The sequence below is a fragment of the Rhizobium sp. PL01 genome (assembly GCF_033447125.1).
GTDB lineage: Bacteria > Pseudomonadota > Alphaproteobacteria > Rhizobiales > Rhizobiaceae > Pararhizobium.
This window is the reverse complement of sequence record NZ_JAWQUM010000005.1, coordinates 339,966-395,609: the sequence shown is the minus strand read 5'-3', so window position 1 is coordinate 395,609 and position 55,644 is coordinate 339,966. Positions and strand designations below refer to the sequence as shown.

Sequence of the window (55,644 nt, the reverse complement as noted above, 5' to 3'; positions counted from 1 at the left end):
CGGAATAGCATACGGCATCGCTCGATGGGACAAGCGACCAGGATCGCGGTCCATCAATAATTATACTTATAATTCAAATGCTTGATAATTTTCGAGGAGATACACTCGCCTCGGAAAAGAGACGGAACGTTAACCACGACGGCTAGATCAGTTGAAAGATCGCACCAGGCTGCCGACCAACAGGTTCCAGCCATCGATGAGGACGAAGAAGAGGATCTTGAACGGCAGCGAAATGGATGTGGGCGGCAGCATCATCATACCCATCGCCATGGTGATGGTGGCGACGATCAAGTCGATCACCAGAAAGGGCAGCATGATCAGGAAGCCGATTTCGAACCCGCGCCTGATTTCCGAAATCATGAAGGCCGGTACGACAGCACGCAGATCGACCCTGTCGCCGACGACGACAGTCTGGCCCTTCTCCTGCGCGATGTCGATGAACAGCTGCAAGTCCTTATCGCGTGTATTGGCGAGCATGAACTCCCGGAACGGTTCAGCGATACGCGTCATCGCCTCCGTTTCGTTGATCTGGTTCTGCAAGAGTGGATTGACGCCGTTCTGCCAGGCCCGATCGAAGGTCGGTGCCATGACGTAGAAGGTCATGAACAACGCGAGGCTGACCATGATCATATTGGACGGCGTCGTCGCGAGCCCCATGCCGGTACGCAGGATCGCGAACGCGATGACGAAGCGCGGAAAGCTCGTCACCATGATCAGAATGCCGGGGGCGACCGACAGGACGGTCAAAAGGCCGAAGGTGCGGATGATCCAGGATGCGACCGAGCCGTCGATGGGCGTATTGAGGATGTCGGCGGGAAAGCCTTGCGCTCCCGCGATACCCGACATCGCCAACATGGCGGCTATGAATGCGATAGTCCGGATCATGAGCGACTCATTGAATAACGAATGTCCTGAAGATAACATTCGTTACGCGCCCTTCGGAGCGAAGGTCAACCCGTTCTTCGATGTCATCCTTGAGATACTGAAATCCGCGTGGTCCCTGGATCTGCTGTAACGACACCGTTTTGAGATAGGCGGCGATGTCCTGATGGATCTGCTCGGCCATCGCCACATCGGGAGCGCCCTTGAAAAGAAGAGCCACTTCAAGCCGGATCCAGTTTTCGGTCGGATAGGCAAGGTTGGTGGTGATGGCATCAAGCTGGACGACACCATTGGCCTCGGTTGCGATTTTCGGCAACCCCTCGTCCTTCTTCCCGGCTTCCCCTTCAGGCTTCTGACCTGCGGCTTTCAAGGCGACTGCGGCCTTGGCTTCCTCGACGATCTTGGCTTCCTCGGAGCTGAGCGGTTTGGGCGCGAGCATGCCGCCGACCAGCCAGCCACCACCGCCTGCGATCAATGTCAGGACCGCGAGCGCTGCGATCATGATGACCGGCGATGACTTTTTCGGGCCGGTATTGGCGAGATCGGCATCTTCCATCTTCAAAATCCATCAAGAGTTGGCCACTCGCGCAGCACTGTCGGGCCGTCAGATCGGCGAAACGATGTCCATGACCTGCTGGCCCCATGGCGGCTGCTGGACTTCGGTCAACCGGCCGCGTCCACCGTAGGAGATACGTGCCTCGGCGATCTTCTCGTAGGAAATCATGTTCTTCGCATCAACGTCATAGGGCCTGACGATACCCGCGACATTGAGAATGCGGATTTCATGGTTCACCCGGACTTCCTGGGAGCCGCTGATCAGCAAGTTGCCGTTTTCGAGCACGCCGGTAACGACGGCAGCAACGAGCAAGACAAGCTTTTCGGAACGCTCTGTCGTGCCCTCGCCCTTGGATTTTGTATTCGAGCCGTAGTCGAGCCCGCCATTCCAACCAAAGTCGCTTGTTTGGGATTTGCCATTGGCGCCGATTTTGAAGCCACTGTCATTGGTGCGGCTTCGATCCGTCTTGTTGTCGAACGATGCCTTGTCGTCGATACGGATATCGACAGTCAGGATATCGCCGACCTTGAGTGCGCGGGCGTCCTTGAACAGGGCCGACTGATTGTCGCTCCAGAGCGAATAGCCGTTCATGACCTGGCGCGGCTCCTTCGGATACATCGCCATCTGCGGGGTCTGGGCATATTGCAGCCCGCTGCCGATCGGGCTCATGGCCGGGGCCCTGCCGATCTCGCTGAGCGCTTGGTTCTGGCAACCCGACAGCAGGCTGGCGGCGAGAAGAACCGAAATCGGATATCTCATGACGGTTCCTTCGATGTGTCCGGGTCTGTGGCGCTAGAAATGACGTTGGTGACAACCGCTGCCTTCTCATTGCTCATTTCGCTGAGGATCAAGCTCGACATGCGCGGCGGAAGCTGCATGAGGATTGCCGCTGCGACGCCGGGATTGACAAGCTCCAGCTTGCTGGCCGCAGCATCCGGCTTCATCGTCTTGTAGATTCCCACCAGGCCGATCTGGGCCTGTTTGAGAAAATCGTTGCGGCGCTTCAACCAGTCTTCGTACTCGGAGCGCCGCTTTTCGAGCGTCGCGATGCGTTCGTCGATATCGAACTGCAGCTTCTCGAGTTCTTTCTTCTGCAGCAGATAACGCTGGTCGCGTGCAGCATCTGCGATATTGGTACAGAACTGCTGGATCTCGTTGCCATTGGCCGGAATGGCCACCGCCGGAGCGGCAACCTCCTGCGCAAAGGCGCCGGGAATGGCCAGCATGGTGCAGCCGGCGGCGATCAACATCAAACGGCGGCGCAGGCCGGCCGAAACGCTGGTGAGACGATGTGTCATCATTGCAAGACAAGCTCCGCCTGAAGGGCACCGGCTGTCTTGATACCCTGAAGAATGGAAATGATACCGTCCGGTTTCACCCCGATACTATTCAGGCCGGACACCAGCGCGCGCAGATTAGAACCATTGAGGATGGCAACAGTACCGCCCTCTTCGGACGCCTGAATTGTCGTATTCGGCTCGATTTCGGTACGGCCGCGCGAGAACGGTTCCGGCTGCACGACAGTCGGTGTTTCGGTTACCTGAACCGTCAATGTTCCATAACTGACGGCGACCTGGTTGATCCGCACGTCCTGCCCGATAACGATCGTGCCGGTTCGTTCATTGATGACCACGCGCGCGGGCACGTCGGTCTCGACGACGAGATTTTCGATATCGGCCATCAGGCGGGAAAGATCGGCCATTTTGGGTTTGTCGATGACAACAGCCTGGGAGTCCCTAGCCTCGGCGATGCTGCCGCCGAACTGGGTCTTGCCGTAGCGGTTGATGGCCGCAGCCATGCCGACCGCCGTCGAAAAGTCCGGGTTTCTCAACTGCAGAACGAGATTGAACCCATCCTTGAATTTGGCCGGCAGTTCGCGCTCGATGATCGCACCGTTCGGAACGCGTCCGGATGTGGTGATCCCCTGCGTTATGGATGCAGCATCACCCTGTGCGCTGAAGCCGGTGACGACGACCGACCCCTGCGCGACCGCATAGATCTGTCCGTCGGCGCCGGAAAGCGAGGTCATGACCAGCGTGCCGCCACGCAGTGAAGTGGAATCGCCAAGCGATCCGACCGTCACGTCGATGCGGCTGCCGGGGCTGGCGAAGGGTGGCAGATTGGCCGTGACGAGGACGGCGGCGATGTTCTTCGAACGGGATTCGTTGTCCTGCGTCGAAATACCGAGATTCTGCAGCATGGCGCGCAGGGATTGCGCGGTGAACGGGGCGGAACGCAGGCTGTCGCCGGTTCCCTGAAGCCCGACCACCAGACCATAACCGATCAGCTGGTTTTCACGGCCCGCCTGCAGCGAGGCGATGTCCTTGATGCGTGACGCAGCATGCGCCGGCGCGATCGTCATCGAAAGAACGGCAGCGATTGCCAGGCACCATTTGCCGAAACGAAAAATCATTTTGCCACCACGTGAATTGTACCGTCGTCCATCACCGTGCCGGAGACGATGATGCCGGAATCGGTATTGCGCACCCGGATCAGATCGCCGACGACGGCATTCTCCAGCGGTGAGCCGCCGGCTGTGATCGTCAGGGGGCCGTTGTTAAAGACGATCCGGACCGCCTTGCCACGCTCGACCGCATAGGGGTCGCGCAATGCCGACACCAGAATGACGCGCCCCTGAAGCAGGGTGCGGCTGGTCACCTTGCCAGTCACCTGTTCCGCCGAGACCGCATAGTCACCGGACAGGGCTGGATTGGTCACCTCGACCTCTTCAAGACGATGGGCGTCGATGATTTCGCCCGGATAGATCGTCTGGGTCGGAATAACCGCCATGCGCTTTTCGGCCAGAGCAGGTTGCGAGGACATGAGCCCGGCACACATGGCCCCAGTGATGGCCAGCGCCCGCAGAAGGAAACCTTCGCGGGTGGCGGCAGCTTTCAATAGCGACACATTGGCAGTCCGGCGAAACGTCATGTTTGCCAATCCCTCTTTTATCTCAGGTTCTTGCTGACCGTCGCAGCCATTTCGTCGGCGGCCTGGATGATCTTGGAATTCATTTCATAGGCGCGCTGAGCGGAGATCAGGTCGGTGATTTCCTTGACCGGATCGACGTTCGACGCTTCGAGGTATTTCTGCTTGATCTGTGCGTAACCCGGATCGGCCGGAGTACCGATCACGGCCTCACCCGACGCTGGCGTCTGCTTGAAAAGGTTGTCACCCTGCGGCTCAAGACCCGCTTCGTTCACGAAATTTGCAATCGTCAGCTGGCCAAGGACAGTCGGAATAGTGTCGTTACCGACCCGGACCGAGACTTCGCCCGAGGCGCTGACGGTGATCTCGCTGGCGTTCGGCGGCACGGTAATTCCCGGCACAACCGTGTAGCCATCGATAGTCACGAGCTGACCATCGGCATTGGTATTGAAGGCACCGGCGCGCGTGTACGCTGTCTCGCCATCCGGTGTCTCGATCTGGAACCAGCCGCGCCCAACCAGTGCCATATCCAGGTTGTTGCCCGTGCTGATCAGGCTGCCCTGCAGATGCAGGTTGCGCACAGCAGACGTCTGAACGCCGAGACCGATAATGGCACCTTCCGGAACGATCGCCTGATTGGCGCGGTTCGGCACGCCCTGGGCGCGCTCGGTCTGGTAGAGAAGGTCGGAGAACTCGGCGCGCGCGCGCTTGTAGCCGGTGGTATTGATGTTCGCGATATTGTTCGCGATCACTTCCAGGTTCAGCTGCTGGGCGTTCATGCCTGTCGCGGCGATCGAGAGAGCCTTCATTACATTTTTCCTTTAGATCGGCATGCGTGCGATTTCGAGATAGGCACTGACGACCTTGTCCCGGATGGCGATGGCGGTTTGCAGCGACTGCTCGGCATTCATGACGGAATCGATGACTTCGCGGGTATTGGCTTCGCCACGGATGCCCTGGATCGAGTTGACTTCCGACTGCCTCAGGCCGTTGGTCATCTCTGTCGCCATATTGCCCATGACTTCGGCAAAGCTCTGCGTCTTGCCGGCTGAGGCCGCGCCGCCGAGAATGCTCTGGGCGGACGAGGCACTCGATGTGGAGGTGGCGTCCTTGACGGTCGAAATTGCCGCGCTGATGGTTTTGATTGCGTCGATCATTATTGCGATGCCCTGAGAAGGTCGATTGTTGCGGAGATCAGGTCACGTGCCTGCTTCGTGGTCTGGAGGTTGGCCTCGTAGGAACGGTTTGCTTCCCGCATGTCGGCCATTTCGATCAGCACGTTGACGTTCGGCATCTTGACCATGCCCTTGTCATCGGCCGCAGGGTTGCCCGGATCGAATTCAACGGAGAAGTCGGAATCGTCCGTTCCCAAACGCTGAACCTCGACGGTAGAAGCACCGCTGGCGCGGTCGATTTCCGCAGCGAAGCTGACTGTCTTGCGGCGATACGGGTCCATGCCCGGCGCATCGCCGCTGGACCGCGCGTTGGCAATATTTTCCGAAACGATGCGCAGGCGCGTCGATTCCGCTTCGAGACCGGAGGCCGAAACCTTGAGAGCTGAAACCAGAGGATCCATGGCCGTTATTTCCGTACCGTCATGAGCATCATCCGATGAAACGCCTTTACGAGCCCGGCATTGAGCTCGTAGTCGCGCTTGATTTCACCGGTCTTCATCAATTCCTTCTCCAGCCGGACGCTGTTGCCCGATTGCTGGACCTCGGCGTCGCCCAGCATGCTGGTTTCCGTCACCTGCGCGGCGCTGCTGCCATCAGTAAAGTGCGCTGGATTGGTGGATGCCATCTGGAAGCCGGTTTGCTGCATCACGCTTTCGAACGGCTTGATGTCCTTGGCTGCATAATGCGGCGTGTTGGCGTTGGCGATGTTACCGGCGACGACATTCTGGCGGACTGCCAGCCATTGCGCCTGCCGGGACGCGAGATCGAAAAGCTGTATAGGTTGCATCATGCGACTCCATGCTTGTTGCTGGAGAACCTAGGCATGCAATCTTGCGTGGGACTGAAGTGGATGGCGTATCGGAAATGCGGCACATAGGGCCATTGCGAAGTGATGCTTTTTGGCACTGCAATTTGGCCGTACGGCCAGAAAAGCCGGCGGCAACAGGGCCATTCCGTATTAAGGGCCTTGATTAAAGGCCTTGCCCATTTCCGGCCAAAAGGCCGGAAAACACGGATTATGTTCGACGATCAAAGGTCGCCGGATCGCCGAGCCTGATCGTCAGATCAGTCAGCTTGATAGATATCACCCTTTGAGGTGATCATAACCCAGCGCCCGTCGCGCTGTTCCAGCGTTGCCAGGCGGCTGTTGTCGGGAAGAGCGGAGCCGATCCGGACGATATACATGCCGCTGCTGTCTTCGATCAGCGCGCGGCCGTTGGCGACATGCATCAGCTTGAAGCCTGTAGCGGAGGGAAACGGTTGTTCGAGATCTTCCTGGACGCCGGACTTTTTGGCTCCGTCGGCATTGGGAACCGTGGCCGTCGTCAGCTGGTCGATAGCCGACTGCGTCGCCGTATCGCGCTCCATCATGGCCGTTGGCGATGCGGAGCCGCCAGCGCCTTCGCGGCCGGGCACGTCACGCGTGTTGCCTTGCCAGAGCGTCGGCATCGAGAATTTGTCCTGATGCAGAAAGGCATACCAGGGGAAAAATGTAGCGATCGCTGCAAGAGCCACGCCTGTTGCCCCCAGCGCCTTGTCGATCATGGGGGTGCGTTCGCCGCGCTTGCGCTGCGGGACGACTTCATCTGCGTCATAATCAGTCATGCTTATCCCCTCCGCATGTTTCCGGCCTGACCGACGTTGGCTGCCGCCTTCAGCGCATTGGCAAGGTCGGTGAACGCGTCAAAGGCCGGCCGCTCGCCGGGTGTCTGTTTCAAAATGTCGTAGATGACGGGAACCTGCTTGATCGCCATGTCCAGATCCGGGTCACTGCCCGGCCGGTAACCACCGATCAGTCTCAGGTCGCGCGTCTCCTCGAAGCGGTGGATAAGCGACTTCAGGCGCCCGACAAGCTTTTCCTGATCCGGCGTCCAGGCTTTGCGCGCCAGACGCGAAACCGACGCCAATGGATTGACCGGCGGATAGCGGCCTTCCTCGGCAAGGCTGCGGTCCATGACGATGTGCCCGTCGAGAATACCGCGGGTCGAGTCGGCGATCGGGTCGTTGTGATTGTCGCCATCGACGAGGATGGAAATGATCGCGGTGATCGTTCCTGCCCCTTCTGCACCAGGGCCTGCGCGTTCCAGCAACCGCGGCAACTCGGTGAATACCGAGGCCGGGTATCCGCGCGCGATCGGCGGCTCGCCCGATGCGGTGGCAACTTCGCGGATGGCATGGGCAAAACGGGTGACACTGTCGACGATCAGAAGAACGTTGTCGCCCTGATCGCGGTAATGTTCGGCAATGGTCACCGCCGTCAGCGGCGCCATCTTGCGCAGCATTGGGCTTTCGTCGCTGGTCGCGACCACGGCAACCGACTTGGACAGGTTTTCGCCGAGCGTATCCTCAATGAATTCACGCACTTCACGGCCACGTTCGCCGACCAGCGCAATGACGACCTTGTCAAAGGCGTCAGCGCGGGCCAGCATCGACAGCAGCGTCGACTTGCCGACGCCGGAGCCAGCGAAGACACCAAGGCGCTGGCCAAGGCAGAGCGGCGAAAAAATATCGATCGCGCGCACGCCGGTGCGGAAACCATGCTCGACGCGCTTGCGGGTCATCGATGGCGGCGCGGTATTGGAGATCGGGCGGCGGATATCGCCCTGAAGCAGGGAGCCGAGGCCATCGATGGGTTCGCCCAGCGAATTGATCGTGCGGCCGCACCAGGATTCCGTCGGCGCAATCCGGAAGGCACCCTTGCGGATCACGGTGTCATGAATACCGATGGGATCGCCCGGTTCGATCGGGCAGACAACCACCGTTTCCTGCTCAACCTTGACGACTTCGCCAAGATGAACGCCAGTCGCGCTCTTATGCGCGACAAAGTCACCAAGCCGGACATGCCGGGAAAGGCCGGACACAGTATAGTATCCCGCCGAAATCGACTGAACATGGCCGCCGGGTGCGATCGAGAATTCCGGATTGGAGTAGCGTCCGACGAGGCCACCAAGTGCTGCGAGCGACGTCGACGAATTGCTGATCTGGATTTTGTCGTTCTGCATGCCGGTTCCTGCCGTCTGCCCGCAATGCCGGAAAAAAGCGGCGGGGCGTGGCTTTGGTCCTATCGAAAATAAAAAATACTATTTGCTGCCGCCGAGCGTCTTGATCGCTTCGCTCATCGACGTTTCGCTGTCGCGCATCAAAGCCGAGATGTTCTCGAAGGCGCGCGACACCATGATCAGCTGCGACATTTCCTGAACCGGATTGACGTTGGATTCCTCGACATAACCTTGCATCACGCCGACATCGAAACGATCGACGACCGGTTCCGGAGTAGAGTTGGGGATGACGGCGCTGTTATCATGGCGTGAAAAACCGTTTGCAAAGTTGGCTTCGTAGAGCCCGAGTGCGGCAACCTGCGTCCCATCCTGCTGGATAGAGCCATCGGCGCCGACCTTGATTTCACTGGCTTGCGAATTGAGCTGGATCGGCGCACCGCCAGCGTCAAGCACTGGGTACCCGCGCAGCGTGACCAGATCGCCCGTTTCCGTCATGGTAAAGCGGCCGTCACGCGTCAGCGCTTGGCCGCCGCCTGGCGTCTCGATCTGGAACCAGGCATCGCCCTTGATTGCGAAATCCAGCTGGTTGCCGGTCTGGGTCAAACCGCCATTGTTGGTGTTGAGAAATTCCTTGCCTTCGGAGACGAAGGAAACTTTCGTCGGCTTCGTATCGCCAAGCACCTGGTTGAATTTCACCTCAGTCGCCCGGAAGCCGACCGTGCTCGAATTGGCGACGTTGTCAGCGAGCGTATTCATGCGTTTTTCAAGCGCCATCTGCGAAGAGACAGCAACATACATACCGGTTTGCATCTCAGCGTCCCCCGAGTTTCAGCGTATTGATGGAAAGGAGGAGATCGGAGGAAATGCCATAGCCGCTGGATGAGCCGAAGACGGCAAGCGGATCATAAGGGTCCGAAGAATTATTGAGCTCCCAAAGAGCGGTGAACCGTTCGAGCATTTTCGACAGCTTGGCCGGATCCTTGAGGTCCTTGATGTCGATTGCCTTTTCGATCGCCGCAGCCTGCTTGTCGATATCGGCAGCAGCAAACTCGTCCGGCATTTGCAGCAAGGTGCGGGCGACCTGTGCCAAAGCATCATCGGCCAGCAATCCGAAGGCGCTGGTGACGGTCGGCGCCGTGCGCTCGAAATAGAGTGCCAGGCGAACGCCGGCATTGTCTTCGCCTGCCGTCTGTTCCAGCGTCTGGCGCGCATACTTGTCGGCCACGCCTTTCTGGGCTTTGTCGAAGGATGTGGCTGCCGTTCCGTTGCGGGCGAAGTTCAGCGACTCCACCAGATCCGAATAGCGGCTGTCGGTCAGCTGCTTGGCAAAGCTATCGTCCTTGTCGACACCTTCGGTGAGCACCTTACGCATGAACGCCTTGGCGTAACCCATGTCTTCAAGGCCATGTGCCTTGATGGCGTAATTATAAAGCCGCGTATCGGCGAAGAAGTCGTCGATGGTTTTGACATTGCCGATATTGGCCAGATAATATTCGGTCTCGCGGGCAACATCCGGCTGTTCGGTCACGCGCTCCAGCGATTTGGAGAGATTGCCTGCAATCATCTGGTAGCTGGTGTAAGTCGTCGTCACGACGTTTCCCCGTTCATCCATAAGAAATGACGCGATGCGCGCCGAATGAGCGGAAACTGACGGCTGTTGCTTGCGCGAACCTGTTTCCCCGTAACGCCCGCAAGTGTGGCCAACAGCCAGCCTCACGCAAGGCTGGCGGCCTAACGATACCGTCGAAAATCCACCATTGCGGCAGGTATCGAAATGAACATCATCATCGGGCTCCTCTTGACTATGGGCTGTATCCTCGGCGGCTTCATCGCCATGGGCGGCCATATGGAGGTCCTGAACCAGCCCTTCGAGCTTGTCATCATCGGCGGCGCCGGCATCGGTGGCTACATTATGGCCAACTCGATGAAGGTGCTGAAAGATACCGGCAAGGCACTCGGCGAGGCCTTCACTCACAAGGTTCCGAAGGAACGCAATTATCTCGACACGCTGGGCGTTCTGTACAGCCTGATGCGCGATCTGCGGACCAAGTCGCGCAACGAGATCGAAAGCCACATCGACAATCCGGATGAATCCTCGATCTTCCAGTCGGCCCCGACTGTCCTGAAGAACAAGGAGCTGACGGCCTTCATCTGTGACTACGTCCGCCTCATCATCATCGGCAATGCCCGCTCCCACGAGATCGAGGCGCTGATGGACGAGGAAATCAACACGATCACTCATGACAAGATGAAGCCCTATCACGCACTGACGACCATGAGCGACGCCTTCCCGGCCATCGGCATCGTCGCCGCCGTTCTCGGCGTCATCAAGGCCATGGGCGCCATCTCCGAATCGCCGGAAGTCCTCGGCGGCAAGATCGCCGCAGCGCTCGTGGGCACCATGCTCGGCATCTTCCTGTCCTACTGTATCGCAAGCCCGGTCATCGCCAACATCAAGGCCGTCCGCGACAAGCAGAACCGCCTCTACATCATCGTCAAGCAGACGCTGCTTGCCTATATGAACGGCTCGGTTCCCCAGGTTGCGCTCGAATACGGCCGCAAGACCATCTCTGCTTACGAGCGCCCTTCGATTGACGCTGTCGAGCAGGAAATGATGAACCCCGGTGGCGGTGGCGAAAGCAAGGCGGCCTGATCCGATGACCTCAGCGACTGAGAACAACGTGTACACTTTCGACCGCAAGCTGCTCGCCCGGATGACCGGCGCGCTCGGCGATACCAAGACGATCAGCAAGTTGTGCAGCGATCTCGGCCATGTCTTTGCCGAATTCCTGCCCGACATTTTCCAGAACGAGACCGGTCTCGACATCGAGATCGGTTATGCCGGCTTCGATACCGGCCTGAAGAGCGAACTGATCGCCAATCTCGGCAATGGCGTTGCGCTGTGCGACACGTCGCTGCGCAACTGGTGCCCTGATTTCGTCATCAGCTGCGACAGCCCGGTGATCATCACGCTGATGGAAATCCTGCTCGGCGCGCCAGCGAACACCATCGAGGAACCAAAGCCCCGGTCGCTGTCCAACATCGAACTCGATGTTGCCACGATGATCTTCGAGAAGATCGCGGACGTGCTGAAATCGGCGGTCAGCGTTGCTGGAGGTTTCGAACCGGTGGCCGGCCGGCCGTACAATGCCAGCCAGCGGCCGGCTGCGGATCCCGACGTTGCTGATGTCTATGCCGCCTGCATTAATGTCACGATGGGCCTCGGCCCGGTTTTATCGACCTTCTCGATCATCGTACCCCAGCAGACCCTCCTGAAAACGGCCGTTGTGTTCCCCAAAGGCGTCGGCCAGGGCCGCAAGGCGAAGGGTGCGTGGGGCGAACAGCTTGAGCAGCAGGTCCGCCGTTCCACAGTGAGCCTCGAAGCGCGCATCAAGCTGCAGAGCCTGACGCTGGACAGCATCAGCAGGCTTCAGCCCGGCGATGTCATTCCGTTCCAGGACGCCAAGGATGTGCGTGTCGAGATCAACGCCAACGGCCGCGACCTCTATATCTGCGAATTCGGGCGATCCGGCGCAAAATACACGGTGCGGATCAAGGATACCCACGGTTCGGAGAGCGACATTCTCCACCACCTAATGAGTTAAAAACCCCCTCCCTTACCCGGCAACATGGTTGGGGCAAGTTTCAACTGGAATAGTTTGCACATGGCACCGAAGAAAGCACCAATAGAAGACCAGGCGATCCTGAGCGGCGGCGATGCCGAGCTCGATCAGGCCATCGACGATCTGCGTGGCGTCCTGCAAAGCGATGCCACCGGGACCGGGCTGGACAATGATTTCGGCATGGATTTTGCCGCTGCGCCCGCCACTGGCGAGACATCGGACTTCGGTAGCACATTTGCAGCCGAAAATGATCTCAGCAGCTTCGGCGGCGATTTCGGCGCGAGCAGCAGCTTCGGCGACCTGGAGCAGGCTTCGGCAGCACCAGCCTTCGACGCCGGTTCGTTCGGCGGAAAAGCATTCGGCGGCGACACATTCGAAGACCAGCCTGCCGGCGAACCCGGCAGCGGCATGACGGCCAATCTCGACTTGATCATGGATATCCCGATCGACGTCCAGATTGTTCTCGGCACCAGCCGCATGCAGGTCTCCGGCCTGATGAACCTGACGGAAGGTGCGACGATCGCGCTCGACCGTAGGATTGGCGAACCGGTGGAAATCGTCGTCAACGGCCGGGTTATCGGCCGCGGCGAAATCACTGTCCTCGACGAAGACGAAACGCGTTTCGGTGTAAAACTCATCGAAATCAAGGGTACCAGTAAAGTTTGAACCCAGTTAGGGTCATGAGGATCAATCCATGATGGATTTCGACAATTTCGAGGCTTCGGCGCCCACCCGGCCACTGACCCAGATGGACAAGGCCGCTGCGGTTCTCCTTGCAATGGGCAAACCCATCGCGGGCAAGTTGTTGAAATTCTTCACGCAGAGCGAATTGCAGGGCATCATTGCTTCAGCGCAATCGCTGCGCTCGATCCCGCCCCACGAACTGGAAGTTCTGGTGAACGAGTTCGAGGACCTGTTCACCGAAGGCGCCGGCCTGATGGATAATGCCAAGGCCATGGAAGGCATCCTCGAGGAAGGCCTGACGCCAGATGAAGTCGACGGCCTGCTCGGCCGCCGTACGGCCTTTGCCGCCTATGAAGCCAATATCTGGGACCGCCTGCAGGATTCCGACCCGGCTTTCGTCGCCCAGAGCCTAGGCAAGGAACATCCCCAGACAATTGCCTATGTTCTGTCGATGATGCCATCGACTTTCGGCGCGAAGGTTCTGCTGCAGCTACCGGAAAGCAGCCGCGCCGACATCATCAACCGTGCTGTCAACATGAAGGGCGTCAGCCCCAAGGCCGCCCAGATCATCGAGGCCCGCGTGGTCGAAATGATGCGCGAGATGGACGCCGAAAAGAATTCGGTCGGGTCGATCAAGATTGCCGAAGTCATGAACGAGCTGGAGAAGAGCCAGGTCGATACCTTGCTGGCCTCGCTGGAAACACTCAGCACCGAATCGGTCAAGAAGGTTCGCCCAAAAATCTTCCTGTTCGACGACGTTCTCTACATGCCGCAGCGCAGCCGCGTTCAACTGTTCAACGATGTATCGGGCGATATTATCACCATGGCCCTGCGTGGGTCCTCTATGGAACTGCGCGAATCGGTCCTCGCCTCGATCGGCGCCCGTCAGCGCCGCATGATCGAATCGGATCTTGCAGCCGGTGACGTCGGCATCAACCCGCGCGATATCGCCATTGCCCGCCGATCGATCACGCAGGAAGCCATTCGCCTTGCCGCGAGCGGCCAGATCGAATTGAAGGAAAAGGAAGCCGTGGCCGCCTAACCGGGCACCACCGTCGCTTCAGGACCGGACCGACACCCAAAGCCTTTCAACCGATTACGGTTGGAGGGCTTTTTGCTGGGCGATTGCCCGCGTCCGTCTACTTTCTGTGAAGCGTTGGTTTACCACGCATATCTTCCTTGCATGCCCTCCTGCCCCGGCTCACAACAGATTTAACAGCGATCACTGCTGCAGCAACATGCAAGAGGTCTTCATCCGATGTCGGACGATCAGGACAAAGACAGTAAAACAGAGCTGCCGACCGAGAAAAAGATCACCGACGCCATGGAGAAGGGCAACACCCCCTTCTCGCGCGAGGTCACCATGTTCGCCTCGGTCGTCGCCATCTATATCTTTGTCGTTTTCTTCCTGCCGCAGGGCTTCGCCACTGTGGCTGAATCGCTCAAGGATATCTTCGAGCAACCGGAAGCCTGGCGCCTCAACACATCGACGGACGTAGTTGCGCTGGTGTCGCACCTTTTCTGGAAAGCCGGCGCCTTGATCATTCCCATTTTCATACTTTTGATCGTATTCGGGATCGGGTCGTCCATTCTGCAGAACCTGCCGAGCCCGGTACTCGATCGCGTCGCACCGAAGATGAACCGGATTTCGCCGATGGGCGGTTTCAAGCGCATCTACGGGATTCAAGGTATCGTTGAATTCGCCAAGGCCTTTGCCAAGGTCGCGGTCGTCTCGCTGATCATCGTGCTGGTGATGTGGAACGATTATTACGCCACACTCGATTCGATGTTCTCGGACCCGTTGACGATCTTTTCGAGCATGTCGAAGGATTTCAACAAGATCATGATCGTCATTCTGATCTCGACAGCGGTGATCGCCATCGCCGATTTCTTCTGGACACGGCACCATTGGTACTCCGAGCTGATGATGACGAAGCAGGAGGTCAAGGAAGAACTGAAGCAGTCCCAGGGCGATCCGATCATCCGCGCAAGACTGCGTTCGATTGCCCGCGACAGGGCGCGAAGACGCATGATTACCTCTGTTCCCCGTGCCACGCTCGTCATCGCAAACCCGACACACTATGCTGTTGCCGTGCGTTATGTCCGCGAGGAAGGCGATGCGCCGGTGGTCGTTGCCAAAGGGCAGGACCTCGTCGCCCTGAAGATTCGCGAGATCGCGGAGCAAAATGGCATCCCGGTTTTCGAAGACCCGCCGCTCGCACGCTCAATGTTTGCGCAAGTCTCGGTGGATAGTGTGATTCCACCGGTGTTTTACAAGGCAGTCGCCGAACTGATTCACCGGATTTATGCAACGCAGCCGAAACGGATGACGTGATCCCAATGAAAAAATGCGAATATTCGGAACAACGCGAGAAAATAGTAGCCGACGCAATTCGGCCTGTTGCGACGGAATTGCGGTTGATCGATGCCGCCGACTTTATCGCGATGCTGCGTTTTGAATCGCATGGGAGCCTGGCGGATCTGGTGTCATCGGCCGCAGAACTCTATTTTCTTCCCGGCACCGTCAACTTCGGCATCGGCGGCAACTATTCGCTGGACTGGGGCACGGAGCCCGAGATCACGCTCGATCTTGAGTTGAAGCCGGATGGTGTCACCGTCTATGCGCAGCTGGCTCTGGGCAAGAACTCGGCCGGTCTCGAGATCAACCATATCGCCTTTCAAAGCCCGTCCAGCGATCCGGATGAGAATACGGCGTTCCTTGCCCAGAGCCTGAACGCGGCGAAATTCGTCAAATCCTATCCGACGGCACTTGCAAGCTAAGGTCTTGCGAGCTGAGTTCCGCAGACCGGATACAAGGCCATGACGGCCTGAAAATCTCAATCAGCTGATATAACCGAGACGAATGGCCTTGGCGATCGCCTGGATTCTGTTGACCGAATCCAGCTTGGTCGTCGCAGCCCCGAGATATGCGTTGACCGTATGCACCGACAGTCCCATCTTCTCGGCGATTTCTTCACTGATATAGCCGTCGCCGGCCATTTGCAGGCAGCTGATCTCGCGGTCGCTGAGCGATTCCGACGGAAGCATACGCCGTTCGTCGGCTGCCAGAAGATCGGTCATGATCTGGCAGCTACGGCCGTGCAGGTCGATGATCACCTCGCTCGAGAGATCGATATAGCTTCCCATGAAGACGACGTAACCATTGCCCTGTGCGCCAAGCCTGACCGGCAGGGCAATGCCGGAATAGGGCAGGATACGGGCGCTGAACCGCTGCGTGAACCGGGCGAAATCCGGCGTCTCCGCCGCCTGATGTTCGCCCATGCCGTTCCAGAGGATAGGCAGCAGCGACGCATCCAGGTGGGCCAGCATCTCGCCACCATAGGCGGACACCAGTTCATGCCCCATCGCCTCGCTATCAACGCCCCAATTGTCAAGGACGCAGCTCAGTTTGCGCGTCGCGGGCAGACCGTTTCCGTTCAACCGCAGAACGGCGAAATTCTTGGCGTTGATCTGTTTCTGCATCGCTTGCAGCCGTGCCACGAGCGTTGCCGCCTTTGACGCCCTAGCCTGCAGCCTGCCGGCCTTGGCGTCATCGCCTGCGCGTGCATGTGGGAGGAAATAGGTCATGACCGTCCTCCTAGACGAGATTGTTGCGGACGGCATAGGCGATGGCCTCGGAGCGGGTCTTCGTCGCCGTCTTGCGCATCACGCTGGTGATGTAATTGTTGATCGTGTTGCGCGAGATGCCGAGGATGACAGCGATCTCGTCGCTGGTCTTGCCCTCGGCGATCCAGAAGAGGCATTCGAGTTCGCGTTCCGTCAATTCGAAATCACGGTCCGTGCGCGCACCGCGTTCGGTGGTGAAGCTGGCGAAATAACCGGTCAGCAGACCAACATCCCTCAAGCTTTCCTGCGAGAGGATCACGTCCTGCGGAAAGAGGAGCATCAATGACAACCGGGCACGCCCGACATTGAAGGTGATGGCGCAGTATTCCCGGCTGATGCCACGGCTGATGTCAATGTCATCCGGCAGGCTCATGAACACCGGCTGCATCACCGAAAGGCATTTCTCCATCTCGTTGGTCTTGGAGTGGAGTTGCGACATCACCTTGCCGAGGCGCTTGACGACGTCGAACGGCCAGTCCGAACATACGACAAAATCCAGACCTTCATCCTGGGACAGATCATAGCGCGCGAGAAGATAGTGGGTTGCTCCCACATAGTCCGTCAGCGCCGCAAGCCCCTTGCTCAGATTGCCACGCTCGGCAAATTCGCCAAGCCTGCGAATGAGCTGCTCTTTGGAAGGAACCCGCCCAACACCGCGCGCGACCGACCCTGGCAATGACCAAGTCGCAACTTCTGTCTGTAGAGCATCCATGACATTACCCCCGTGATGGATTCGTCCGTGCTCAATCAAGCGTTTTTGCCGCCGCCGGCAATCGTATCGAAGTGTCCGCGTTCTTCGACACACGCGAATCAGTACGTGAACCACTACATAAAATGTACATCCCCCCCTGCGAAAAACTACTGCCCTCTTATCGGGATTTACTTTTTCAGAAAATCGTGAATCGATTCGCGCCTGGCCACGGGTGAAATCGGATCTCCACCACACGACACGACGTCATCGAATTTTAGTGAATTGTAAATATTAGCTTTTTTTGAAAATTTTCAACAAGACCCCCACCCCTTCTCGGCGATAAAGCAGCGCGGTCCGTTCGATAAGGCGCGAAAACAACACAACAAATCAGTGCCATTTGAATCGACGTCTTTTGTCAAGTTTTCATTTTTTTATTTGTTACAGGCGATGTTGCGAAAATACATCATCGAAATCACTCGTCTAAATTTGAGAACATAACGGAAACCAAAGCAATGCCTGCCAAAAAATGGAAATAATAGTTCACTCAAACTGAAATATTACTGATCTCCAGAATCAATACCTACCTTGCCTCACATATTTCGGCAGACAAACCGAGTTTTCCCCAGACAAAAATTAACAGTTTGTTAAATATAACGAATCTCAAGGTGCCCAGTTAGCTCGATCGAGCGGCGCCTGATTCTTGCAACCTTCCCCCAGCAGGAAGGCAATACAGAAAATGGCAACACTTCTAGCTTTTCAGGGCAGAATCCCACTACCGGCCGCAGACGCGGATATCCGCATGCACTGCGTGACAGTAAATCCATATCTCGGGAAAACTCTACCAATAATCTGGTGCCTCAAGGTTATTCTATAGCGAAAAACCCGCCGGTAGGGGCGGGTTTTGGCTGTACTTGCGTGAGACCGCAGAACATGTCCGGCGTCAGGCTGCTTTTTCGGCGACCCATTTGCGCAGGATCTTGGCGGCACGCTCTTCGCTGATTTCGACCATACGGGCAAGCCTGCGTTCCGGGCCTTCCTTGACGCGACGGTTGAAGCCGCCATCGCTGTCGTCGCCCAGGCTGAGCAGGTCGTCGGTGCTGTCGAAGCCGAAGTCAGAACCAAAGCCTTCCATGAGAGCGCCTCCGGCACCTCCGTTCGCGGCGGGTGAGAAGTCGGGAAGCTCCAGGCCGACCGGCTCGTTATCGTTGAGCGCCACACCCGGACCACCGAGGCCCATCGAGCGGGCCAGAGGGCGCATTCCCATCCACACCACCACGAAGGCGACTGCGACGAAGGCAAGTGCGTTGATGATGCCACCGAGATTGCGGGTCAGCGTTTCCATGATACCGGGGCCAGCAACCGCTTCATCGAGCAGCTGCGTATTGACGAAATCCATGGCCGTCAGCGTAATCATGTCGCCGCGCGCCGGGTCGAGACCAACGGCCGAGGCAACGATTTTCTGCATCTCCTGGATATAGGCGTCGATCTTTGCCTGGTCAGCACCTTCGCCGATCATGGCGGCTACCCGGCCACGATTGACCACGACGGCAACCGAGAGCTTTTCAAGCGTATAGCTGCTCTTGACGGTGGCGACTGTCTTCGAGTTGATCTCGTAATTGGTCTGTTCTTCCTTCTTCTCGGTCTGATCGTTCGACTGAGGTCCGGCAGCGCCGCCTGTTGGTGCGGCCTGCGGAACGTTCTGCTGAACGGTTGCCGCATTGTCTGCCTGCTGCTGGCTGGATTTCTGCTGTTCCTTGGTCACTCTGGTCGAGCGCTCGACACGCGATTCCGGGTCGAAAACCGTTTCCTGGATCTGCTGGGTGTCGGTATTCAGCTTGGCGGTAACGCTGGCGCGAAAATTGTCCGCACCGAGGAACGGCGTCAAGGCCTTGTCGATATTGCTTTCGACTTCCTTCTGGACGTTCTGAATGATGCCGAGCGACTGATTCATGGCGCTGTTTGCCGGATCGTCGCCGGAAGCGAGAAGCTGACCTGTCGAATCGAGGATCGTCACGTCGTCGATGCCGAGCCCCGGAACCGACGACGCCACCAGATGGCGGATCGAGGCTGCAGCACTGCGGCCAACATTGGCGTTGGCGCGGATCATCACCGAGGCCGTCGGGTTCTGCTCGGCCTTACGAAAGCTGCCGCGGTCGGCCATGACGATGTGGACGCGAGCGGCTGAAATTCCGGAAATCTGCTGGATGGTGCGGGCGATTTCGCCTTCGAGTGCGCGGACGCGGGTGACTTCCTGCATGAAGGAGGTAAGGCCGAGCGAACCGACATTATCGAAGAGTTCGTAACCGGCATTGGCGCTGTTTGGCAATCCGCGTTCGGCCAGATACAGCCGGGCCTTGCCCGTCATGCCGACCGGAACTTGAATGCTCGCCCCATCGGCGCCAACTTCGAAGTTGATGTTGGCTTCGGCAAGGGCAACACTGACCTGGTTGAGGTCGTTGCTTTCCAGCCCGACATATAGCGTTTCATAGGAGGGTTTGTTGACGTAAAGCCCGGCCGCAAGAACGATCGCCACCGCGATGACACCGGCTGAAACCAGCGCGATGAGCTTGCCTTGACCGAGACTGGCCAGGTTTTTTGTGACCGTCGAAAGTTGATCCAACAGATTCATTCTGTTTCCGCACCCAGTGGCGCATGTACCGTTCAGACAACATCGCCTGGGGAGTGAACATGCGCAGATCCAAACATTCGGGTTGCTGAATTGATCAGGCGCTTCGTCAAATCACGCGCAAATCCACCAGTCCCGATTGGCACACTAGGAAACGAAACTTGCGCGAACTTGTCTTGGCCCGGCTGAACTGTTTTGTTTGCCCCCAACCCGCATGCTTACTGTCAATCTCGTCCTCGGCCATGATTGACCTCGGATTGATCGTGCACGACACCGAGGCCGCGCGGGTATTTCCGCAGGCCGGATGGCGCACTCAACGAGGCAGCGAGCCGGAACTTGCTGCTTCTGGGTATGAAGACAGGAGGGAGGTCGTTGCCTTTGAAGAACTGCTAATCGCAGTTCCCGTACGCTTGCATAGCAGACGACGGCTGAGGCCGGCACGTGACAGGATCGGCGTGCACCGCCCCGGCGCACCTGCCCGCATTGCGTGACGGCTACTGCGCCGCCACATTCGCCGGCTGGTTTATCGACAGTGGCATCGAAACAGTGAGGAGCACGGCGTCTCCTTCTGCCCTGTTCGTGGCCTCGAACTCATGAAAATACTTTATACGGGCAGCGATGGGGAGTTCACCGGCCTTGAAGTTCCAGCCGATGGTTGCGCCGATTGCGGCCACCTCGCCCTTGAAGGGACGCGCTGCTCCCTCGCCGCTGTCGCCCGTGGTTTGCTTGTAGTAGTAGCCCACCAAACCGGCATCAAACTGCTCGTTGAAGTGCTGAACGGCGGCCCACTCAAAATGGAACTCATTGCCAGTACGGTAATTGGTAGCAGGGTTCTCCGCATTGAAAGTCATACCGACCACGCCCGAAAGGTCGAGGCCGACGCTCGGGTCAAACCACGTTGCAGCGGCAAAAACGTCTGCACCCCAGTGGTGAAAGGCGATGTTGGAGATATCGCCGTCCTGGTAGTCGCCAATTGGCACGTTGACAAGCGTTCCCACCTGGTAATGGAAGTTGCCGGCCTCCCAGCCAACGAAAGCACTGACAATGGGATCACCCACCGTGAAGATCGCGTCAGTCGTTGACCCCGTCGTCACACCACCGAGCGGGCCGGAGCGCGTCAAGTCAGCGGATGTTTCCTTCCAGCCAAGCGGAAGCGATGCCGAAAGTCCGAGATGACCGCCCATCACCTCTTCGGGCAGCACCCAGATCATCGTCGGAATCTCAATGGCCGCCTTGCCTTCGACTCCGACGGCGAGTTTGCCGCCTGCCGGAAGTTGGGCATTTCCACCAAGGTCGCCGGAATAGAGATAGAGGTCGTTCTGAAAGTAAACGCCCGCAGGCGGCATCACCGCAGCAACCGGTCCCTTGGAGCCAAGCAGATAGAAACCCGCGCCACCCTCGGCCGCATGCGACTGGTTCGGAATGAAAGTCGCCGTCCCTGCCAACGCCAAAGCCAGCGTCCCGATTTTATCCAGATGCCGTCTCACGATGCTCTCCCGTCTATCCCCGATAGCCGCTGTTGCGGAACTGACCGACGTCACGTCGCCCGAAGTCATGCCGCAGTTTGCGCTGGTTTCCAATATGTCGCTCCGCCTGATCGATGGCAAGATGGAGGGGTGGCCTTTCGCGAGCCTGATGTGCGCACGGGAAGTGCGTTACGGTATCAGACGGATACGTCACCCCTTGTGATGGATAGCATCTGGCTCTGTTACATGCCTCGTAACCGTTACAGACTCCCACCGCCTGGCCTTTCATGATCTGATATCGAGATAGCGTACCGGAGATTCGAAATGAAACAGATCAAGGCCCTCGGCCTGACGATACACATGCTCCTTGGCACAACTGCGCTCGCCTCGGCGCAGGAGCATGAGGCCGTCAACGAAGCCAACAATCCGCTCACGCCGAAAATAACCATCAATTTTCAAGACTACTTCATTCCGAGTTTTATCGATGTTCCCGAAGGCAAGCATGCCAACCAGTTCCTGTTGCGCGGCCTGATACCTTCCGACGCCTTCGGAATGCCCCAGCTCATCCGGTTCACCCTACCCGTCGCCACATCGCCCGAAATCCCCGATGGCTATGTGACAGGGCTTGGCGACTTGACGCTGATGGACCTATTCATCCTGCCGAAAGTGGGCGATGTGACGCTGGGAGCAGGCCCACTGATTGTTATTCCGACTGCCACCAGCGATGAGTTGGGAAGTGGCAAGTGGCAGATTGGGGGCGCCGGGGTTGTGGTCGCCCCGCAAAGCTGGGGCCTGCTTGGTGGCCTCGCCACCTATCAAACGTCGTTTGCAGGCAGCGACCTTCGTGACGACGTCAATCTTTTGACGGTGCAGCCTATCATCAACGTCAATCTGAAGGACGGATTCTATCTCCGTTCGTCCGCCACGATGAATTTCAATCTTGAAAGCGGAGCGAGTTACATCCCCGTCGGCCTCGGCCTCGGAAAGGTGCTGCAACTCGACAAGGGCGTCACCATGAACGCCTTTATCGAACCCCAGTACACGGTTTGGCACGATGGCCCCGGCGCTCCGCGCTGGCAGATCTTCGCAGGCGTGAATTTCCAGTTTCCGGTCGGAAAATAACACCAGAAAACAGCACTGAGGCGCGCTTCATCATCGTCTTGCTGCATCCCGGCTGCTGTCGTCCTCCCGCGAATGCGCTGCTCCTCACCGCAGCTTTCGGTGCTATTGCCTCCTGGCTTGCACCCACCCGCCGTTCTGCAGGTAAACGCGCAAAAACGGGGCCGTCTTTCGACGGCCCCGGCACAAATTCAAGTCTTCACAGACAACAATGTCAGATTACAAAGCACGGCCTGCATAACGAGCGCGGTCGGCATCGATTTCAGCCTGCGTGTAGGGCTTTGACGTGTCGTCAAAACCGCTCCAGCCCTGGCCTTCATAGGCACTCCGGCGGGCAGGCAAATCAACCCAGTTCGAGCGCTTCAAGATAGCCTCCGCCTCCACGGCGCGCGCTTCGTCTACCTTCGCCGTCACTAACGTACCGCCACGGCGGACACCTTCGGCGTAGACATGCGCATCACGCTCATCGACACCGGAGTCCGTCAGTGCACCGATGATACCGCCGGCGGCTCCGCCGACCACCGCGCCTGCAACTGCACCAGCAGCAGTTGCGGCAAGCCAGCCCGCAGCCACAACAGGACCCACGCCGGGGATTGCCATAATGCCAAGGCCCGTCAGCAGGCCGCCGACGCCGCCGACGGCAGCACCGATACCGGCACCCGCGCCGGCGTCTTCTGCAACATCGTTGTCACTCTTGTGGCGGCCATCGGCGTTGTTGGAAACGATACTGATGTCCTTTTCGGAAATACCGGCGGTCTTCAACTGGTCAACAGCAGCAGTCGCGTCGGAATAAGTGTCGAACAGTCCTGTAACGGTCTTTGTCATGGTGTTTCTCCTGGTGTTTTTTAGATTGTTATTTTTGCAGCGCTTAGGCGCTTACTTGGCGACGATGTTGCCCTGGTAATCCAAGGACACCATCACGGACTTGCCATCCTTCGTCGCCTTCGCCTGCCAGACACCCTTGTCGTCAAGCTTCAACTCGGTAACGTCGGCGTATCCGCCTTCGACGATGCGGTCCTTGGCCTGACCTTCCGTGAAGCTGTTTGCGCCTTCGACAGGTGCGGTGGAGTTCTGATCAGACGGCGTTGCGACTGCCGGCGTGTCGCCATTGGGATTGGCGGAAGGCGTTGCTGCCTGTGCGAAAACGGACGATGCAGACAGGGCGACGATCGCCGATGCGATGATAAATTTCTTCACTGGGATCTCCTTGGGATCGTGAAATGATCCTCGGCGACATAACCCTCCAGTGGCCATAAAGTTCCGCGTTCTTTTGCGACCAGCGGCGAAAACCGTAACGATTCCGTCATATTAGCCCCCGCTTCGACGGACGGGGTTATACGATCGACGGGCCTTTCAGCGCCACCAGAAGCCCCTATGCCAACACTGACAAGCAGACCCTTCGCCCTGTTTGCACTGCACCAAACATAGCAATGGCCGCGCGTTGCAGCGTCATGCCGCACCGGCGCTATCGGCTCGATAGGCCCCCGATCTGAGACCAGCTCAAAAACAAAACCGCCGCTCAAGACGACTGTCGAGGCGGCGGTAAAATTAAGTCGGGAGAGGCCGGTATCGGCTAAAAAGCCTCGAAGTCTCCGGCCGCTTCGGTCAGCGGCTGGGAATGGCCGTGACGCAGCATGCCATTGCCGAGCGACTTCTGCATATCGGCAAGCTTGACCAGATTGAGTGCCGTCGTCACATCGACAAGCCAGGACTGCGGAATGGCAGCCGTGACGGTATCGATGAATTCCGCAAGCCCGCGGGTCTTCTGGACGGCCAGGTCGATGCCCTGCAGAACCTTTATCCGGTCAGGCGATTCCAGCACCGCCTCGCCATGAATATCGCTGAGCATCGGCTCGATCCGCTCGATGAGATAAGCCACATCATAGAGTTCCGACACGATGCGCATCATCACATCCGGGAGCGCCTCATCAACGTGAGGCATATGGCTCTTCATTTCAGTCAGCATTACACGCCCTCACGCTGGCAACAAATGCCGCTCGGAATACCCCAACCGAACGGCTACGCTAAACACCTTGCCAAAGTACACCCCGGGATGATCCCCGGGATCTCACCCAAGCGCTAGAAAAACTCGATCGCATTGTCGACCGGCTTCGGAACCGGCCTTGGACGCTGCTCCTGAGCAACGGCTTTTTGTGCCTCGACGCCCGTCAGCGCATATTGCCGGGCGCGACCACTGAGCGGCCAGTACTCGAGCTTGCGGCCGTGATCACCGCCGGTGCTCTCACCGACCAGCTGGATGCCCTCGTCCATCAGGAACCGGCGCGCAAACAGCGCGTTCTGCTCACCGACATTGGAGAAGCGCGCGATCGTCTTGGCACCGCCAAAGATCTTTGCTTCCAGCCGATCGCGGCGGGCTCCCTTTTTCAGGAGGCCATTGATCAGCAGCTCCATCAGATGCACGCCGTAGCGCGTTGCATCGCCGCCTGACGAAATTGCATCCGCCGAACCCGGCAAAAGGAAATGGTTCATGCCACCGACGCCCGCGACCGGATCGCGCATGCACGCAGCCACGCAGGAGCCGAGGATGGTCGAAAGCACGACATCTGGATCGTTGACCACCTTCCATTCGCCCTGAATGACATGCACACGCTTGATCGCAGCCTCAGTGATCATTTCAATGCCCCAAATACGGCTTCGATTGCAGCTTTCATCTTTTCGATGGTGAAAGGCTTGGCCAGCACGTTGTTGGCTCCGAGCGCCGCCGCCTTGGTCACCAGTGCGCGATCACCCTGGGCCGTCAGCATGATGAAGGCGGCCTTTTTGGTGGCCGGGTTGTTGCGCACGGCAGCAAGCAGACCAAGGCCATCCATCTTCGGCATGTTGAAGTCGGAAATCACCAGATGGTGCGGCTGAGCTGCCATGATCTTGGCACCCTGCTCGCCATCACCGGCAACTGTGATCTGCTTGAAACCAAGCTGTTGCAATGCGTCGCCCAGCAACAGGCGGCTGGTGACCTGATCATCAACGATCAGAACTTTGATTTTTTCCGCGAGGGACATTTATTCGCTTCCTTCTCTTCGGGCGGCGGTGCTTTTCAGGACTTCTTCCCCGATTGAGCCGAGGGGGAGTTGTGTTTCGACGGCACCTAGTTCGTAGGCAACCCTCGGCATTCCATATACGACGCAGGTTTTCTCATTCTGACCGAATGTGCGGGCACCTGCGTGGCGCATTTTCAAAAGACCGGACGCGCCGTCGCGGCCCATCCCGGTGAGAATCACGCCGACTGCGTTACGGCCGGCGAGTTCCGCGACGGAGTCGAACAGCACGTCGACGGACGGGCGATGACCGTTGACCGGTTCGCGGTCCAGCAGACGGCAGCTGGGTGATGTCGGGTTGATGACCTGCAGGTGGCGTTCACCGCCCGGGGCCAGATAGACCTTGCCGATCTCAAGCCGCGCGCCATCCGTTGCTTCCGCGACGGTTGGCGCGCAGATGCGGTTGAGACGCTCGGCAAAACTCTTGGTGAAGGTGTGCGGCATATGCTGCGTGATCAGTGTTGGCGGGCAGTTGGCCGGGAATTTCTGCAGAACTGCGATCAGGGCCTCGACGCCTCCGGTCGACGATCCGATCGCAACGATCTTCCTGCTTGGCCGGTAATCCGAGGCCGCATTGACGGTGGCGGCGCTCGGGGCTGCGACCTTGTTGCCGGAAATGATGAACTTTCGCTGTGAGCGGGCCGCAGCCTTCACCTTTTCGGCGAGATCGCGGAATGGATGCGGATCCCCAGGGAGCGGCTTGCCGACACAATCGAATGCGCCGATTTCCAATGCCGCCAACGAGGCTTCCGCGCCCTTGTGGGTCAGGGTCGAGACCATGATCACCGGCATCGGACGCAGGCGCATGATCTTTTCGAGGAATTCCAGCCCATTCATATTGGGCATTTCGATGTCGAGCGTGATGACGTCGGGATCGAGGTCCTTGATCGCCTGGCGCGCCTGCATGGCATCGGCGGCCTGGCCGATGACCTGGATCTCGGGATCGCTGCTCAAAATGGCGGTGATCAGCCCGCGCATGGTGGCCGAATCATCAACGACAAGAACGCGCGCAGCACTCATGAGCGGCCTCCATGCGGTTTACCGGTGTAGCGATAGGTGGTGATGCCGATATTGTCGAAGACCGACTTCGCATCGCCGGAGACACGCTCGGAATGGCCAATATAGAGATGCCCCTTGGGATTGAGCATACCGCCAAACCGCGACCAGATCTTCATCTGGGTCGGCTCGTCGAAATAGATCACGACGTTGCGGCAGAAAATGATGTCGAACTGGCCCTTGAACGGCCACTGGGCCATCAGGTTGAGTTCGTTGAAGGTGATCAGCTTCTTCACCCGGTCGTCGACCTGCCACTTCTGGCGGCCGTTGACACTGGTCTCGGTGAACCACTGCTTGCGCATTGCCGGGCTGACGGTTTCGAGCGCGGTCGCGTCGTAACTCCCGGCCCGGGCAAGCGCCAGGATTTTCGGGTCGATGTCGGTCGCCAGAATGCGGAAATCGTAGTCGGCCGCATTGGGCAGCATCGACAGGACCGTCAGGGCAATCGAATAGGGCTCCTGCCCGTCCGAGCATGCGGCAGACCAGATGCGGACCCGCCCACCATTCTTGGCGCGCGCCAGAAGTTCCGGCAGGACGTCGGATTTCAGATGCTCGAAATGGTGGTTTTCGCGGAAGAAGCGAGTGAAATTCGTCGTCAGATGCGAGAGCATGTCACGGCGCTCGGCGGCACCGGCCGGCGATGACACCAGCTGGCAATATTCGCGAAAACCCTTGAGGCCGATGTTGCGGATATGCTTGGAAAGCCGCGAGTAAACGAGCGAAGCCTTCGATTCATTGAGATAGATGCCGGCATCAGCATAGATCATGGCAGCGATCTCCACGAGGTCGCGGCGGGTCAGCGGATATTCTCCACTCGCCAGGCACTCGTCCGGAGGTAGCTTGCTGTCAAAGGCGGCAGGCATGCTCATGCGGCTTCACTTTCAGTATGAGGAAACACGGCTTCCAGCTCGATCAGGCAGATCATCCGCCCTTCGATCGCCAGCATGCCGCGGGCAAATGTCCGCTCGAAATCGGACGACATATCCGGCGTCGGCTGGATATCCTCGTCCTTGATCGTCAGGATGTCGGAAACCGCCTCGACGAGGAGGCCGACGACCTTGTTCTTGACCTGCGTCACGATGATCACGTGACGCACCGTGGGGTCCGCCGGCTTCATGCCAAGGCGCGCCGACAGATCGATGATGGGCAGAACCGCACCACGCAGATTGATGACGCCAAGCATATATTGTGGTGCATGGGGCATCGGTGTTGCGGGCGCCCAGCCCCGGATTTCGCGTACGGACATGACGTTGACGCAGAATTCCTGATCGCCGATTCGAAAAGCGATGAACTCGCGCCCTCCATTCGTCAGATTATTTGCGAGAAGCGTCATAGTCCTTACCCTGCGGCGGCGAGCGATGTTTCGGTGTGGAGGGACTGGCCGCGCGATGCCGAAACCACGGCATCGACGTCCAGAATGAGCGCAACACGACCGTCACCGAGAATGGTGGCAGCGGCGATGCCGGGCACATGCGTGTAGTTGGCCTCGAGGCTCTTGATGACGACCTGACGCTGACCCTGGATGGCATCAACCATCAGAGCACGCTGGCCGCCGCCTTCAGATTCGACCAGAAGTGCCACGCCTTCGACCGGATTGGCCTGCGTTGCGCGGAAGTTCAGGATGCGGCCGACATCGACCAGCGGGCAGAACGAGTTGCGGATCGAGATCAGCCGCTGTGTTGCACCGAAGGAGTGGATAGCTGCAGCATCCGGCTGCAGGGTTTCGACAATCGCCGTCAACGGGACGACGAGGGTCTGGCCAGCAACCGTGACGACCATGCCGTCGAGAACGGCCAGCGTCAGAGGCAGGCTCATGGTGAAGACCGAGCCCTGGCCAGGCTTTGACGAGATGTTGATGCGGCCGCCGAGTGCCTGGATGGAGCGCTTGACCACGTCCATGCCGACACCGCGGCCGGAAAGGTCGGAGACCTTGTCGGCGGTGGAGAAGCCGGCGTGGAAGATCAGGTTGTCGATTTCCTCGTCAGACAGGTTCGCATCGGCTGCGATCAGGTCGTTGTCGATCGCCTTCTGGCGCACCTTCTCGCGGTTGATACCGGCGCCGTCGTCGGACAGTTCGATGACGATGCGGCCGGAGCGATGCTTGGCGGTCAGCTTGACCGTGCCTTCGGCGTTCTTGCCGGCGGCAATGCGTTTTTCCGGCATTTCGAGGCCGTGATCGACCGCGTTGCGGATCATGTGGGTCAAAGGCTCGGCGAGCTTATCGATGACCGTCTTGTCGACTTCGGTGTTTTCGCCTTCGGTGACGAGGCGAACCGACTTGCCGGTAATATCGGCGATTTCGCGGACGGTCCGGGCCATGCGCTGAAAGACCGGCTTTACCGGCTGGGCGCGGATCGCCATGACCGAATCCTGGATCTCGCGGGTCAGCTGCTGCAGCTCTTCCAGACCCATGTTGATCGAGGACACGCCGTTCGAGTCATTCTCGATGACGCTCTGCGACAGCATGGCCTGGTTGATGACCAGCTCGCCGACGAGGTTGATCAGCCGGTCGACGCGATCGAGATCGACGCGGATCGTTGGTGCGGCAGCAGATGCCTGCTGGGCATTGTTCTGGGCGGCGGCAGCGGCTGCACCCTTGTCACTGGCGGCAGGGCGCGACGTGCTGGCGGGCATCTGGACGACATTGGATGCGGCTTCGGCAGCAGCGACGGCCTGCTGCACGGCAGCGATCTGCTCTTCTTCTTCGACCACGCCAAGCGGCGCATCGGGTTCATCATCGAGTGCCGAAAGATCGAACGGCACCGGCTGCATCGGCAGGTCGTTACCCGCCACTTCTGCAACGTCGCCGGTATCGAGCGCCGTGACTTCAAGATCGCAATCCCACTCGGCGAATTCGAACACCGAACGCACGGCATCTTCGCCCTTGTCGGTCTTGATCGAGACTTTCCAGGAGAAGTAGGCGGCTTCCGGGTCCATCTGGTCGAGGGATGGCAGGCTATCCATATTGCAATGGATGCTCATTTCACCCAGGCGCGAGAGATCGCGCAGGAGCAGCGTCGCCTCATTGCCCTTGGTATAGAGTTCCGACTTCGGCTTGAAGACAACGTCATAAGCCGGAAGATCGGCCGACGCGTCATCATCGCCGAAATCGTCGAAGGAGAACGTGACCGGGACAAATGCATCGTCACTGACCACAGGTGCCGGCGCGGCAGCAACCGGAGCAGCCTTGGGTGCTGCAGCAACCGGGGCTGCGGCAGGCGGTGCCTCGCCCTTGGCAAGCGCTTCCAGTTCCCGGATCAGCTGTGCCGAACGGGCCTGATCGACACTGCCGCCATCGCGCGCAACATTGGTCAGGTCGGCCAGCACGTCGGCCGATTTCAGCATGACCTTGAGGACATCCTGGTTGGGTTCCAGCTTGTTGGAACGAACGCAATCAAGCGTGGTCTCGAACACGTGTGCGAAAGAGACCAGATCATCCAGCCCGAATGCTCCGGCACCACCCTTGATCGAGTGAACCGCACGGAAAACCGCATTCACCGTTTCCGGATCGCGGTCGCCGTCATTGAGCCTCAGGAGACCGGATTCCAGTTCGGCGAGTTGCTCCTCGCATTCCTGGAAGAAAATCTCTTTGATTTCGTTCATATCCATGGGGAGAAATCCTGGCGTTAGGCGGTTACGCGCTCGATTGCATCGATCAACTTGGTCGGATCGAAAGGCTTGACGATCCAGCCGGTCGCACCAGCCTGGCGTGCGCGGTTCTTCTTTTCCGCGTCGCTTTCGGTCGTCAGGACCAGGATCGGGATAGCCCGGAATTTCTCATTCTTGCGCACGCCCTCAATGAAGCCGAAGCCATCGAGACGGGGCATGTTGATATCGGTGACGATGACGTCCGGATTGGCGTCTTCAAGAATTTCAAGACCCTCGATGCCGTCTTCTGCCTGGATCGTTTCGAAACCGGCATTGTTCAGCGTCACCAGAAGCATGTTCCGGATGGTTCTGGAATCGTCGACTGTGAGAACTTTCTTTTTCATTGTCTCAAATCTCCTTTGCCATCAAGTGGTCGATATTGACCCCGATGAGCTGTGTCGTTTTCGTAAATGCGTCCGACACCTTGGCGAAGGTGAAAGACAAATTATCCTCTTCCCAGCTTTTGGCTCCGGCCATCAGGACCTGAACGCACAGCGCGCCGACACGCTCGACCGCCGATGCGTCGATCGCGAGCGGATTGCCGCGCAGAGCCATCAGCTTGCCGTGCAGGGCGTTGGCCTCGTTGAGGTCGAGGACCGGTGCGAGGCTCAAACTTTTCCGAGCGGCTTTCTTGGCTGCCATCTCTACTTTCCTTGTCTGGCTGGGAGTAATTTACAGGGATGGTTCAGCTGGCTTCCGGCGCGCCCATGCGAGCGCACGTTCTGCCCTTCGAAAATCGCCGATCTTGGCAGGATATGTTTGCAACGGCTCTGCATCAGCGTGCCCACCCGGCAAGCTGCAAACCGTAGCCCTCGTCGAAGCTGTCATTGCTGCCGTCGATGGCTTCACCCGGCTGTCCCGAAGGCGCCATGATGGCCGGGGTCGAATAGGACGGTGAAAAGGCGGTCTTCGGCGCCTGCCGCTGGACATGGAACTGGCGGATCGTCTGGCCGAGCTCGAGAATGACGGTGTGCAGGTCGTCGCAGCTCTCTTTGGCGCCGGCGGCCTGATGTGCACTCGCGCCGATTTCGGCGCCAATACGGCCGAGATCGGATGTTGCAGCGTGAAGACCGGTGAGCTGTTCGGCTGTTTCTTCGGCAATGCCGGCGATGGCATCGTTGATGCCGCGCACCTGCTCGACGATGTTGCTGATGGCGTCCTGGGTGCGCCCGACGCGCTCGACGCCAGCTTCGACCTGGGATTTCGTGCTCGATACCAGCTGCTTGATCTCACGGGCTGCATCGCCGGAGCGCTGCGCCAAGGCGCGGACTTCCTGGGCGACGACCGCAAAGCCACGGCCGCTTTCGCCAGCACGCGCGGCCTCGATACCGGCATTCAGCGCCAGGAGATTGGTCTGGAAGGCAATCTCGTCGATAACGCCGATGATCTGTCCGATCTTTTCGGCCGATGCTTCGATATCGGCCATGGCGGAAATCGCCTGTCCGGCAATCTCGCCGCTATGCTCGGCCGACTGCCGGGTTACCGCGACGCTCTTTTCGGCAGCCCGTGTCTGTCCGGCATTGTGCTTGACGCGATCGACGATGGCACCCAGCGATCTGACGGTCTCGCCGAGCGCTGCCGACTGTTCTCGCGCACGCTGAGCAAATTGTCCGGTCTGCCCGGCCAGATCGCGTGACGATGTTTCCATCGTAACAGCGCGGTCGGAAAGACCGATGAACTCGTTCTGCATGGCGTCGAGTGCGCCGTTCAGTTCCTGGGCTACCGGTTGGTAGGCCACCGGAACGTCAACGGGCGTGCGAACGGAGAGATCGCCACGGCCAAGCGCCTGGGTGACACCGGCAAACAGCGCCAGCGCTTCGGCTTCACCGGCCTTGCGCTGCTCGGCGAGCTGGCGCTGGTGGCTGTGGCGCTGTTCGTTGAAGCGCAGGGAAACGGAAATTTCAGTATCGACGAAAACGGTACGGACCAGAGCGGCGACGAGGTCGGCCAACTCCTTCCTGTTCGCCTTGCCAAGCGACAGCATCGACTTCGGCCAGAACTGCTCGATCATCGAACAGATCAGGCGTTCAAGCACCACGGCGTGACCAGCGATCTGCCAACGCGGATCGAGCCCCATCTTGCTCTCGGTATCCGACAGCACCTTGACGCGTTCGGCATAGAGACTGTCGAAGCGGGCGTCGGTGAGCACACTCCAATGTGAGGACTGGAGGTCGTGCAACCGGTCGATCTGGCGGTCGCTGGTGAAATGGCGCGCGGCATCCGGGAAGGTCTGGAGGCGCTGGAACAGGTCGCGCAAAGCGAGTTCGACCTCGGCGCCGAGTGATTGGCGATGCTTGCGCAGGACGTCGGTCTGGTCTTCATCGAGCCCGGCAAAACGCAAGCGCTCCAGCAGACTGCCTGCCTGGGCTTTCCTGGTCTGATCTGGCGATGTTTCCTGCCTCACGCTTTTCCCCGGTCCGGTATCTCATCCCTGAAACCATGTGGTTTCCAGAGATATGCTGTAGAAAATCAAACTCTTGCATCGTGTCCGCTTGCCTGGAACGGCGCACAGGCATCCACTCGTCAACGAATGTTCCAAAGGGGCGTTGCCCAAGCGTGCCGTCTTGCAGAACGCCACGTGGCGACGGCTGCAATGCCGGTTGGCCACGGCGATCGGCCGCTTCGTTCCCAAGAGATATCCGGTGAAAGTGCATACCGGATCAGAACCGGTTCGTCGGTACGGCGTCATGCCTTGCGGGGAAGTAGATTTTCCCACTCCAACGTGTACGACCATGTTTATGGTTAATTCCTTGCTTGAAGGTTAACGGTTGATCGTCCGTATCTTCTTTCACTAAAATTAGCCGCATATTGCCTCAACCCGGCGCAACCGCCTATGAAACGGGGGTTTGCGCCCGTTAGAGAAACAACAGGTTTTCAATGGTAAAACTTGAGAGTTGATCTTGAGAGACCTCGCCATTAACTACTGCCTATTCTGACCGGCGCAAGCCATGCGCAAGCATAGCCGGACAAAGTGAAGCGGCATCATGATGATGACGTAGAAGGAACGGGCAATGATTGTTCTGGGACTAAGCGCTACGCTTATCGCCACCCTTACACTGGCAGCAGTCTCCATCCTCCTGAATATCGAGGATGATCGTAAGTCGTTGAATGCCCGGATTTTCTAAGACTTAGTTAAACCGCACTTCGGCCTGACAGCATATCTGCCTTACACAAGGCGGTGCATAACTGTGTATCCTTGGACGCGAGAAGCGCCGCATGCCCTTGAAGGCTGCGGCCCACCAATTTTCTTCGTTTTGTTTCCTCACCGCTCTGATCACACCGGAACAATCGGTGAGACCCGCCCCTAAAGGCGGGCCGCAAGTTCATTCGGCTGGAGCGTATTGCACGTCTGCTGCAATCTCAGCCTGGCGTGGCAGCGTCAGGGCAACGATCAGTCCCAGAACCGTCCCCACAGCGGCCAGATAAACGGCGAACCGGGTTCCTTCGATGAGACCGGCAACAGCCGTCTGACCCGTCGCCTCCCCGACACTATTGGCCACCGCAACCAGAATGGCGAGGCCGACGGCCAGTCCGACCTGCAGGCTGGTGGATGCCATGCCCGAGGCCACGCCCTGCTCTTCGTGAGCAACCCCTGTCGCGGACACAATCCACATCGCCGTCCACACCATCCCCTGGCCGACACCAAGGATTGCCATGCCCGGAACCAGACCGGCATAGCCCCATTCCGGCGAAATTCCGTATGCGAACGCAACCGTACCGGCGACACTCAGAACCTGGCCGATCACCAGGCTGGTGCGAACGCCCGATCCAGTCGCCATCCGTTCACCCAGTTGCGTGCCAATGAAGATCGCGATGGCCGGAACGAGGAATGCCAGACCGGTCCACAATGCATCAAAGCCGAGCATGCCCTGGAACAACACGGTTTCGAAATAGGGCAGAGCACCCAAGGTCGCGCCGAAGAACAGCGTCAACAGCATGCCGGCCAGCGCATAGCGGTTGGAAAACAGGCGCAGCGGCATCAGAGGGTCGTCGCTGCGGGCTTCGATGACGAAGAAGGCCGCGAGCAGAACCAGTCCGGCAACCAGCGCCAGCAGGATCGAGGGCGATGCCCAACCCGATTCCGGGCCTTGCACGAGCACGTAGACCAGCAATGTGATGCCGATTGTCGCAGTCAGGGCACCCGGCAGGTCGAAGCTGCGATGCGAGCCTTGGCTGACATCGCGCGGCATGACGATCAGGGCACCAATGATGATGATGATGACCAACGGCACGTTGACAAAGAAGACGGCGGGCCAGCCATAGGCGCTGGTGAGGACGCCGCCAAGCAAGGCGCCGACGGTCAGCCCGGAAGCACCGGCGCCACCCCAGACCGCCAAGGCGCGATTGCGCTCGCGGCCTTCGGCAAACAATGTGGTGACCAGCGACAGGGTTGCCGGAAACAGCAAAGCGCCGCCGACACCCTGAATGGCCCGGGCGATGATGATGGCGCTTGGGCTTGTTGCCAGACCGCCGACCAGCGATGACACGCCGTAAAGCGCCAAGGCGAAGATGAAAATCCGGCGGCGGCCAAGAAGATCGGCGGCACGACCGCCGAGGAGCAGGAAGCCGCCAAAGGCGACACCATAGGCGCTGACCACCCATTGCAGCGTCTGGCGTGAGAAGCCGAGTTGGGCGCCGATATCAGGCAATGCGACGAAGACGATATTGTAGTCAACGGCGATGACCAGTTGAGCAAAAGCGAGCAGGAACAGTGTCCAGCCCAGCCGCCGGGGACCGCCGGTTGCGGGAAAAGATGACATGATGGATATCTCTTTGTTGCGGGAGCAAGGCTGCGCAGTCTTGATAATTTGATAGTACGGATAGAATCGTACAATTGTCAACGTAAGGCGCCTAAAAAGTTTGACTGTACGCGAACTGTTTATTATCTTCCTTTGATGAACGACCACCATCCCACCCGCGAAGACCTGCGCCTGCCCGATGTTCTCCTGGCTCTGGGCAATCCGATCCGGCTGGCAGCGGTGAAACAGATCGCAAACGGCGAGTGCATCTGCAGCGACTTCGTCAGCGGCGTTTCAAAATCGACGATGACGCATCATTGGCGCGTGTTGCGCGAGGCCGGTGTGATCCAGCAAAGACCGGAAGGCCGGGTCATCTATATGTCATTGCGGCAGGATGATCTTGAAGCACGGTTCCCCGGTCTGTTGTCGGCGATCTTCAACGCCGATCACGCAGCATCGGCTTAGACCGTCCGGACAGCCGGATTCGCCTACAAACCTTCGACGAGCCTGGTCCAACGTGCTGCGTAGCTGGCATAGGCTTCGGGAACAGCCCCTTCGAATTCCACCGTATGCGCTTGCGCCCGGCTGCCGTCGGCAAGGCATGCCGCCCCGAGGCTGGTCCCGGTAGCGCTCTGGCTGCCGATCAGCACCGGACGGCCGGTCGCAGCCTTCAGCATCCGCATATAACTGGAATTGACCGCGAACGGCCCCTCGACGACAACTTCGCCCTCAGCACCGATCAGATCGAGAGAACTGGCAGTCATCATCGCCAGATGGAAGGAGACGACGGCAAGCCGCTGCGGGCCTGTTAACGAAGCTTCGTCGCAGGTCCAGCCTGCCTTGGCATGCGGGAAAGGGCCCGAACCTTCCGGAACCGATGGCAGAAGCATCCACTGAGCGGCGGCAACCTGCGCCTCGACCGCTTCGGATACCGTCACCGCCGGATCGGGGATCAGCGTCGAGAATGCCCGCCCACCCATGAACCGCGCCGATGGGACGGGATCGCCCAAGGCGTTGACGTTGATCAACGTATCGCGCGCCTCGTCGAGCGCCACCTTCCTCGCGCCCATTGCCATCATCACCACCCAGGTTCCGGTGGAAACCACGGAAAACGGTGCCTTCCGCGTCAGCACATGCGGCAGCAGCGAGGAATTGGAATCGTGGATGCCGCAGTAGACCGGCAGCCCGGCGGGCAGCCCCGTGTCCTTGGCTGCTTGCAGGGTCAATCCACCCAGAACGTCGCTTGCGCGGCGCACCGGCGCAAACAGCGGCCGCCAGCCGCGGGCATCGACCATGGTCGAGAAATCACCCTTGTAGGGGTTCCAGAGATCGGTGTGGCAGCCGAGCGATGTCAGTTCGGTGGAGAGAACGCCGGTCAGGCGATAGGACCAGTATTGCGCATAGGTCAGGATACTGGCGACTTCGGCAAAACGATCCGGGAAGGTCTGTTCCTGCCAGTAGATCTGGGCGCCGATATTCAGCCCCATCGGCAGCCGCGCCGCACCCGTCTCGGCAAAGGGCGGGCGAACCCTGCTGTAGTCCCCGGCCACCGTATCGGGACCGGTAAATTCATAGTCGAGCAATGGCAAAGCAAGATCGCCGTTCTTGTCGAGTAGGACCGCGGTTGCCCCATGGGTAGTCACGGAGATTGCGTCGATCGGCGTCTCGGCATTCAGCGCAGCAAGGCTGTCAGTGATGAAGCGCCAGAGGCGCTCGACGTCGAAATGCGGATAGAGGCCTTCGGCCGTGACGCCGTTTGCGGTCTTACGCACCGCCGTTTCCTCGAACCGGTCGAGATCGACCAAAGCAACCTTGGCATTCGTCTTGCCGATATCGATGACAGCGATGGTTTTCATGACGTTACTTCATGTGGAAGACGGTTGTGAGCGGTACGGCAACGGGCTCGTTATCTGCCTTCGTCTCCATGATATCGGCCATATAGGCCCACCATTTCTGCATGACGGGGTGTTTGGGCAGATCGGCCATGGTGTGATCGTCCCGCCGCCAGAGGACGCCGAACAGCGTGTTGGTCTCTTCATCCAGATGGATCGAGTAATCCGAAACGCCAGCCTCCGTCAGTAGCGTAGATAACTCAGGCCAGATCGCATCGTGCCGGGCCTTGTATTCCTCGGTCATGCCGGGATTGAGCCGCATGCGAAAAGCGTATTTTTCCATGGATGTCCTCAATGGGCCGCGCGGCGGCGGGCGCGTGACCACAGGATCGGCAATGCGATGACGGAAATCAACAGCACGCCGATAAAGATCGACATGACGATGCCGGGCACGTTGAGAAGTCCGAAGCCGAAGGTGACCATGCCCATGATGAAGGCGGCAAGGACGATGCCCGGAATGGTGCCGGATCCGCCGAGGATGCTGACACCGCCGAGCACCACCATCGTCACCACCTCCAACTCGACGCCCAGCGCGATCGACGGGCGGGTGGAGCCGAGACGCGAGGTCAGGCAGATCGAAGCAATGCCGGCCATCAGACCCGTCAGCAGAAACAGGATGAACTTGACGCGGCCGACGCGCACGCCGGAGAACAATGCGGCGGTCTGGTTGTTGCCGATGGCATAGACGGCGCGGCCAAAGTTCGTCTTGTGCAGCAGCACGCTGTAAACAATGGCGAAGAACACGAACAGCGCGAATTCGAACGAGAAGACCCACCAGACATAGCCCTGGCCGAAATAGGCGAAGCTGGCCGGGTATCCCGTGTAGGCTTGGTCCCCCAGTATAATGAAGGACAGGCCGCGAAACAGGCTCATCGTGCCGATGGTGACGACGATAGACGGCAGGCCAAGGCCCGTGATCAGCAATCCGTTGACTGCGCCGCAGAGGAGCCCCGTTCCGAGGCCGACAACGACGAGCATTGGCGTATCGGCACCCATGGTGACGGCAAGGCCCATGGCCGTCGAGGACAAGGCGATGATCGAGGCGACGGACAGGTCGATTTCGCCGGAAATGATGACCAGAGCCATGGCAAAGGCGATCAGTGCCTTTTCGGTGAAATTGAACGTCGCGTCGGACAGGTTCCACGGATCGAGGAAATAGGGCGAGGCGAAGGAGTTGATCGCGAAGATCAGGATCGCCACGACCAGAAGCAGGCTTTCCCAGCTCTTCAATACCCGGCTGACACGGCTCTGCAGCCGGTCCGGAATGATCCTCGGTGAAAGATGTGTCTCCGCCATCAGACCGCCTCCGCTTTCTTCAGAATGACACGGCCCTTGCGCTTTTCGGTACGGGCGTTGACCGCAACGGCAATGATGATCACCGTTCCCGAGATCGCCAGCTGGGCAAAGGGCGAGATATTGATGACCGGCAGCGCATTCTTGATCACGCCGAGGAACAGGCTGCCAAGCACGGCACCGCCGACCGAGCCGATACCACCGGCAATCGAGATGCCGCCGATAACGCAGGCGGCGATGATATCAAGCTCGAAACCGGCGGCGATATCGACATAGGCGACGGCATAGCGCGACACCCAGAGATAACCGGCCAGACCGGCCAGACCACCGGACAGGCAGTAGGCGAGGAAGCGCGTCCGGCCGACATCGATGCCGGTATAGACAGCCGCATGCGGATTGCCGCCGACAGCGAAGAAGGCGCGGCCGACCGGCGTGCGCGTCATCAGGATGTAGACGGCAGCAATCGCCACGACCGAGAGCCATGACAGGACCGGAAAGCCGATCAGCGATGCGCGCGGCAGTGCCTTGAAAGCGTCGCTCATCTGGTGGGCATTGATCCAGGCACCCTTGCTGAGCAGGAAGATGGTACCGCGATAAATGGTGAGGGTGCCAAGCGTCACCACGATCGGCGGGATATCCAGCTTCCAGACGAGCAGGCCGTTGATCGAGCCGAGCAGCGCGCCGAGGGCGACGACCACCAGGATGACCAGCGGGATCGGTATGCCGGGAAAGGCGGCGTTGATCATCGCCGCGACCATGCCGCTCAGCGCCAGATTGGCAGCCATCGACAGGTCGATACAGCGCGTCAGGATGACCGCCATCTGGCCGAGCGCAAGAATGATCAGGATCGACGTGTCATTATAGACACGTGCCAGATTGGCGGGTGCGACGAAACCGGGGAAGCGCAGCGCAATCAGGAAGACCAGTGCGATGATGGCGATGACCAAAAGGATTTCGCGGTTCTTGAGCAGCTTAGCCATTACGCAGCCTCCCCGATGCCGGCGGCGGCCCGGACCAGCTTCTCAGCCGTCAGTTCGGAACGCTCGAAACGCCCGGCAATGCGACCTTCGCGCATGACGATGACGCGGTCGGCCATGCCCATGATTTCGGGGATTTCCGAGGAGACCATGATGACGCTCAATCCCTGCCCTGCCAGTTCGCTCATGAAGGCATGCACCGCAGCCTTGGAGCCGATGTCGATGCCCTTGGTCGGTTCATCGAGAATGATCACTTTCGGCTGTGTCGCCAGCCATTTGGCAATCACCACCTTCTGCTGATTGCCGCCCGACAGCGTGCCGACGTCCTGATCCAGCGAAGCGGCACGCAGATCGAGGCGCTGCGTATATTCGCGCGCCAGGGCAAATTCATTGGCAAGTTTCAGGAAACCGGAACGCGACGTTTTCTGCAACGAGGGCAGCGTGACGTTCTGGAAGATCGGCAGGCCGATGATCGCGCCCTGACGGCCACGCTCTTCGGGCACATAGACAATGCCGGCCTCGATTGCCTCAGCCGGAGAGCGGATGACGAGCACTTCACCATGAAGCTTGACCGCACCGGCAGACGGCCGGGTGATGCCGATCAGCGACTGCATGAACTCGGAGCGGCCGGCACCGATCAGGCCGTAGAAACCAAGGATTTCGCCACGCCGCAGTTCGAAATTGATATCTTCGAATTCGGTCGGATGGCGATAGCCGGAGACGGTCAGCACCGGCTCGCCGATCGCTACATCAACCTTCGGGAAGACCTGACCGACATCACGGCCGACCATCATCTTGACGAGATGGTCCTGATCGATATCGGCAATCAGCCCCTCGCCAACCATGCCGCCATCGCGAAACACGGTATAGCGATCGGCAATGCGAAAGATTTCGTCGAACTTGTGGCTGATAAACAGGATGGCCTTGCCGTCAGCCTTCAACCGGTCGATCAGCTCGTAAAGCTCGTGAATTTCCTTGTGCGACAACGCTGCAGTCGGCTCGTCCATGATCACGACGCTGGCGTCGATCGACAGGGCGCGCGCAATCGCCACCATATGCTTGTTGGCAATGCCGAGGTCGCGCAGCCGGATGGTCGGGTCGATGTCGGCTCCGACACGGCGCAGCAGGTCTCGGGCATTGTCGTTGAGCTTGCTCCAGTCGATCAGGCCGAAGCGACCACGCGGCGCATGGCCGAGAAAGATGTTTTCGGCGACCGACAGTTCATCGAACAGCACAGTTTCCTGATGGATCGCGGTAACACCGGCGTGGGAGGCGGCCATGGCTGTGGGAAAATGCGTTTCTGCGCCATTGACACGGATCGTGCCGCCGTCTGGCTGGTAGATGCCAGTGAGGATTTTCACGAGCGTCGATTTACCCGCACCATTTTCACCGATCAGCGCCGTGACGGAGCCGGGGTAAAGGGCGAGCGAGACGTCGGACAGCGCTTTCACGCCCGGAAAGGACTTGGATATGCCCTCGAGAGCGACGGCGGGTTTCATCCGCGATGTGGTCGTTTCCTGCAACAAGAGGCAATCCACCGGTGTGATCGTTACGATTGAAATAGGACAAGATCGGCGGGTTTGATGAGTTCCCTCCCCCTTGTGGGAAGGGTTGGGGAGGGGATTTCCGTTTAAAAGAACCCCTCCCCTCCGCTTCGCTCCGACCCTCCCCACAAGGGGGAGGGTTAAGCCTGATCAGAAGATCTTGGCGAACTCTTCGACGTTCTTGGCATCGTAGACGAATGGGTCGGCCATCGCGCCTTCGTTGTTGTCGTCGAGCTTGACCGAGCCCATGCGGCCCATCTTCAGCTCGGCACCGGGCTTCGCTTCAGCACCACCGATCAGGTCATAGGCGATCATCGTTGCGGAATAGCCGAGGTCGATCGGGTTCCAGATGGCGAAGGACTTGGACGAGCCAGCCTTGACATGGCCAGCCATTTCCGAGGGAAGGCCGAGACCGGTGACGTTGATCTGGCCAACCTTGCCGGCATCTTCGACGGCCTGGGCTGCAGCAACGATGCCGACGGAGGTCGGAGCGATGATTGCCTTCAGGTTCGGGTAGGACTGAATGAGGCCTTGCGTTTCGCGGTAGGACTTGTCGGCAAGGTCGTCACCGTAGACGGTGGCAACGACGTTGATGCCCTTGTAGTTGCCCTGAACCTTCTTCATTTCCTCGATCCAGACGTTCTGGTTGGTCGAAGTGGCAGTTGCCGAGAGGACGGCGACATCGCCGCCATCAGGCAGCTGGTCGGCGGCAAGCTTGATGATCATGTTGCCGATCAGCGGGCTGGACGATGGGTTCAGGTGCATCAAGCGGCCATCCTTGGCGACGCCACTGTCCCAGGAGATGACCTTGATACCGCGTTCCATGGCTTTCTTCAGCGCAGGAACCAGAGCATCAGTATCGTTGGCGGATACGGCGATCGCATCGACCTTCTGGGCGATCAGCGAGTTGATGACTTCGATCTGGCCTTCGGCTGTCGTCGTCGTCGGACCGGTGTAGATCACTTCGACGTCGCCGAGTTCCTTGGCGGCTTCCTGCGCACCCTTGTTGGCGGCTTCAAAGAAGCCGATGCCGAGCGCCTTGACGACCAGGGCAATCTTCTTGTTTTCCGCGTGCGCTGCGCTTGTCATCAGCGCCAGCGAAACCGCTGTCGTGACCATCAATGCCTTCAAAATTTTCATGACGTTCTCCTCCCTGAAGCCGCGCGGTCACAATGATCGCGTTCATTCGGCTAGTGCTTTCGATCTCCACCACCTTCGCCCTGAAATCTTGGACGTCAGTGGCCTCATTACTCCCCTCTTCCCGCCGCTTTATGCCGACGAAGAAGCATTCTCCTCAACAATGCCCGACCGCGTATTGGCGATAACCAAGCCGACGCCTGCATCTTCGAGCATCTGGACGTGCCTGTCCTCGATGCCGGAATCCGTGATCACCGTGGTGATCCGCTTCAGCCCGCATAGAATGAGGCTGGAGCGCTTGTGAAATTTCGACGAGTCGATCAGCACGACCAGTTCGTCAGCCTGATCGATCAGCTTCTGCTCGGCCTGGATAAGCAACGGATCGCCTTCCATCAGACCGAGTGGGCCAAGCCCCTGGGCGCCCATGAACATGCGGCGTGCATAGAAATTGCGCGTCACGTCATTATCGAACGGGCTCAGAATGATGTTCTGCTCGCGGTAGATCGTGCCACCCGACAGCATCACGGTGTTCTTCGAATGCTTGAGCAGGTGCTCGGCAATCGGAAAGGAGTTGGTGAATACCTGCATCCGGCGGTTGGCGAGAAAGTGCACCATCTGGAAGGTCGTGGTGCCGCCATTGATGATGATCGGCTCGCCATCCTGACAGAGCGCCACGGCTTCCTTGGCAATCGCCTGCTTCTGGCGGGCATGCAGGCCTTCGTTGACGCTGAATGGACGGCCGGCAAGACCGACAAACTGCGGTGGATTGATGGCTTCCGCACCGCCACGCACCCGGCGTAACCGCTTCTGGACATGTAGCGCCGCGATATCCCTGCGGATCGTCGCTTCAGAACTATCGGTCAGATCCACCAGTTCAGGCACGGTGATGACCGGCTTGTCCTGGACAGCTGACAGAATAATCCTGTGTCGCTCTTTCTCGTGCATTAGGCTCCTCCAATATTTCTATGCTTCCATCACGACCGCGCATTGTCAATCACAAACAATCATATTTTTTCATTGTGCAGTGCAATATGACTGATTTTGATCGTTTCTGATTGACATACGGCCGATCTTTGTGTGATCTGATCGCAACGAATGCGCTCTTTGACCCGCAAAATCTACCGGGCCGGCGCAGAATTGACCGGGAGGAAATGCAGATGCTCGACAAGCAACAAGGCTCGCGCCTTGCCAATCTCTGGGACGACGCCAAGGCAGCCGCCATGAGTGAATCGGAGCGGCTCTTGTACCGCTCCAACCTCCTCGGTTCCGACAAACGCATCACCAATTACGGCGGCGGCAACACGTCGGCCAAGGTGATGGAAAAGGACCCGCTCGGCGGCGGCACGGTCGAGGTTCTCTGGGTCAAGGGTTCCGGCGGTGACGTCGGCACGATCAAGATGGACGGCTTTTCGACGCTTTACATGGAGAAGCTGGAAGCGCTGAAGGGTCTTTACCGTGGCCTCGAGCATGAAGACGAGATGGTTGGCTACCTGCCGCATTGCACCTTCAATCTCAATCCGCGCGCCGCCTCCATCGATACCCCGCTGCATGCCTATGTGCCGAAAAAGCATGTCGACCATATGCACCCGGACGCAATCATCGCCATTGCCGCATCGAAAAACAGCCGCGAACTGACCCAGAAGATCTTTGGCGACGATATCGGCTGGCTGCCCTGGAAGCGCCCCGGCTTCGAACTCGGCCTCTGGCTTTCGAAATTCTGCGCTGAAAACCCCAACGCGCGCGGTCTGATCCTTGAAAGCCACGGCCTCTTCACCTGGGGCGATACGGCCAAGGAAGCCTACGAGACCACCGTCGAGATTATCAACAAGGCGATCGCCTGGTTTGAGACCGAGAACACAGCTCCGGCCTTCGGCGGCGCAGTGAAGCCCGTTCTCCCGGCGGCGGACCGCCGTGCCGTTGCGCAGAAACTGATGCCGGTCATTCGCGGCATGATCAGCGCCGATGAGCGCAAGCTTGGCCATTTTGACGACAGCCAAGCCGTGCTCGATTTCGTTACCTCAAAGGACCTGAAGCCACTCGCCGCGCTCGGCACATCCTGCCCGGATCATTTCCTGCGCACCAAGATTTGCCCGCTGGTGATCGATTTCGATCCGGCCCATCCGGATATCGACAAGACGCTGGCTGGCCTTGACGCCGCCATCGCCGAATATCGCGCCGGTTACGCCGCCTATTACGAGCGCTGCAAGCGCGACAACAGCCCGGCGATGCGCGACCCGAATGCTGTCGTCTATCTCATCCCCGGCGTCGGCATGATCACCTTTGCCAAGGACAAGGCAACGGCACGCATTTCCGGCGAGTTCTACGTCAACGCCATCAACGTCATGCGCGGCGCGTCCGGCGTCTCGACCTATGTCGGCCTGCCGGAACAGGAGGCTTTCGACATCGAATACTGGCTGCTTGAGGAAGCCAAGCTGCAGCGCATGCCGAAGCCGAAAATGCTGGCAGGCAAAATCGCGCTGGTCACCGGCGGCGCCGGCGGCATCGGCAAGGCAACGGCCCACCGCCTGATGCAGGAAGGCGCCTGCGTCGTGCTCGCCGATATCGACGAGACGGCACTCGCCTCCGCATTGAGCGAACTTGGCGGCCGCTACGGCAAGGATTTCGTCCGCGCCGTCTCTATGAACGTCACCGACGAGGCGGCAGTCGAGAAGAGTTTTGCCGATACGCTGCTGGAATTCGGAGGTCTCGATATACTCGTGTCCAATGCTGGTCTTGCCTCCTCCGCCCCGATCGAAGATACGACGCTGGCGCTGTGGAACAAGAACATGGATATTCTGGCGACCGGATATTTCCTGGTGTCGCGCGAAGCCTTCCGAATCTTCCGCAACCAGAAGGCCGGCGGCAATGTCGTCTTCGTTGCCTCCAAGAATGGCCTTGCCGCCTCCCCCGGAGCATCGGCCTATTGCACGGCCAAGGCTGCGGAAATCCACCTTGCCCGATGCCTGGCTCTGGAAGGCGCAGCCGCCCAGATCCGCGTCAACGTCGTCAACCCGGATGCCGTTCTGCGCGGGTCAAAGATCTGGACCGGTGAATGGAAAGAGCAGCGCGCCGCCGTCTACAAGACGGACATGGAAGGGCTGGAAGCGATGTACCGCGAGCGCTCGATGCTGAAGCTCAGCGTCTTCCCGGAAGACATTGCCGAGGCGATCTACTTCCTCGCCTCCGACATGTCGGCGAAGTCCACCGGCAATATCATCAATGTCGACGCGGGCAATGCCCAGTCGTTCACGCGCTGAGCCGGAGAGCGACATGACACAGATGATCACACAAGACGTCATCGACGCCGACAATGCCGCGCGCATTGCCGATTTGAAAGCGGACTACGACCATCTCGGCACGCAACTGGCGCGCCGGAGCATCGATATCAATACCATCAAAGCGAAAGTCAACGCTTACGGAGTTGCAGTTCCATCCTGGGGCGTCGGCACCGGTGGCACCCGCTTTGCCCGCTTCCCCGGCACTGGCGAACCGCGCAATATCTTCGACAAGATAGAAGATTGCTCGGTCATCCAGCAGTTGACGAAAGCAACGCCGACAGTCTCCTTGCATATTCCCTGGGACAAGGTCGATGATCTGGCGGAACTGAAGGAAAAGGGCAACGCGCTCGGCCTCGGCTTTGACGCGATGAACTCCAACACCTTTTCCGACGCGGCCGATCAGGCTCATTCCTACAAGTTCGGTTCGCTCAGCCACGCCGATGCGGCGACCCGTCAGCAGGCTGTCGACCACAATCTGGAATGCATCGCCATCGGCAAGGCACTCGGCTCCAAGGCGCTGACCGTCTGGATCGGCGATGGTTCCAATTTCCCCGGCCAGAGCAATTTCACCAAGAGCTTCGAGCGTTACCTTGAGGCGATGAAGGCGATCTACAAGGGGCTGCCGGACGACTGGAAGATTTTCTCCGAACACAAGATGTTCGAACCGGCCTTCTATTCGACGGTGGTGCAGGACTGGGGCACCAACTATCTCATCGCCCAGGAACTCGGCCCCAAGGCCCATTGCCTCGTCGATCTCGGCCATCACGCGCCGAACGTCAATATCGAGATGATCGTTGCCCGGCTGATCCAGTTCAAGAAACTCGGCGGCTTCCATTTCAACGATTCCAAATATGGCGATGACGACCTGGATACCGGCTCTATCGACCCGTACCGCCTGTTCCTCGTCTTCAACGAACTGGTCGACGCGGAAACCCGGAAGGCCGATGGATTTGCGCCGATGCACATGCTCGACCAGAGCCACAATGTCACCGACCCGATCGAGAGCCTGATGAACTCGGCGACCGAAGTCAGCCGCGCCTATGCTCAGGCTCTGCTGGTCGACCGCAAGGCGCTTGAAGTTTATCAGGATAGCAATGATGCGCTGATGGCGACGGAAACGCTGAAGGCCGCATTCCGCACCCATGTCGAGCCCATTCTCGCCATGTCGCGCTACGAGGCTGGCGGCGCCATTGCGCCAGTTGCCGCGTATCGCGCCAGCGGTTACCGCGCCAAGGTTTCCGGCGAACGACCGGCATCGAAAAGCGGTGGTGGTGGCATCGTCTAAGGACCATCGATTGCTCAGAAAGGCCCGGTCCCCGGGCCTTTTTCTGTTTCAGGGCATGCGTTTCATGCTTTTAACGCTGAAAAGGCGCCTGATGTGCACGCGCCGGCCTTTTCACGGCAAAAAATCCGCAAAGCATGCATTTACCCTCTAACGCAAAACACTTTTCGCTCTATCTTGCTTCTTGCGGATACAACGGAAAGGAACCATCCATGGGTATCGAGAGCATTGTTGTCTTTCTTATCGTCGGCGCCATTGCCGGCTGGCTTGCAGGCCTGATCGTTTCGGGTTTCGGCTTCGGCCTGATCGGTAATATGGTCATCGGCATTATTGGCGCCTTCATTGCCGGCGTCCTGTTTCCCTATCTTGGCGTCAGCATCGGCAGCGGCATTCTCGCCGCCATTATCCATTCGACGATCGGCGCCGTTATCCTTCTCGTGCTGATCCGCGTTATCAAGCGCGCTTGATGACTTTCGACATGGCGCCGGTTTGCAGCCGTGCAGACCGGCACATTTAAAATCTGCTTTCTGGAGACATCATGTCTGACATCTACGATCCACGGATCGAACAAGCGCTTCAGTCTTTCATTTCCGATCATCCCGGAATGCACACGCGCAATGAGGCAATCGTAGCCATTCTGACCAACTGGTTTACCAACCATGGCTACCTGCCGCATGATCAGGAAGGCACACGCCCGGAAAATCTTGACGCGTCGAACGACGACTGAAAAGATCGGCACATCGTCTAAAGAGGCGGCTAGGCCAATGCGGCAAACGCCTCTTTTCTTCTCATACCCGGGTGAGCTGCTTGGCGGCATCGATCCGAACGGACCGTCGCAGCACCATGAGCCTTTCCTCCGTCAAAACCTTCTTCGCCGAAAACGCCCCTGACATCGCGGTTATCGAGCTGGACCAGAGTACCGCAACGGTGGCGCTTGCCGCCGAAGGGCATGGCGTCGAACCGGCACAGATCGCCAAGACGCTGGCGCTGCGCGTTGCTGACGAAGTCATCCTGATCGTCACGCGCGGCGATGCCCGCCTCGACAACAAGAAATACAAGGCCCGCTTTGCCACCAAAGCCCGAATGCTCGGCTTCGACGAAGTCGAGCAAGAAACCGGCCATCCCGTTGGTGGCGTCTGCCCTTTCGGTCTCGCCCGGCCGCATAAGGTCTATTGTGACGTTTCGCTCAGGGCATTCGATGAGGTCGTGCCGGCAGCCGGCGCGCCGCATGCAGCGGTCCGGATCAACCCCGACCGGATGGCGCAGCTCGCGTCCGCCGAATGGATCGATGTGTCCGAGACCTGAGCCTGTCCGGGCAGCCTTGCGGCTATCTGCCTTGGAATGAACACAAATGTTTCCTTGAAGTTAATGTCAGCGGCGGTACACATCGCCCCGTGAAGCGCGCGTTTGCCGTTTCCCTTTTCTGACAGGACGAAGGAGTTGACGACGCAATGAACAGGCTTGTTTGCCCGCTCTTGCTGACAGTTGCCATCGCGGCACCAGCGGCAGCCATGGATCAGTCACTGGTCAAGCAATTCGAAAAACTCGACCCGCAGACCCGCCTGGAGCAGCGATGCGATACCGAGGCGATGTGGAAGATCAATGCCGACGGAACCTCGTTCAAGCCCGACAAGGTCATCGCCTACGCCTTCGCCGATCCGGTTGTGGGCAAGGATGATATCAAGGCGCCGGGCGCCGTTTTCCGCAGCAAGGGGGAATGGTACAAGCTGAAATTCAAGTGCAGCACCGGACCGGACCATATCGAGGTGCTGTCGTTCAACTACAAGATTGGCGACCTCATCCCACATGACGAGTGGGAGGCGCATTATCTCTATCCGTGAGCCGCTCAGCTCGCTGCGTTTACAGGACGACAAACAGGATCATGGCGGCCCCAAGCGTCAGCGCGGCCATGATATTCAAAAGTGTCCTCATCATATGATCAGCCATGCCGAACATCCTTGTGTTCCGCAGGATATCGCGAAGCCTTGTGGCCTCCGGCCTGCGGCGATCTTCGCCCGCCCGGCAAAACGATTTTGCCGATTGCTCCTAATCTCCTATCAAACAACGGCCCGAATGAACGTTTTGTTGCAGCCGACAGGGCGATTTTGCCTTAATTTGCGCCTCAAACGTTAAAATAGCGTCACATTTGCCAACCCGAAGCAATTCATTAACCATAAAACGGGCCGCATGGAGGCATTCGGCAAAAGCCCCAGCTTTAGACGCATCACGATTTCGTTGACGGCTGTGTTCGTGAGCTACCAAGCTCGTGATCATGCGCGGACCATGTCGACGCGCAGACCTGGCGCCTATTTGGCGCAATTATTCTCTCGTTCCAGGCAAGTGATGTCTGCCTTCTGAGATTCAAGATTTTGGTGTCTGTTCCTCGCGCATCGCTTCTTCGTGATACCAGTTGCTGTAGTCAACGACGAGCACCTGCTTCGGCCGCAAGTTAGAAACCGTTGCTGCCTGTTCAAAGCGGCGAGCGCCCAATTTCCGCCCACCGGCGGGGAACTCGAAGATTTTGGCGGTCTCGGCAGTCGAAATCATTGCCATGCTTTGTCTTCCTTATTTTCGATCCCTTACGGATCGATTTTTTCACCATAGCAGACTTGCGCGGGATTTGCGCGATTTGATTAAAAAAAAATCACATCGCCTAAAAAATAGGCCAATTTTTAGGCAGAAGAATTTTCGGATGGTTTTCACGACAAATTTTAAGCGTCTGCACGCCAGTCAAAATGTCGCAGTTCCTGAGTAAAATTTGCGCAGATCATGGATTTCTCTCCAAAACCGGCAGTGAAACTCGACCGGAACAGATCGATTTCGGCCTGGAAAGCTGAATTTCGCCCGTATTTTCCTTTTTTCTGGAACGGGTTACCACTCAGTCTGCTCGAATCCCGGCCTTTTGCCCAATCCGATGACGAAATCACCTCCCGAAGATCAGCCCCACGCGAACTGGCACGCGCCATGCATATAGGTAGTCAGCCGTTGGCGGCGCAGCATGACTGAAACGATCCGGGTGCTGTGCATCATCAACCCATGAGAGGTTAGACATGACGAAATTTAAGCTCGAGTATATCTGGCTCGATGGATATACCCCGGTCCCGAACCTTCGCGGCAAGACACAGGTCAAGGAATTCGATTCGTTCCCGGCGCTCGAGCAGCTGCCGCTTTGGGGTTTCGACGGTTCGTCCACGATGCAGGCTGAAGGCCGCTCGTCGGATTGCGTGCTGAAGCCTGTTGCCATCTATCCGGATCCGGCCCGCACCAACGGCGCGCTCGTCATGTGCGAAGTCATGATGCCGGATGGCGTCACGCCGCATTCGTCCAACAGCCGCGCGACCATCCTGGACGACGAAGGCACATGGTTCGGCTTCGAGCAGGAATATTTCTTCTACAAGAACGGCCGCCCGCTCGGCTTCCCGGAAACCGGCTACCCGGCTCCGCAGGGCCCGTATTACACCGGCGTCGGCTATTCGAGCGTTGGCGATATCGCCCGCACGATCGTTGAAGAACATCTCGACCTGTGCCTTGCAGCCGGCATCAACCATGAAGGCATCAATGCCGAAGTGGCCAAGGGCCAGTGGGAATTCCAGATCTTCGGCAAGGGCTCCAAGCGCGCCGCCGACGAAATCTGGATGGCTCGCTATCTGCTGCAGCGCCTGACGGAAAAATATGGCATCGACATCGAATTCCATTGCAAGCCGCTCGGCGATACCGACTGGAACGGCTCGGGCATGCATGCCAACTTCTCGACCAAGTACATGCGCGAAGTCGGCGGCAAGGACTATTTCGAAGCGCTGATGGCAGCATTCGAAAAGAACCTGATGGACCACATCGCCGTCTACGGCCCGGACAACGACAAGCGCCTGACCGGCAAGCACGAAACGGCACCGTGGAACAAGTTCTCCTACGGCATTGCTGACCGTGGCGCCTCGATCCGCGTTCCGCACTCGTTCGCCAACAATGGATACAAGGGTTACCTGGAAGATCGCCGCCCGAATTCGCAGGGCTGCCCTTACCAGATCGCTTCGCAGATCCTGAAGACGATTGCCGAAGTCCCGACTGCAGGCAGCGTTTCGGCTGCCGCATAAGCCAAGCAGCTCTTTTGACCTGAATACTCATGGCGCCGCCCTAACCAGCCGGCGCCATGATTGTATCTGGCGACAAGTTTATTGCGAAACAGCCAGACGGTCGCTACCGGCATGTCGGCCAAGGGCAATGCCGCCCTCTATCTGGCGCGCAAGAGGCAAATTCCCGCACTGGTATTCCCGCCACGCTGTTCCTAAATGTACGGCTTAGAACGCCGAAGATCATGACGGGGTGTATTCATGCAAGTTCCATCCAGCGCAACTTCCACCCTGCACCGCGAAAGCGCTCACGCGCCACCGAGTGACAGCAGCGGCATTATCGACTGGTTGATGACCGAGACCCGCGACGAGCGTTTCGTCGATAACATCTTCATCGAGATGTGCGAGAAGCTCAATCAGGCGGGCATACCGGTCTCCCGTGGCACGCTCCACTTCCGTATCCTTCACCCGCAATGGCTGGGTGCGCGAATCCTGTGGCAGAGGGGGATGACGGAGGCCGATATCCAGACCTTCGGTTTCGGCGTCGAAGATAGCGATCGCTATCGCAACAGCCCGGTCAACGACCTTCACAGCGGCGCAAAAGAGGTCCGGCAGCGCCTTGAACCCGCACACGCAGCCAGCGCCCCGCCCTATCCGCTCTATGACGAACTGCGCGCCGAAGGACATACAGATTACATCGCCTGGCCGCTGAAACACACATTGGGCAAACAGCATATCATCACCTTCGGCAGTGATAGGCCGGGCGGCTTCAGCGATGACGATGTCGCAGCTCTTGCCGAACTTCTACCGGCTTTTGCGCTGGTCAGCGAAATCCGCTTGAAGAACCGCCTCGCCCGGACGCTGCTCGAAACCTATGTCGGCCCGCATGCCAGCGAACAGATCCTCGCTGGCGCCACGACGCGCGGCGCCGGGGTTACGGTCAGCGCCGCGATCCTGATCTGCGATCTCAGAGACTTTACCGGCATTTCCGACATGTGGCCACGCGACGACGTTATCGAACTGCTGAACGGCTATTTCGATGCGATGGCTGAGCCGATCGAGCGGCATGGCGGCGAAATCCTCAAATTCATGGGCGACGGCCTGTTGGCAATCTTTCCGCTCAATAATACCAGCGCCTGTGGAGATCTTCTCGCGGCGATCCGCGAAGCGCAGACTGCGATGGCAGCGTTGAATGAGGAAAATCTCAAAAAAGGCCACAAACCTCTCGGCTATGGCATCGGCGTTCACGTCGGTGACGTGATGTACGGCAATATCGGCTCGCGCAGCCGCCTCGATTTCACTGTCATCGGCCCGACCGTCAACGTCGCCTCACGGCTTGAAAGCCTGACCAAGGAGCTCAAGCGGCCGGTACTGCTTTCGCGGGCATTTGTTGAAATCGGCGGGTGCGAAGCAAAGCTGGAAAATGTCGGCTCCCACCTGTTGCGGGGCCTGAGTGAACCAATCGATGTTTTTGCCTTTTGAAGACAACGCGGCTTATCTGTTCGGATAGACCGGCCTGCTGCCCGGCGGTTTGATCATCGCCTGCAGGCCATCATCGCCTGGATAGAAAGCGTGGGGTGATGCCCGTTGCGGGATCGGCATGGTCAATTTGCCGGCGGCGACATAGAGAAGAAACGACCCAATCTGATAGGGAAAGATCACGTCGATTTCGGCAAAGGCGCGAACGAACAGCAGCGCGGAAACGCCAAACAGCACCAGCGGCTCGGAACTCTCATTCTCACTCAGCACCCTTTTCAGGTGACCGAACAGGCCGGCCAGCAAAAGGCCGGTCAGGAGAACGAGGCCGATTGCACCCGTTTCCACCATCGTCTCGATGAACGTATTGTGGAAATGAAAACCGCTGCGTGAGCCAATGAAGAACTCCTCCCACAGCCGTTCCGGTTCTGAAAAACCCTGCACCCAATAGGCCTGATAGCCGACGCCGATCACCGGCGATTCCATGGCAGCCTTGATACCCTGCTGCCAGAGATAGGTCCGTCCCGTGAGGGTCGAATCCTTGCCGAAGACGCCGAGAACGCTGTCGATCGCACCGCCATAGACGGCCCCGATCACCGTGATGACGCCGAAGACTGCGGCGGCGATGAACAGCAGCTTGCGGCTTTTCGGCGGCAGCAGCGAAAAGCCCCGCATACCGATGACGAGGCCAAGCACAGCGGCCGTGGTCAGAACCGACGTCGCCGACTGGGACGCATGCAGGCAATAGGCAGCAAGAAGGCCGACAACGCCGCACGCAACCAGCCAGAGACCGCGCTGGCCGAGGATGACTACGGCTGCGAAACTGAAGAACACGGCCAGCGACGCATAAAACCCGAGCTGGTTCTTCGAGGCAAAGGCACCGACAAAGCTGACGGTACCGTCCAGCGGGTCGAAATGATAGACGCCGAACAGCAGCGAATAGACCAGCACCAGACCGGCACCGGCAACCGAGCCCAAAGTCAACGTCCTGATGTCCAGCATCCGCATGGCAATCAGAGCGCAGATGACATGGGAGAGATACTGGATTCCCGCTCTCGCGGTGGTGCCGGGCGCTGCCGACCAGAATATCGAGAGGCAGGCAAAAACCGCAAAGGCGAAGATCCAGATATATTTGCCGTAGTTTCCGAGCACCCGGCGGTAATCAACCAGGACCAGTGGCAGCCAGACGGCATAATAAAGCAGGATCGAGACCTGGCCGAAACGTCCGGAATAGGCGAAGACGAAATACGAGACCATGAGGGCGAAAACCCCATAGACGCGGTTTTCGCCCGGCGTTACCAGACTGGCCTTGGCGATCTTCATCCGCAATATCTCATTGTGTGTTGAGCGTAGGCTCGACCTTCACGACATCGCCGGGCTGTACGGGTGTTCCTTCGTCCGCCGCAATCTTGGTGGATTTGCCGTCCTTCTGGCGGATGATGGAATAGTTGATGTCGAGGGTTCTGCCTGGCTTCGGGGTTAGCGAGGCATCAGCGGATTGGACCAGCGCTTCCGTCATCAGGTCGCGGCTGGTGATCAGCTTCAGCGACAGCGTATCCAGCTCGGCTTCAGTATTCTGCAGTTCCTGAGCAAGCTGTGCGTCCCAATCGTTGCGCAGGTTGGTCTCATCCTGGCTGGCCTGGCTGACAGCCTGTTTGGCCTTCAGCGAAGCGGTATCGATATCCAGCAGTGCAGCCTGAAGATCGGCGATCCGCTGCTCGACGGCAAGTTTGCGGGCACTGAGCGCCAGCCCCTTCTCCGCCAGAACATCGACGCGCCCCTTGTCTTCGACAACAAGGTCCAACTGCCGGGTCTGCGTGACCGATTTCTTGCCAAGCGAGTCGATTTCACTCTGCAGCAGCGATTTCAGTTCGGCCAATGCGGTGAGCTGGAGCTTGAGACGCTTGTCGCGCGACACCATCAGCGCCTTTTCGCTTTCAAGAAGACCTGGAGCATCGGCAACATCCTTCAGCTCGGCAGGCATAGCAATGTCGTTCTTCTCGGCGATCTCGGCCTGCACGCGTGCACGGCGAACGAGAAGCCGGTTCCGTTCGGCGATCCGCACGGACGATTCGCCCTGTGCCGTGATGAAATCCCGCGCGAAGCGCTGACCGTTTTCAGCGCGGCGCAGACCGCCACCGAGGCTAACGGCCTTGAGAACCGTCATGTCAGGCGCGAACGGATATTCGCCGGGCGTCTGAACCTCACCTGCCAGATAGATCGGCCTGTACTGAGCGAGCTCGACGGACGCGGACGGGCGATCGGGCAAGCCGAACAGCTTTTGCAATTCCAGCCCGACTTGGTCGGCAATCTCCGACGTGGTCTTGCCGGACGCGGGCATGATCCCGAGGAAAGGCAGGGAAATATCACCGGACGCACCGACCGTGTAGTCGCCACTGATGGCTGACCAGTCCCGGACGGTTCCTTCCGCCGTCTGCCATTCAGCAACGCGTATTCTCAGCTTGTCCATGGCGCCGAGCGCATAATCGCCGGCAAAAGTACTTTGGATGCCTGAGACGCTGATGGCGATGGCGAGCGCGGAAAAGCGCGCAGCACCCCGGACTTTGCGGCCAAGGGCTGGAAGTCCTTTGTAAAGACTTCTGTTCATGAAATTTCCTCACTTAACAACAAAGCCGATTCCGGCGTTATGACGGAAGCGGCGTATTCACGCTGATGACTGTGTGATCAGTAACTGCCCCGGGACAGGCAGACAGCAGGAATAGTCTTGGCAACGATAACCACATCGTTGATGAACGACCAATTGGTCACATAATGCGTATCGAAGGCGATACGCGCGGCATAAGAGACGTCATTGCGGCCACTCACCTGCCAAAGTCCGGTCAGACCGGGGCGTGACTTCAGATAGAAGACGGCAGAGTGTTCATAAAGCTCAAGTTCATCTTCCACGACGGGACGCGGTCCGACGACACTCATGTCGCCACGGATGATGTTGAGCAATTGCGGCAGCTCATCAAGGCTGAGTTTGCGCAGGACGTTGCCAACGACCGTAACGCGCGGATCGTCCTGAAGCTTGCGGCTCGCCTGCCACTCCTCATAGGCCTTTGGATTTTTATGCAGATGGTCCTGCAAAATCTTGTCGGCATCCGGAGCCATCGTCCGGAACTTGAGGCAATGGAAGAAGCGGCCATTGAGACCGACGCGACGGTGTCCATAAAACACTTTGCCGCCATCGGAAAACTTCACCAGCGCCATCAGCAGCAGAAAGAGTGGGCTGAAGACAATGAGCGCCATGGACGCGGCGAAGATATCGAAACCCCTTTTTGATATTCCCCCTATCGGCCGGTGTCCCCCGGATTCGATGGTCGTAAAATACGGCGAGCTTGCCGATCGAGTCGCAGACTTCATGGGAGAAAGCTCCATTCGGGTTGGCGATTGGTCGGGTTCCCAGAGAGCCCTGGGATCAATTACATGTGAGAGTGTAGAGGGAGATTTTGATTTTTAAAGGCAGCTTTCGCCCGATTGCGACCACCCAAGGCAAATGCGGCCAAGTTTAAAATCACGGCCTCCTTTCCCGCTGCATAGATCTGGCGTGAAACTCCGATCGAACAAAATGGAAAAGTCAGAAAATTGAAAATTCTGTTGAGAAATGGGAGTTAGTACCGGAAATTAAGCCATCAATAGACATGAGAGCTCCAAATTTGATATTTAGAAACTCTTTCCAGCCCCAAAAAATACATTTTTTATTTTCTATCCGGTAAAAATATTGCACCGCAGCATTCTTTTTGCACTGCACCTTCGTTTATTCCTGATTGCTAATTTTGTAACAAAAGTTGAACGTGAAAGCGAACTTCTCCACCACCAC

58 protein-coding genes are annotated in these 55,644 nt (G+C 58.6%); 16 read left to right on the top strand and 42 right to left on the bottom strand.

The features are described 5' to 3' along the window. Window positions 1-147: 147 nt before the first annotated feature. The 14 genes from fliP to R6X40_RS15045 form a co-directional block, all read right to left on the bottom strand. On the bottom strand, window positions 148-885 hold the full coding sequence (gene fliP / locus R6X40_RS15110; protein ID WP_060636016.1) for a flagellar type III secretion system pore protein FliP: 738 nt from the start codon (window positions 883-885) through the stop codon (window positions 148-150). Between the two features lie 7 nt (window positions 886-892). After that, a complete protein-coding gene (locus R6X40_RS15105; protein ID WP_318414600.1) occupies window positions 893-1,438 on the bottom strand; it encodes a flagellar basal body-associated FliL family protein in 546 nt (181 codons plus the stop codon). Window positions 1,439-1,486: 48 nt separating this feature from the next. Continuing rightward, window positions 1,487-2,197 (bottom strand): flagellar basal body L-ring protein FlgH, encoded by a 711-nt coding sequence (gene flgH, locus R6X40_RS15100; RefSeq protein WP_318414599.1) that lies wholly within the window; start codon window positions 2,195-2,197, stop codon window positions 1,487-1,489. Continuing rightward, a complete protein-coding gene (locus R6X40_RS15095; RefSeq protein ID WP_318414662.1) occupies window positions 2,194-2,688 on the bottom strand; it encodes a MotE family protein in 495 nt (164 codons plus the stop codon). Before R6X40_RS15095 ends, flgH begins: the two co-directional genes overlap by 4 nt. A gap of 47 nt (window positions 2,689-2,735) precedes the next feature. Continuing rightward, window positions 2,736-3,851, bottom strand: a complete 1,116-nt coding sequence (locus R6X40_RS15090; RefSeq protein WP_412178385.1) for a flagellar basal body P-ring protein FlgI — start codon at window positions 3,849-3,851, stop codon at window positions 2,736-2,738. Further along, window positions 3,848-4,369: a flagellar basal body P-ring formation chaperone FlgA gene (gene flgA / locus R6X40_RS15085; RefSeq protein ID WP_318414598.1), complete on the bottom strand. Its 522-nt coding sequence runs from the start codon at window positions 4,367-4,369 to the stop codon at window positions 3,848-3,850. The genes R6X40_RS15090 and flgA overlap by 4 nt, the downstream gene beginning before the upstream one ends. Window positions 4,370-4,386: 17 nt before the next feature. Next, the gene (flgG, locus tag R6X40_RS15080) at window positions 4,387-5,175 is read right to left on the bottom strand and encodes a flagellar basal-body rod protein FlgG (RefSeq protein WP_318414597.1); all 789 of its coding nucleotides are present in this window, start codon (window positions 5,173-5,175) and stop codon (window positions 4,387-4,389) included. A gap of 12 nt (window positions 5,176-5,187) precedes the next feature. Then, on the bottom strand, window positions 5,188-5,523 hold the full coding sequence (locus R6X40_RS15075; RefSeq protein WP_318414596.1) for a flagellar hook-basal body complex protein FliE: 336 nt from the start codon (window positions 5,521-5,523) through the stop codon (window positions 5,188-5,190). Continuing rightward, window positions 5,523-5,942, bottom strand: coding sequence for a flagellar basal body rod protein FlgC (gene flgC / locus R6X40_RS15070; protein ID WP_318414595.1), 420 nt, complete (start codon window positions 5,940-5,942; stop codon window positions 5,523-5,525). Before flgC ends, R6X40_RS15075 begins: the two co-directional genes overlap by 1 nt. A 5-nt stretch (window positions 5,943-5,947) precedes the next feature. After that, on the bottom strand, window positions 5,948-6,328 hold the full coding sequence (gene flgB / locus R6X40_RS15065; RefSeq protein WP_318414660.1) for a flagellar basal body rod protein FlgB: 381 nt from the start codon (window positions 6,326-6,328) through the stop codon (window positions 5,948-5,950). Window positions 6,329-6,606: 278 nt separating this feature from the next. Then, window positions 6,607-7,152 (bottom strand): flagellar protein, encoded by a 546-nt coding sequence (locus R6X40_RS15060; RefSeq protein WP_318414659.1) that lies wholly within the window; start codon window positions 7,150-7,152, stop codon window positions 6,607-6,609. After that, the gene (gene fliI, locus R6X40_RS15055; protein ID WP_318414594.1) at window positions 7,149-8,543 is read right to left on the bottom strand and encodes a flagellar protein export ATPase FliI; all 1,395 of its coding nucleotides are present in this window, start codon (window positions 8,541-8,543) and stop codon (window positions 7,149-7,151) included. The genes R6X40_RS15060 and fliI overlap by 4 nt, the downstream gene beginning before the upstream one ends. Window positions 8,544-8,621: 78 nt before the next feature. After that, window positions 8,622-9,350 (bottom strand): flagellar basal-body rod protein FlgF, encoded by a 729-nt coding sequence (gene flgF / locus R6X40_RS15050; RefSeq protein WP_318414593.1) that lies wholly within the window; start codon window positions 9,348-9,350, stop codon window positions 8,622-8,624. A gap of 1 nt (window position 9,351) precedes the next feature. Next, window positions 9,352-10,131, bottom strand: a complete 780-nt coding sequence (locus R6X40_RS15045) for a DUF1217 domain-containing protein (RefSeq protein ID WP_318414592.1) — start codon at window positions 10,129-10,131, stop codon at window positions 9,352-9,354. A 183-nt stretch (window positions 10,132-10,314) separates the two neighbouring features. Here R6X40_RS15045 and motA point away from each other — a divergent pair, with 183 nt between their 5' ends. From motA to R6X40_RS15015, 6 genes are all read left to right on the top strand, one after another. Further along, window positions 10,315-11,193: a flagellar motor stator protein MotA gene (motA, locus tag R6X40_RS15040; RefSeq protein ID WP_113312420.1), complete on the top strand. Its 879-nt coding sequence runs from the start codon at window positions 10,315-10,317 to the stop codon at window positions 11,191-11,193. Between the two features lie 4 nt (window positions 11,194-11,197). Next, window positions 11,198-12,145 carry a FliM/FliN family flagellar motor switch protein gene (locus R6X40_RS15035; RefSeq protein WP_318414591.1) on the top strand — a complete coding sequence of 316 codons (948 nt, stop codon included), beginning with the start codon at window positions 11,198-11,200 and terminating at the stop codon, window positions 12,143-12,145. 60 nt (window positions 12,146-12,205) lie between these two features. Then, entirely contained in the window at window positions 12,206-12,829 is a 624-nt protein-coding gene (gene fliN, locus R6X40_RS15030) for a flagellar motor switch protein FliN (protein WP_318414590.1), read from the top strand. Between the two features lie 28 nt (window positions 12,830-12,857). Beyond that, window positions 12,858-13,889 (top strand): flagellar motor switch protein FliG, encoded by a 1,032-nt coding sequence (gene fliG, locus R6X40_RS15025; protein WP_318414589.1) that lies wholly within the window; start codon window positions 12,858-12,860, stop codon window positions 13,887-13,889. A 216-nt stretch (window positions 13,890-14,105) separates the two neighbouring features. Continuing rightward, window positions 14,106-15,182 (top strand): flagellar biosynthesis protein FlhB, encoded by a 1,077-nt coding sequence (gene flhB, locus R6X40_RS15020; RefSeq protein ID WP_318414588.1) that lies wholly within the window; start codon window positions 14,106-14,108, stop codon window positions 15,180-15,182. Window positions 15,183-15,187: 5 nt separating this feature from the next. Beyond that, window positions 15,188-15,628 carry a hypothetical protein gene (locus tag R6X40_RS15015; protein WP_318414587.1) on the top strand — a complete coding sequence of 147 codons (441 nt, stop codon included), beginning with the start codon at window positions 15,188-15,190 and terminating at the stop codon, window positions 15,626-15,628. Between the two features lie 60 nt (window positions 15,629-15,688). Here R6X40_RS15015 and visR read toward each other — a convergent pair whose 3' ends face one another. The 4 genes from visR to R6X40_RS14995 form a co-directional block, all read right to left on the bottom strand. After that, on the bottom strand, window positions 15,689-16,435 hold the full coding sequence (gene visR / locus R6X40_RS15010) for a transcriptional regulator VisR (protein ID WP_318414586.1): 747 nt from the start codon (window positions 16,433-16,435) through the stop codon (window positions 15,689-15,691). A 10-nt stretch (window positions 16,436-16,445) separates the two neighbouring features. Continuing rightward, window positions 16,446-17,186, bottom strand: coding sequence for a transcriptional regulator VisN (gene visN / locus R6X40_RS15005; RefSeq protein WP_318414585.1), 741 nt, complete (start codon window positions 17,184-17,186; stop codon window positions 16,446-16,448). 919 nt (window positions 17,187-18,105) lie between these two features. Beyond that, window positions 18,106-19,794 (bottom strand): flagellar basal-body MS-ring/collar protein FliF, encoded by a 1,689-nt coding sequence (gene fliF, locus R6X40_RS15000; protein ID WP_318414584.1) that lies wholly within the window; start codon window positions 19,792-19,794, stop codon window positions 18,106-18,108. 491 nt (window positions 19,795-20,285) lie between these two features. Next, window positions 20,286-21,278 (bottom strand): transporter, encoded by a 993-nt coding sequence (locus tag R6X40_RS14995; protein ID WP_318414583.1) that lies wholly within the window; start codon window positions 21,276-21,278, stop codon window positions 20,286-20,288. Between the two features lie 303 nt (window positions 21,279-21,581). On the opposite strand from R6X40_RS14995, the gene R6X40_RS14990 reads away from it, so the two are divergent. Beyond that, on the top strand, window positions 21,582-22,379 hold the full coding sequence (locus R6X40_RS14990) for a hypothetical protein (protein WP_318414582.1): 798 nt from the start codon (window positions 21,582-21,584) through the stop codon (window positions 22,377-22,379). 216 nt (window positions 22,380-22,595) lie between these two features. Here R6X40_RS14990 and R6X40_RS14985 read toward each other — a convergent pair whose 3' ends face one another. The 13 genes from R6X40_RS14985 to R6X40_RS14925 all read right to left on the bottom strand — a co-directional run bounded on the left by R6X40_RS14985 (window position 22,596) and on the right by R6X40_RS14925 (window position 34,896). Then, entirely contained in the window at window positions 22,596-23,201 is a 606-nt protein-coding gene (locus tag R6X40_RS14985; RefSeq protein ID WP_318414581.1) for a general stress protein, read from the bottom strand. 51 nt (window positions 23,202-23,252) lie between these two features. Then, window positions 23,253-23,573 carry a PepSY domain-containing protein gene (locus R6X40_RS14980; RefSeq protein WP_318414580.1) on the bottom strand — a complete coding sequence of 107 codons (321 nt, stop codon included), beginning with the start codon at window positions 23,571-23,573 and terminating at the stop codon, window positions 23,253-23,255. A gap of 376 nt (window positions 23,574-23,949) precedes the next feature. Further along, complete coding sequence (locus tag R6X40_RS14975) at window positions 23,950-24,342, bottom strand: hypothetical protein (protein WP_060500261.1); 393 nt, start codon at window positions 24,340-24,342, stop codon at window positions 23,950-23,952. Between the two features lie 113 nt (window positions 24,343-24,455). Next, window positions 24,456-25,010, bottom strand: a complete 555-nt coding sequence (gene cheD / locus R6X40_RS14970) for a chemoreceptor glutamine deamidase CheD (RefSeq protein WP_318414579.1) — start codon at window positions 25,008-25,010, stop codon at window positions 24,456-24,458. Then, complete coding sequence (locus tag R6X40_RS14965; protein ID WP_037105534.1) at window positions 25,007-25,396, bottom strand: response regulator; 390 nt, start codon at window positions 25,394-25,396, stop codon at window positions 25,007-25,009. The genes cheD and R6X40_RS14965 overlap by 4 nt, the downstream gene beginning before the upstream one ends. Continuing rightward, entirely contained in the window at window positions 25,397-26,452 is a 1,056-nt protein-coding gene (locus R6X40_RS14960; RefSeq protein ID WP_318414578.1) for a chemotaxis response regulator protein-glutamate methylesterase, read from the bottom strand. After that, complete coding sequence (locus R6X40_RS14955; RefSeq protein WP_318414577.1) at window positions 26,449-27,357, bottom strand: protein-glutamate O-methyltransferase; 909 nt, start codon at window positions 27,355-27,357, stop codon at window positions 26,449-26,451. The genes R6X40_RS14960 and R6X40_RS14955 overlap by 4 nt, the downstream gene beginning before the upstream one ends. Continuing rightward, window positions 27,354-27,821, bottom strand: coding sequence for a chemotaxis protein CheW (locus R6X40_RS14950; RefSeq protein WP_318414576.1), 468 nt, complete (start codon window positions 27,819-27,821; stop codon window positions 27,354-27,356). The genes R6X40_RS14955 and R6X40_RS14950 overlap by 4 nt, the downstream gene beginning before the upstream one ends. 5 nt (window positions 27,822-27,826) lie before the next feature. Next, window positions 27,827-30,097: a chemotaxis protein CheA gene (locus R6X40_RS14945; protein WP_318414575.1), complete on the bottom strand. Its 2,271-nt coding sequence runs from the start codon at window positions 30,095-30,097 to the stop codon at window positions 27,827-27,829. Between the two features lie 17 nt (window positions 30,098-30,114). After that, entirely contained in the window at window positions 30,115-30,480 is a 366-nt protein-coding gene (cheY1, locus tag R6X40_RS14940) for a chemotaxis response regulator CheY1 (protein ID WP_068951143.1), read from the bottom strand. Between the two features lie 4 nt (window positions 30,481-30,484). Further along, complete coding sequence (locus R6X40_RS14935) at window positions 30,485-30,778, bottom strand: STAS domain-containing protein (protein WP_318414574.1); 294 nt, start codon at window positions 30,776-30,778, stop codon at window positions 30,485-30,487. A gap of 133 nt (window positions 30,779-30,911) precedes the next feature. Beyond that, window positions 30,912-32,540, bottom strand: a complete 1,629-nt coding sequence (locus R6X40_RS14930; RefSeq protein ID WP_318414573.1) for a globin-coupled sensor protein — start codon at window positions 32,538-32,540, stop codon at window positions 30,912-30,914. 919 nt (window positions 32,541-33,459) lie between these two features. After that, complete coding sequence (locus tag R6X40_RS14925) at window positions 33,460-34,896, bottom strand: MFS transporter (RefSeq protein ID WP_318414572.1); 1,437 nt, start codon at window positions 34,894-34,896, stop codon at window positions 33,460-33,462. A 135-nt stretch (window positions 34,897-35,031) separates the two neighbouring features. On the opposite strand from R6X40_RS14925, the gene R6X40_RS14920 reads away from it, so the two are divergent. Beyond that, window positions 35,032-35,340, top strand: coding sequence for a helix-turn-helix domain-containing protein (locus R6X40_RS14920; RefSeq protein ID WP_318414571.1), 309 nt, complete (start codon window positions 35,032-35,034; stop codon window positions 35,338-35,340). Window positions 35,341-35,363: 23 nt separating this feature from the next. On the opposite strand, the gene R6X40_RS14915 is transcribed toward R6X40_RS14920, so the two are convergent. The 7 genes from R6X40_RS14915 to R6X40_RS14885 all read right to left on the bottom strand — a co-directional run bounded on the left by R6X40_RS14915 (window position 35,364) and on the right by R6X40_RS14885 (window position 42,663). After that, window positions 35,364-36,731, bottom strand: a complete 1,368-nt coding sequence (locus tag R6X40_RS14915; protein WP_318414570.1) for an FGGY-family carbohydrate kinase — start codon at window positions 36,729-36,731, stop codon at window positions 35,364-35,366. A 4-nt stretch (window positions 36,732-36,735) separates the two neighbouring features. Beyond that, the gene (gene rhaM / locus R6X40_RS14910) at window positions 36,736-37,050 is read right to left on the bottom strand and encodes an L-rhamnose mutarotase (RefSeq protein WP_318414569.1); all 315 of its coding nucleotides are present in this window, start codon (window positions 37,048-37,050) and stop codon (window positions 36,736-36,738) included. Between the two features lie 8 nt (window positions 37,051-37,058). Further along, window positions 37,059-38,063, bottom strand: a complete 1,005-nt coding sequence (locus R6X40_RS14905; RefSeq protein WP_318414568.1) for an ABC transporter permease — start codon at window positions 38,061-38,063, stop codon at window positions 37,059-37,061. After that, on the bottom strand, window positions 38,063-39,040 hold the full coding sequence (locus R6X40_RS14900) for an ABC transporter permease (RefSeq protein WP_318414567.1): 978 nt from the start codon (window positions 39,038-39,040) through the stop codon (window positions 38,063-38,065). The genes R6X40_RS14905 and R6X40_RS14900 overlap by 1 nt, the downstream gene beginning before the upstream one ends. Next, window positions 39,040-40,536, bottom strand: coding sequence for a sugar ABC transporter ATP-binding protein (locus R6X40_RS14895; protein ID WP_318414658.1), 1,497 nt, complete (start codon window positions 40,534-40,536; stop codon window positions 39,040-39,042). The genes R6X40_RS14900 and R6X40_RS14895 overlap by 1 nt, the downstream gene beginning before the upstream one ends. A 195-nt stretch (window positions 40,537-40,731) precedes the next feature. After that, complete coding sequence (gene rhaS, locus R6X40_RS14890; protein ID WP_318414566.1) at window positions 40,732-41,721, bottom strand: rhamnose ABC transporter substrate-binding protein; 990 nt, start codon at window positions 41,719-41,721, stop codon at window positions 40,732-40,734. A gap of 129 nt (window positions 41,722-41,850) precedes the next feature. After that, window positions 41,851-42,663: a DeoR/GlpR family DNA-binding transcription regulator gene (locus tag R6X40_RS14885; RefSeq protein ID WP_037105479.1), complete on the bottom strand. Its 813-nt coding sequence runs from the start codon at window positions 42,661-42,663 to the stop codon at window positions 41,851-41,853. Between the two features lie 212 nt (window positions 42,664-42,875). Between R6X40_RS14885 and R6X40_RS14880 the strand changes: the two genes are divergently transcribed. From R6X40_RS14880 to R6X40_RS14855, 6 genes are all read left to right on the top strand, one after another. Then, window positions 42,876-44,975: a bifunctional rhamnulose-1-phosphate aldolase/short-chain dehydrogenase gene (locus R6X40_RS14880; protein ID WP_318414565.1), complete on the top strand. Its 2,100-nt coding sequence runs from the start codon at window positions 42,876-42,878 to the stop codon at window positions 44,973-44,975. Window positions 44,976-44,988: 13 nt separating this feature from the next. Beyond that, window positions 44,989-46,281 carry an L-rhamnose catabolism isomerase gene (gene rhaI / locus R6X40_RS14875; RefSeq protein WP_318414564.1) on the top strand — a complete coding sequence of 431 codons (1,293 nt, stop codon included), beginning with the start codon at window positions 44,989-44,991 and terminating at the stop codon, window positions 46,279-46,281. A gap of 209 nt (window positions 46,282-46,490) precedes the next feature. Next, window positions 46,491-46,745 carry a GlsB/YeaQ/YmgE family stress response membrane protein gene (locus R6X40_RS14870; protein ID WP_318414563.1) on the top strand — a complete coding sequence of 85 codons (255 nt, stop codon included), beginning with the start codon at window positions 46,491-46,493 and terminating at the stop codon, window positions 46,743-46,745. 71 nt (window positions 46,746-46,816) lie between these two features. Then, window positions 46,817-47,005: a hypothetical protein gene (locus R6X40_RS14865; RefSeq protein ID WP_318414562.1), complete on the top strand. Its 189-nt coding sequence runs from the start codon at window positions 46,817-46,819 to the stop codon at window positions 47,003-47,005. A 116-nt stretch (window positions 47,006-47,121) separates the two neighbouring features. Further along, entirely contained in the window at window positions 47,122-47,583 is a 462-nt protein-coding gene (locus R6X40_RS14860) for a YbaK/EbsC family protein (protein ID WP_318414561.1), read from the top strand. 146 nt (window positions 47,584-47,729) lie between these two features. After that, window positions 47,730-48,119 carry a DUF930 domain-containing protein gene (locus R6X40_RS14855; RefSeq protein ID WP_318414560.1) on the top strand — a complete coding sequence of 130 codons (390 nt, stop codon included), beginning with the start codon at window positions 47,730-47,732 and terminating at the stop codon, window positions 48,117-48,119. A 520-nt stretch (window positions 48,120-48,639) separates the two neighbouring features. Here R6X40_RS14855 and R6X40_RS14850 read toward each other — a convergent pair. Then, the gene (locus tag R6X40_RS14850; RefSeq protein WP_318414559.1) at window positions 48,640-48,831 is read right to left on the bottom strand and encodes a DUF2735 domain-containing protein; all 192 of its coding nucleotides are present in this window, start codon (window positions 48,829-48,831) and stop codon (window positions 48,640-48,642) included. Window positions 48,832-49,328: 497 nt separating this feature from the next. On the opposite strand from R6X40_RS14850, the gene R6X40_RS14845 reads away from it, so the two are divergent. Then, window positions 49,329-50,369 (top strand): glutamine synthetase beta-grasp domain-containing protein, encoded by a 1,041-nt coding sequence (locus tag R6X40_RS14845; protein ID WP_318414558.1) that lies wholly within the window; start codon window positions 49,329-49,331, stop codon window positions 50,367-50,369. Window positions 50,370-50,606: 237 nt separating this feature from the next. After that, window positions 50,607-51,827, top strand: coding sequence for an adenylate/guanylate cyclase domain-containing protein (locus R6X40_RS14840; protein WP_318414557.1), 1,221 nt, complete (start codon window positions 50,607-50,609; stop codon window positions 51,825-51,827). Window positions 51,828-51,839: 12 nt separating this feature from the next. Here R6X40_RS14840 and R6X40_RS14835 read toward each other — a convergent pair whose 3' ends face one another. The 3 genes from R6X40_RS14835 to R6X40_RS14825 form a co-directional block, all read right to left on the bottom strand. Beyond that, window positions 51,840-53,144: an O-antigen ligase gene (locus R6X40_RS14835; protein ID WP_318414556.1), complete on the bottom strand. Its 1,305-nt coding sequence runs from the start codon at window positions 53,142-53,144 to the stop codon at window positions 51,840-51,842. Between the two features lie 10 nt (window positions 53,145-53,154). Next, window positions 53,155-54,429, bottom strand: coding sequence for a polysaccharide biosynthesis/export family protein (locus R6X40_RS14830; RefSeq protein ID WP_318414555.1), 1,275 nt, complete (start codon window positions 54,427-54,429; stop codon window positions 53,155-53,157). 77 nt (window positions 54,430-54,506) lie between these two features. Next, entirely contained in the window at window positions 54,507-55,187 is a 681-nt protein-coding gene (locus tag R6X40_RS14825; protein ID WP_318414554.1) for a sugar transferase, read from the bottom strand. Window positions 55,188-55,644 lie beyond the last annotated feature (457 nt).

What these genes read in the sequence shown, in the direction of transcription:
- fliI (WP_318414594.1), bottom strand. Translation starts at nt 8,543, where the DNA reads ATGCAGAACGACAAAATCCAGATCAGCAATTCGTCGACGTCGCTCGCA.
- fliP (WP_060636016.1), bottom strand. Translation starts at nt 885, where the DNA reads ATGATCCGGACTATCGCATTCATAGCCGCCATGTTGGCGATGTCGGGT.
- R6X40_RS14860 (WP_318414561.1), top strand. Translation starts at nt 47,122, where the DNA reads ATGAGCCTTTCCTCCGTCAAAACCTTCTTCGCCGAAAACGCCCCTGAC.
- R6X40_RS14885 (WP_037105479.1), bottom strand. Translation starts at nt 42,663, where the DNA reads ATGCACGAGAAAGAGCGACACAGGATTATTCTGTCAGCTGTCCAGGAC.
- flgC (WP_318414595.1), bottom strand. Translation starts at nt 5,942, where the DNA reads ATGGATCCTCTGGTTTCAGCTCTCAAGGTTTCGGCCTCCGGTCTCGAA.
- R6X40_RS15075 (WP_318414596.1), bottom strand. Translation starts at nt 5,523, where the DNA reads ATGATCGACGCAATCAAAACCATCAGCGCGGCAATTTCGACCGTCAAG.
- R6X40_RS14855 (WP_318414560.1), top strand. Translation starts at nt 47,730, where the DNA reads ATGAACAGGCTTGTTTGCCCGCTCTTGCTGACAGTTGCCATCGCGGCA.
- R6X40_RS14965 (WP_037105534.1), bottom strand. Translation starts at nt 25,396, where the DNA reads ATGTCCCTCGCGGAAAAAATCAAAGTTCTGATCGTTGATGATCAGGTC.
- flhB (WP_318414588.1), top strand. Translation starts at nt 14,106, where the DNA reads ATGTCGGACGATCAGGACAAAGACAGTAAAACAGAGCTGCCGACCGAG.
- R6X40_RS14845 (WP_318414558.1), top strand. Translation starts at nt 49,329, where the DNA reads ATGACGAAATTTAAGCTCGAGTATATCTGGCTCGATGGATATACCCCG.
- R6X40_RS14925 (WP_318414572.1), bottom strand. Translation starts at nt 34,896, where the DNA reads ATGTCATCTTTTCCCGCAACCGGCGGTCCCCGGCGGCTGGGCTGGACA.
- R6X40_RS14985 (WP_318414581.1), bottom strand. Translation starts at nt 23,201, where the DNA reads ATGACAAAGACCGTTACAGGACTGTTCGACACTTATTCCGACGCGACT.
- R6X40_RS14960 (WP_318414578.1), bottom strand. Translation starts at nt 26,452, where the DNA reads ATGAGTGCTGCGCGCGTTCTTGTCGTTGATGATTCGGCCACCATGCGC.
- flgB (WP_318414660.1), bottom strand. Translation starts at nt 6,328, where the DNA reads ATGCAACCTATACAGCTTTTCGATCTCGCGTCCCGGCAGGCGCAATGG.
- R6X40_RS15105 (WP_318414600.1), bottom strand. Translation starts at nt 1,438, where the DNA reads ATGGAAGATGCCGATCTCGCCAATACCGGCCCGAAAAAGTCATCGCCG.
- visN (WP_318414585.1), bottom strand. Translation starts at nt 17,186, where the DNA reads ATGGATGCTCTACAGACAGAAGTTGCGACTTGGTCATTGCCAGGGTCG.
- fliG (WP_318414589.1), top strand. Translation starts at nt 12,858, where the DNA reads ATGATGGATTTCGACAATTTCGAGGCTTCGGCGCCCACCCGGCCACTG.
- flgG (WP_318414597.1), bottom strand. Translation starts at nt 5,175, where the DNA reads ATGAAGGCTCTCTCGATCGCCGCGACAGGCATGAACGCCCAGCAGCTG.
- fliF (WP_318414584.1), bottom strand. Translation starts at nt 19,794, where the DNA reads ATGAATCTGTTGGATCAACTTTCGACGGTCACAAAAAACCTGGCCAGT.
- R6X40_RS14830 (WP_318414555.1), bottom strand. Translation starts at nt 54,429, where the DNA reads ATGAACAGAAGTCTTTACAAAGGACTTCCAGCCCTTGGCCGCAAAGTC.
- R6X40_RS14850 (WP_318414559.1), bottom strand. Translation starts at nt 48,831, where the DNA reads ATGGCAATGATTTCGACTGCCGAGACCGCCAAAATCTTCGAGTTCCCC.
- R6X40_RS14865 (WP_318414562.1), top strand. Translation starts at nt 46,817, where the DNA reads ATGTCTGACATCTACGATCCACGGATCGAACAAGCGCTTCAGTCTTTC.
- R6X40_RS14955 (WP_318414577.1), bottom strand. Translation starts at nt 27,357, where the DNA reads ATGAGCATGCCTGCCGCCTTTGACAGCAAGCTACCTCCGGACGAGTGC.
- R6X40_RS15090 (WP_412178385.1), bottom strand. Translation starts at nt 3,851, where the DNA reads ATGATTTTTCGTTTCGGCAAATGGTGCCTGGCAATCGCTGCCGTTCTT.
- R6X40_RS14905 (WP_318414568.1), bottom strand. Translation starts at nt 38,063, where the DNA reads ATGGCGGAGACACATCTTTCACCGAGGATCATTCCGGACCGGCTGCAG.
- R6X40_RS14825 (WP_318414554.1), bottom strand. Translation starts at nt 55,187, where the DNA reads ATGAAGTCTGCGACTCGATCGGCAAGCTCGCCGTATTTTACGACCATC.
- rhaM (WP_318414569.1), bottom strand. Translation starts at nt 37,050, where the DNA reads ATGGAAAAATACGCTTTTCGCATGCGGCTCAATCCCGGCATGACCGAG.
- R6X40_RS15095 (WP_318414662.1), bottom strand. Translation starts at nt 2,688, where the DNA reads ATGTTGATCGCCGCCGGCTGCACCATGCTGGCCATTCCCGGCGCCTTT.
- R6X40_RS14915 (WP_318414570.1), bottom strand. Translation starts at nt 36,731, where the DNA reads ATGAAAACCATCGCTGTCATCGATATCGGCAAGACGAATGCCAAGGTT.
- fliN (WP_318414590.1), top strand. Translation starts at nt 12,206, where the DNA reads ATGGCACCGAAGAAAGCACCAATAGAAGACCAGGCGATCCTGAGCGGC.
- R6X40_RS14895 (WP_318414658.1), bottom strand. Translation starts at nt 40,536, where the DNA reads ATGAAACCCGCCGTCGCTCTCGAGGGCATATCCAAGTCCTTTCCGGGC.
- R6X40_RS14950 (WP_318414576.1), bottom strand. Translation starts at nt 27,821, where the DNA reads ATGACGCTTCTCGCAAATAATCTGACGAATGGAGGGCGCGAGTTCATC.
- R6X40_RS15035 (WP_318414591.1), top strand. Translation starts at nt 11,198, where the DNA reads ATGACCTCAGCGACTGAGAACAACGTGTACACTTTCGACCGCAAGCTG.
- flgA (WP_318414598.1), bottom strand. Translation starts at nt 4,369, where the DNA reads ATGACGTTTCGCCGGACTGCCAATGTGTCGCTATTGAAAGCTGCCGCC.
- R6X40_RS14870 (WP_318414563.1), top strand. Translation starts at nt 46,491, where the DNA reads ATGGGTATCGAGAGCATTGTTGTCTTTCTTATCGTCGGCGCCATTGCC.
- flgH (WP_318414599.1), bottom strand. Translation starts at nt 2,197, where the DNA reads ATGAGATATCCGATTTCGGTTCTTCTCGCCGCCAGCCTGCTGTCGGGT.
- R6X40_RS14920 (WP_318414571.1), top strand. Translation starts at nt 35,032, where the DNA reads ATGAACGACCACCATCCCACCCGCGAAGACCTGCGCCTGCCCGATGTT.
- R6X40_RS14935 (WP_318414574.1), bottom strand. Translation starts at nt 30,778, where the DNA reads ATGGCAGCCAAGAAAGCCGCTCGGAAAAGTTTGAGCCTCGCACCGGTC.
- R6X40_RS14900 (WP_318414567.1), bottom strand. Translation starts at nt 39,040, where the DNA reads ATGGCTAAGCTGCTCAAGAACCGCGAAATCCTTTTGGTCATCGCCATC.
- visR (WP_318414586.1), bottom strand. Translation starts at nt 16,435, where the DNA reads ATGACCTATTTCCTCCCACATGCACGCGCAGGCGATGACGCCAAGGCC.
- R6X40_RS14835 (WP_318414556.1), bottom strand. Translation starts at nt 53,144, where the DNA reads ATGAAGATCGCCAAGGCCAGTCTGGTAACGCCGGGCGAAAACCGCGTC.
- rhaS (WP_318414566.1), bottom strand. Translation starts at nt 41,721, where the DNA reads ATGAAAATTTTGAAGGCATTGATGGTCACGACAGCGGTTTCGCTGGCG.
- cheY1 (WP_068951143.1), bottom strand. Translation starts at nt 30,480, where the DNA reads ATGAAAAAGAAAGTTCTCACAGTCGACGATTCCAGAACCATCCGGAAC.
- rhaI (WP_318414564.1), top strand. Translation starts at nt 44,989, where the DNA reads ATGACACAGATGATCACACAAGACGTCATCGACGCCGACAATGCCGCG.
- cheD (WP_318414579.1), bottom strand. Translation starts at nt 25,010, where the DNA reads ATGATCACTGAGGCTGCGATCAAGCGTGTGCATGTCATTCAGGGCGAA.
- R6X40_RS14945 (WP_318414575.1), bottom strand. Translation starts at nt 30,097, where the DNA reads ATGGATATGAACGAAATCAAAGAGATTTTCTTCCAGGAATGCGAGGAG.
- R6X40_RS14975 (WP_060500261.1), bottom strand. Translation starts at nt 24,342, where the DNA reads ATGCTGACTGAAATGAAGAGCCATATGCCTCACGTTGATGAGGCGCTC.
- R6X40_RS15015 (WP_318414587.1), top strand. Translation starts at nt 15,188, where the DNA reads ATGAAAAAATGCGAATATTCGGAACAACGCGAGAAAATAGTAGCCGAC.
- R6X40_RS14840 (WP_318414557.1), top strand. Translation starts at nt 50,607, where the DNA reads ATGCAAGTTCCATCCAGCGCAACTTCCACCCTGCACCGCGAAAGCGCT.
- R6X40_RS14990 (WP_318414582.1), top strand. Translation starts at nt 21,582, where the DNA reads ATGAAACAGATCAAGGCCCTCGGCCTGACGATACACATGCTCCTTGGC.
- motA (WP_113312420.1), top strand. Translation starts at nt 10,315, where the DNA reads ATGAACATCATCATCGGGCTCCTCTTGACTATGGGCTGTATCCTCGGC.
- R6X40_RS14880 (WP_318414565.1), top strand. Translation starts at nt 42,876, where the DNA reads ATGCTCGACAAGCAACAAGGCTCGCGCCTTGCCAATCTCTGGGACGAC.
- flgF (WP_318414593.1), bottom strand. Translation starts at nt 9,350, where the DNA reads ATGCAAACCGGTATGTATGTTGCTGTCTCTTCGCAGATGGCGCTTGAA.